General features: G+C 70.3%; 53 protein-coding genes and 2 pseudogenes (2 of these 55 only partly in view). 18 read left to right on the forward strand and 37 right to left on the reverse strand.

The genetic code is table 11. The annotated features are described in order from the left end of the window. The 8 genes and pseudogenes from PKE85_RS09075 to PKE85_RS09110 all read right to left on the reverse strand — a co-directional run. On the reverse strand, window positions 1-298 hold the beginning of the coding sequence (locus tag PKE85_RS09075) for a bifunctional protein tyrosine phosphatase family protein/NAD(P)/FAD-dependent oxidoreductase (RefSeq protein ID WP_271204419.1). The gene continues 1,391 nt to the left of window position 1, outside the view; the window shows 298 of its 1,689 coding nt (coding positions 1-298); it begins with the start codon at window positions 296-298; the stop codon falls past the left edge of the window. 94 nt (window positions 299-392) lie between these two features. Beyond that, complete coding sequence (locus PKE85_RS09080; RefSeq protein ID WP_271204529.1) at window positions 393-827, reverse strand: YeeE/YedE family protein; 435 nt, start codon at window positions 825-827, stop codon at window positions 393-395. A gap of 11 nt (window positions 828-838) precedes the next feature. Beyond that, complete coding sequence (locus PKE85_RS09085; RefSeq protein WP_271204420.1) at window positions 839-1,255, reverse strand: YeeE/YedE family protein; 417 nt, start codon at window positions 1,253-1,255, stop codon at window positions 839-841. Further along, window positions 1,252-1,659, reverse strand: a complete 408-nt coding sequence (locus PKE85_RS09090) for an ArsR/SmtB family transcription factor (RefSeq protein WP_271204421.1) — start codon at window positions 1,657-1,659, stop codon at window positions 1,252-1,254. Before PKE85_RS09090 ends, PKE85_RS09085 begins: the two co-directional genes overlap by 4 nt. Next, window positions 1,653-2,546 (reverse strand): MBL fold metallo-hydrolase, encoded by an 894-nt coding sequence (locus PKE85_RS09095; RefSeq protein ID WP_271204422.1) that lies wholly within the window; start codon window positions 2,544-2,546, stop codon window positions 1,653-1,655. Before PKE85_RS09095 ends, PKE85_RS09090 begins: the two co-directional genes overlap by 7 nt. Continuing rightward, complete coding sequence (locus tag PKE85_RS09100; RefSeq protein WP_271204530.1) at window positions 2,546-3,199, reverse strand: peroxiredoxin; 654 nt, start codon at window positions 3,197-3,199, stop codon at window positions 2,546-2,548. The genes PKE85_RS09095 and PKE85_RS09100 overlap by 1 nt, the downstream gene beginning before the upstream one ends. A gap of 136 nt (window positions 3,200-3,335) precedes the next feature. Further along, window positions 3,336-3,992 (reverse strand): annotated as a pseudogene (locus PKE85_RS09105) (L,D-transpeptidase); the annotation flags it as partial. Window positions 3,993-4,013: 21 nt separating this feature from the next. Beyond that, window positions 4,014-4,649 (reverse strand): DsbA family protein, encoded by a 636-nt coding sequence (locus PKE85_RS09110; protein ID WP_271204423.1) that lies wholly within the window; start codon window positions 4,647-4,649, stop codon window positions 4,014-4,016. A gap of 117 nt (window positions 4,650-4,766) precedes the next feature. Here PKE85_RS09110 and PKE85_RS09115 point away from each other — a divergent pair, with 117 nt between their 5' ends. The 4 genes from PKE85_RS09115 to PKE85_RS09130 all read left to right on the forward strand — a co-directional run bounded on the left by PKE85_RS09115 (window position 4,767) and on the right by PKE85_RS09130 (window position 8,299). Then, the gene (locus PKE85_RS09115; RefSeq protein ID WP_271204424.1) at window positions 4,767-5,429 is read left to right on the forward strand and encodes a response regulator; all 663 of its coding nucleotides are present in this window, start codon (window positions 4,767-4,769) and stop codon (window positions 5,427-5,429) included. A gap of 5 nt (window positions 5,430-5,434) precedes the next feature. Then, window positions 5,435-6,787, forward strand: a complete 1,353-nt coding sequence (locus PKE85_RS09120; RefSeq protein WP_309299072.1) for an ATP-binding protein — start codon at window positions 5,435-5,437, stop codon at window positions 6,785-6,787. A 192-nt stretch (window positions 6,788-6,979) separates the two neighbouring features. After that, window positions 6,980-7,741, forward strand: a complete 762-nt coding sequence (locus tag PKE85_RS09125; RefSeq protein WP_271204426.1) for a substrate-binding domain-containing protein — start codon at window positions 6,980-6,982, stop codon at window positions 7,739-7,741. Window positions 7,742-7,840: 99 nt separating this feature from the next. Next, complete coding sequence (locus tag PKE85_RS09130) at window positions 7,841-8,299, forward strand: DsrE family protein (RefSeq protein ID WP_428981337.1); 459 nt, start codon at window positions 7,841-7,843, stop codon at window positions 8,297-8,299. Window positions 8,300-8,322: 23 nt separating this feature from the next. On the opposite strand, the gene dsbD is transcribed toward PKE85_RS09130, so the two are convergent. The 11 genes and pseudogenes from dsbD to rsmI all read right to left on the reverse strand — a co-directional run bounded on the left by dsbD (window position 8,323) and on the right by rsmI (window position 18,603). Continuing rightward, window positions 8,323-10,179 carry a protein-disulfide reductase DsbD gene (gene dsbD / locus PKE85_RS09135; RefSeq protein ID WP_271204427.1) on the reverse strand — a complete coding sequence of 619 codons (1,857 nt, stop codon included), beginning with the start codon at window positions 10,177-10,179 and terminating at the stop codon, window positions 8,323-8,325. Between the two features lie 100 nt (window positions 10,180-10,279). Continuing rightward, on the reverse strand, window positions 10,280-11,452 hold the full coding sequence (locus tag PKE85_RS09140; protein ID WP_271204428.1) for an MFS transporter: 1,173 nt from the start codon (window positions 11,450-11,452) through the stop codon (window positions 10,280-10,282). Window positions 11,453-11,455: 3 nt separating this feature from the next. After that, complete coding sequence (gene arsH, locus PKE85_RS09145) at window positions 11,456-12,166, reverse strand: arsenical resistance protein ArsH (protein ID WP_271204430.1); 711 nt, start codon at window positions 12,164-12,166, stop codon at window positions 11,456-11,458. Beyond that, on the reverse strand, window positions 12,163-12,582 hold the full coding sequence (arsC, locus tag PKE85_RS09150; RefSeq protein WP_271204431.1) for an arsenate reductase (glutaredoxin): 420 nt from the start codon (window positions 12,580-12,582) through the stop codon (window positions 12,163-12,165). Before arsC ends, arsH begins: the two co-directional genes overlap by 4 nt. Window positions 12,583-12,592: 10 nt before the next feature. Then, window positions 12,593-13,648 (reverse strand): ACR3 family arsenite efflux transporter, encoded by a 1,056-nt coding sequence (arsB, locus tag PKE85_RS09155; RefSeq protein WP_271204432.1) that lies wholly within the window; start codon window positions 13,646-13,648, stop codon window positions 12,593-12,595. 2 nt (window positions 13,649-13,650) lie between these two features. Continuing rightward, window positions 13,651-14,022 carry an ArsR/SmtB family transcription factor gene (locus tag PKE85_RS09160; protein WP_271204433.1) on the reverse strand — a complete coding sequence of 124 codons (372 nt, stop codon included), beginning with the start codon at window positions 14,020-14,022 and terminating at the stop codon, window positions 13,651-13,653. A 638-nt stretch (window positions 14,023-14,660) separates the two neighbouring features. Next, window positions 14,661-15,308 (reverse strand): annotated as a pseudogene (locus PKE85_RS09165) (magnesium chelatase domain-containing protein); the annotation flags it as partial. 95 nt (window positions 15,309-15,403) lie between these two features. Beyond that, complete coding sequence (gene mepA / locus PKE85_RS09170) at window positions 15,404-16,321, reverse strand: penicillin-insensitive murein endopeptidase (protein WP_271204434.1); 918 nt, start codon at window positions 16,319-16,321, stop codon at window positions 15,404-15,406. Beyond that, complete coding sequence (gene gshB, locus PKE85_RS09175) at window positions 16,318-17,274, reverse strand: glutathione synthase (RefSeq protein ID WP_271204435.1); 957 nt, start codon at window positions 17,272-17,274, stop codon at window positions 16,318-16,320. Before gshB ends, mepA begins: the two co-directional genes overlap by 4 nt. A gap of 25 nt (window positions 17,275-17,299) precedes the next feature. Further along, complete coding sequence (locus tag PKE85_RS09180; RefSeq protein WP_271204436.1) at window positions 17,300-17,674, reverse strand: YraN family protein; 375 nt, start codon at window positions 17,672-17,674, stop codon at window positions 17,300-17,302. Beyond that, entirely contained in the window at window positions 17,671-18,603 is a 933-nt protein-coding gene (rsmI, locus tag PKE85_RS09185) for a 16S rRNA (cytidine(1402)-2'-O)-methyltransferase (RefSeq protein ID WP_271204437.1), read from the reverse strand. The genes PKE85_RS09180 and rsmI overlap by 4 nt, the downstream gene beginning before the upstream one ends. 133 nt (window positions 18,604-18,736) lie before the next feature. Between rsmI and PKE85_RS09190 the strand changes: the two genes are divergently transcribed. After that, on the forward strand, window positions 18,737-19,954 hold the full coding sequence (locus PKE85_RS09190) for a penicillin-binding protein activator (protein ID WP_271204438.1): 1,218 nt from the start codon (window positions 18,737-18,739) through the stop codon (window positions 19,952-19,954). A gap of 49 nt (window positions 19,955-20,003) precedes the next feature. On the opposite strand, the gene sbmA is transcribed toward PKE85_RS09190, so the two are convergent. Continuing rightward, a complete protein-coding gene (gene sbmA, locus PKE85_RS09195; RefSeq protein WP_271204439.1) occupies window positions 20,004-21,269 on the reverse strand; it encodes a peptide antibiotic transporter SbmA in 1,266 nt (421 codons plus the stop codon). 179 nt (window positions 21,270-21,448) lie between these two features. Here sbmA and PKE85_RS09200 point away from each other — a divergent pair, with 179 nt between their 5' ends. Further along, window positions 21,449-21,865 carry a protease inhibitor I42 family protein gene (locus PKE85_RS09200; protein WP_271204440.1) on the forward strand — a complete coding sequence of 139 codons (417 nt, stop codon included), beginning with the start codon at window positions 21,449-21,451 and terminating at the stop codon, window positions 21,863-21,865. Window positions 21,866-21,959: 94 nt separating this feature from the next. On the opposite strand, the gene PKE85_RS09205 is transcribed toward PKE85_RS09200, so the two are convergent. Both PKE85_RS09205 and PKE85_RS09210 read right to left on the reverse strand, forming a co-directional pair. Further along, entirely contained in the window at window positions 21,960-23,642 is a 1,683-nt protein-coding gene (locus tag PKE85_RS09205; RefSeq protein ID WP_271204441.1) for an acyl-CoA dehydrogenase family protein, read from the reverse strand. Window positions 23,643-23,679: 37 nt separating this feature from the next. Next, complete coding sequence (locus tag PKE85_RS09210; protein WP_271204442.1) at window positions 23,680-24,624, reverse strand: DMT family transporter; 945 nt, start codon at window positions 24,622-24,624, stop codon at window positions 23,680-23,682. Between the two features lie 97 nt (window positions 24,625-24,721). Here PKE85_RS09210 and PKE85_RS09215 point away from each other — a divergent pair, with 97 nt between their 5' ends. From PKE85_RS09215 to PKE85_RS09225, 3 genes are all read left to right on the forward strand, one after another. Then, a complete protein-coding gene (locus PKE85_RS09215) occupies window positions 24,722-25,675 on the forward strand; it encodes a YihY/virulence factor BrkB family protein (protein WP_271204443.1) in 954 nt (317 codons plus the stop codon). Window positions 25,676-25,768: 93 nt separating this feature from the next. Then, window positions 25,769-26,191, forward strand: coding sequence for an OsmC family protein (locus PKE85_RS09220; RefSeq protein ID WP_271204444.1), 423 nt, complete (start codon window positions 25,769-25,771; stop codon window positions 26,189-26,191). A gap of 55 nt (window positions 26,192-26,246) precedes the next feature. Further along, a complete protein-coding gene (locus PKE85_RS09225) occupies window positions 26,247-27,221 on the forward strand; it encodes a tyrosine recombinase XerC (protein WP_271204445.1) in 975 nt (324 codons plus the stop codon). A gap of 12 nt (window positions 27,222-27,233) precedes the next feature. On the opposite strand, the gene ispG is transcribed toward PKE85_RS09225, so the two are convergent. From ispG to PKE85_RS09240, 3 genes are all read right to left on the reverse strand, one after another. Then, window positions 27,234-28,475, reverse strand: coding sequence for a flavodoxin-dependent (E)-4-hydroxy-3-methylbut-2-enyl-diphosphate synthase (gene ispG, locus PKE85_RS09230; protein ID WP_271204532.1), 1,242 nt, complete (start codon window positions 28,473-28,475; stop codon window positions 27,234-27,236). Between the two features lie 59 nt (window positions 28,476-28,534). Next, a complete protein-coding gene (locus tag PKE85_RS09235; protein ID WP_271204446.1) occupies window positions 28,535-29,071 on the reverse strand; it encodes a Fur family transcriptional regulator in 537 nt (178 codons plus the stop codon). 73 nt (window positions 29,072-29,144) lie between these two features. After that, window positions 29,145-30,407 (reverse strand): TIGR03862 family flavoprotein, encoded by a 1,263-nt coding sequence (locus PKE85_RS09240; RefSeq protein WP_271204447.1) that lies wholly within the window; start codon window positions 30,405-30,407, stop codon window positions 29,145-29,147. A gap of 167 nt (window positions 30,408-30,574) precedes the next feature. Here PKE85_RS09240 and PKE85_RS09245 point away from each other — a divergent pair, with 167 nt between their 5' ends. Beyond that, window positions 30,575-32,689: a two-component system response regulator gene (locus PKE85_RS09245; protein ID WP_271204448.1), complete on the forward strand. Its 2,115-nt coding sequence runs from the start codon at window positions 30,575-30,577 to the stop codon at window positions 32,687-32,689. A gap of 2 nt (window positions 32,690-32,691) precedes the next feature. Continuing rightward, on the forward strand, window positions 32,692-35,232 hold the full coding sequence (locus PKE85_RS09250) for a sensor histidine kinase (protein ID WP_271204449.1): 2,541 nt from the start codon (window positions 32,692-32,694) through the stop codon (window positions 35,230-35,232). 9 nt (window positions 35,233-35,241) lie between these two features. Here the strand turns inward: PKE85_RS09250 and PKE85_RS09255 are convergent, their stop codons facing one another. From PKE85_RS09255 to modA, 4 genes are all read right to left on the reverse strand, one after another. Then, window positions 35,242-36,225 carry a crotonase/enoyl-CoA hydratase family protein gene (locus tag PKE85_RS09255; protein ID WP_271204450.1) on the reverse strand — a complete coding sequence of 328 codons (984 nt, stop codon included), beginning with the start codon at window positions 36,223-36,225 and terminating at the stop codon, window positions 35,242-35,244. Window positions 36,226-36,971: 746 nt separating this feature from the next. Then, a complete protein-coding gene (gene modC / locus PKE85_RS09260; RefSeq protein WP_271204451.1) occupies window positions 36,972-38,045 on the reverse strand; it encodes a molybdenum ABC transporter ATP-binding protein in 1,074 nt (357 codons plus the stop codon). Next, on the reverse strand, window positions 38,042-38,752 hold the full coding sequence (modB, locus tag PKE85_RS09265) for a molybdate ABC transporter permease subunit (protein WP_428981339.1): 711 nt from the start codon (window positions 38,750-38,752) through the stop codon (window positions 38,042-38,044). The genes modC and modB overlap by 4 nt, the downstream gene beginning before the upstream one ends. A gap of 3 nt (window positions 38,753-38,755) precedes the next feature. Then, window positions 38,756-39,562, reverse strand: a complete 807-nt coding sequence (gene modA, locus PKE85_RS09270) for a molybdate ABC transporter substrate-binding protein (RefSeq protein ID WP_271204452.1) — start codon at window positions 39,560-39,562, stop codon at window positions 38,756-38,758. Between the two features lie 232 nt (window positions 39,563-39,794). Here modA and PKE85_RS09275 point away from each other — a divergent pair, with 232 nt between their 5' ends. From PKE85_RS09275 to PKE85_RS09285, 3 genes are all read left to right on the forward strand, one after another. Next, window positions 39,795-42,023 carry a heavy metal translocating P-type ATPase gene (locus PKE85_RS09275; protein ID WP_271204453.1) on the forward strand — a complete coding sequence of 743 codons (2,229 nt, stop codon included), beginning with the start codon at window positions 39,795-39,797 and terminating at the stop codon, window positions 42,021-42,023. Between the two features lie 273 nt (window positions 42,024-42,296). Then, on the forward strand, window positions 42,297-42,419 hold the full coding sequence (locus PKE85_RS09280; RefSeq protein WP_271204454.1) for a hypothetical protein: 123 nt from the start codon (window positions 42,297-42,299) through the stop codon (window positions 42,417-42,419). 258 nt (window positions 42,420-42,677) lie between these two features. After that, the gene (locus PKE85_RS09285) at window positions 42,678-44,339 is read left to right on the forward strand and encodes an OpgD/OpgG family glucan biosynthesis protein (protein ID WP_271204455.1); all 1,662 of its coding nucleotides are present in this window, start codon (window positions 42,678-42,680) and stop codon (window positions 44,337-44,339) included. 234 nt (window positions 44,340-44,573) lie between these two features. On the opposite strand, the gene PKE85_RS09290 is transcribed toward PKE85_RS09285, so the two are convergent. The 4 genes from PKE85_RS09290 to PKE85_RS09305 all read right to left on the reverse strand — a co-directional run bounded on the left by PKE85_RS09290 (window position 44,574) and on the right by PKE85_RS09305 (window position 47,136). After that, a complete protein-coding gene (locus PKE85_RS09290) occupies window positions 44,574-44,903 on the reverse strand; it encodes a hypothetical protein (protein WP_271204456.1) in 330 nt (109 codons plus the stop codon). A 144-nt stretch (window positions 44,904-45,047) separates the two neighbouring features. After that, window positions 45,048-45,524 (reverse strand): hypothetical protein, encoded by a 477-nt coding sequence (locus PKE85_RS09295; RefSeq protein WP_271204457.1) that lies wholly within the window; start codon window positions 45,522-45,524, stop codon window positions 45,048-45,050. Next, complete coding sequence (locus PKE85_RS09300) at window positions 45,521-45,856, reverse strand: rod-binding protein (protein ID WP_271204458.1); 336 nt, start codon at window positions 45,854-45,856, stop codon at window positions 45,521-45,523. The genes PKE85_RS09295 and PKE85_RS09300 overlap by 4 nt, the downstream gene beginning before the upstream one ends. Continuing rightward, complete coding sequence (locus PKE85_RS09305; RefSeq protein ID WP_271204459.1) at window positions 45,856-47,136, reverse strand: flagellar basal body P-ring protein FlgI; 1,281 nt, start codon at window positions 47,134-47,136, stop codon at window positions 45,856-45,858. Before PKE85_RS09305 ends, PKE85_RS09300 begins: the two co-directional genes overlap by 1 nt. A 238-nt stretch (window positions 47,137-47,374) precedes the next feature. Here PKE85_RS09305 and PKE85_RS09310 point away from each other — a divergent pair, with 238 nt between their 5' ends. Then, complete coding sequence (locus PKE85_RS09310; RefSeq protein ID WP_271204460.1) at window positions 47,375-47,809, forward strand: flagellar assembly protein FliX; 435 nt, start codon at window positions 47,375-47,377, stop codon at window positions 47,807-47,809. 164 nt (window positions 47,810-47,973) lie between these two features. Next, a complete protein-coding gene (gene dksA, locus PKE85_RS09315; RefSeq protein WP_271204461.1) occupies window positions 47,974-48,390 on the forward strand; it encodes an RNA polymerase-binding protein DksA in 417 nt (138 codons plus the stop codon). A gap of 92 nt (window positions 48,391-48,482) precedes the next feature. Here the strand turns inward: dksA and PKE85_RS09320 are convergent, their stop codons facing one another. Together PKE85_RS09320 and PKE85_RS09325 are read right to left on the reverse strand one after the other, a co-directional pair. Further along, window positions 48,483-49,841, reverse strand: coding sequence for a TIGR02594 family protein (locus tag PKE85_RS09320; protein ID WP_271204462.1), 1,359 nt, complete (start codon window positions 49,839-49,841; stop codon window positions 48,483-48,485). A 94-nt stretch (window positions 49,842-49,935) separates the two neighbouring features. After that, window positions 49,936-50,892 carry a LysR family transcriptional regulator gene (locus PKE85_RS09325; RefSeq protein ID WP_271204463.1) on the reverse strand — a complete coding sequence of 319 codons (957 nt, stop codon included), beginning with the start codon at window positions 50,890-50,892 and terminating at the stop codon, window positions 49,936-49,938. Between the two features lie 79 nt (window positions 50,893-50,971). Here PKE85_RS09325 and PKE85_RS09330 point away from each other — a divergent pair, with 79 nt between their 5' ends. Then, complete coding sequence (locus tag PKE85_RS09330; RefSeq protein ID WP_271204464.1) at window positions 50,972-51,913, forward strand: ring-cleaving dioxygenase; 942 nt, start codon at window positions 50,972-50,974, stop codon at window positions 51,911-51,913. Window positions 51,914-52,035: 122 nt separating this feature from the next. Continuing rightward, complete coding sequence (locus PKE85_RS09335) at window positions 52,036-52,677, forward strand: alpha/beta hydrolase (RefSeq protein WP_271204465.1); 642 nt, start codon at window positions 52,036-52,038, stop codon at window positions 52,675-52,677. A 40-nt stretch (window positions 52,678-52,717) separates the two neighbouring features. Here the strand turns inward: PKE85_RS09335 and hisN are convergent, their stop codons facing one another. After that, the gene (gene hisN / locus PKE85_RS09340; RefSeq protein ID WP_271204466.1) at window positions 52,718-53,500 is read right to left on the reverse strand and encodes a histidinol-phosphatase; all 783 of its coding nucleotides are present in this window, start codon (window positions 53,498-53,500) and stop codon (window positions 52,718-52,720) included. Between the two features lie 414 nt (window positions 53,501-53,914). Beyond that, window positions 53,915-54,659, reverse strand: the 3' portion of a protein-coding gene (locus PKE85_RS09345) for an N-formylglutamate amidohydrolase (protein ID WP_428981338.1). The gene runs 149 nt beyond the window's last position; only the last 745 of its 894 coding nucleotides appear in the window; the start codon falls outside the window, past its right edge — the gene reads right to left on this strand; it ends in the stop codon at window positions 53,915-53,917.

A 54,659-nucleotide genomic window follows, 5' to 3' on the forward strand; every position in this document is an offset into this window, starting at 1 on the left:
TTCGCGTGCCAGACTTGCAGTAACCGAGCGTGGGCTTCGGCAGCGCTTCGAGGTCCCGGCGGAACGTCTCCGCTTCCGCAGGGCCGAGCCCCGCGACCGTAACGGGCACGTAGGCGACCGACAGGCCGGCGGCGGCCGCCGCAGTCTTGATCTCGTCGTGGCTGGGTTGGTCGGGGCCTTCGCCGTCCGGACGGTTGATCATGATCGAGCGAAAGCCGGCTGAACGAGCCTCGGCGACGTCCGCAACGGAAAGCTGGGGGCTGACCGAAAGATCGTCCGTGATCTTCTTGGCTTGCATCATCTCTCTCCCTTTCAGTTCGCCAGCTTCCGCCGGTCTCCTCAACGCGTCCTTCAGGCAGCAACTGAAGTCAGTAAGCCAGGCATTGGATCTCTCAGTGGTGCGCCATGCGCCCCCTCGAAAACGGCCTGAATGAGTTGCGGTCGTGCATCGCCATCCCGGCCAGCATCGCGGCCAGAAAGACGAGCGTTTTCGGAACGCCGAGCGAGATCGACGCGACGGCGGGCCCAGGGCACAACCCAGCCATCCCCCAGCCAACGCCGAACATCGCTGCTCCCGCTATGAGCTTGCCGTCGATCGGTCGTGTGGCAGGAAGGTGAAAATCGTCATCGAAGGCTGGTCGGTTCATCCGGCGTGCGATCTGAACTCCGACCGAAGCGACGGCTACCGCACCGCCAAGCACGAAGGCGAGGCTCGGATCCCAGTCTCCGAAGATGTCGAGGAAGCCACGCACGCGCTGCGGGTCCAGCATGCCCGACAGCGCAAGACCTAACCCGAACGTCACGCCGCTGAGACCCGCCGCAATCATCCGAGCGCCGGTCACGAGGCGCCCGCCAGCCGCATGACCGCGACCGTCGCGATCGCGCAGCCGAGAAAGGCCGCGACGGCCACGAGCGACCGCGGCGAGAGCCGCGCGAGCCCGACGACGCCGTGCCCGCTGGTGCAGCCCGACCCGAGCCTCGTCCCGTAGCCGACCAGCAGGCCGGCGACGATAAGCGTCGGCACGCCCGCGTCGACGCGGATTTCGGGAAAGCGGCCGAACGTCGCCAGATAGAGCAGCGGTCCGGCGGCGAGTCCGAGAATGAACGCGGCGTTCTCGAGACGCGGCGAGCCTGCGCGCCACAGGCCGCTCAGGATGCCGCTCACCCCGGCCACCCTGCCGTTGAGCAGTAGCAGGAGAGCTGCCGCCAACCCTATCAGCGCGCCGCCGAGGAGGGACGGAACATAAGCCGTCACGGATGGCTCTCCTGATCCACAGCCGGCATCACCCGCGCAAATTGCGCGGCCCCGATCGATCGGTCCGGTCTCGACGGAGCGCCAACCGACAGGCCGCCGGGCGCTACGCTCGTCGCGGTTCCGAACAGCAAATTCAGGACGCCGGTGACCTCGGCGGCCCGCCTCGGGTGCAGACAGTAGAAGACCTGCTTGGCCTCCCTCCGAGCCTCGACGAGCCCGGCGTCCCGGAGGCCGGCCAGTTGCTGCGAGAGCGTCGGCTGCCGGATGCCGAGCTCGGTCTCGAGATCGCCGACAGAGGCCCCATCCCGGGCGAGGCGGGCAAGGATCAGTAGACGGTTGGGATTGGCGAGCGCCTTGAGGAACTCGGCCGATTGGTCGGCGCGGTTGCGGCTCGGGGTCACCATGCCGATCCCTCCAGCGCGTCAAGCGGGAATTTGAGGTAGCGACGACCGTCGCTTTCGGGCTCAGGCAGCCGGCCGCCGCGGATGTTCACCTGCAGGGCGTGGAGGATGAGCTTCGGCATCGGAAGTCCGCGGTCACGCTCCTCGCGGATCCTGACGAACTCGGCCTGCGTCTTGCCGGCGACATGCGAGTTCTTCGTCTTCTGCTCGCCGACCGTGCTCTCCCAGAGCGGCTCACGGCCGTTCGGCTGATAGTCGTGTCCGGTGAAGACGCGGGTCTCGTCGGGAAGCGACAGGATTCCCTGTAGCGAATTCCACATGCGCGCCGCGCTCCCGCCCGGGAAGTCGCATCGGGCGGTGCCGCTGTCCGGCATGAAGAAAGTGTCGTGCACGAAGGCCGCGTCGCCGATCAGATAGGTGATCGACGCAAGCGTATGACCCGGCGAGAACAGGACCTCGGATTCGAGCTCGCCAACCTTGAACCGCTCGCCTTCCGCGAACAGCTTGTCCCACTGGGATCCGTCAGCCCGCAGCTCCGGCCAATTGTAGATCTTCTTCCAGAGATTCTGCACGTCGACGACGCGTTCTCCGATCGCCGTCGGCGCGCCGGTCTCGGCCTTGAGATACTGCGCCGAAGAGAAGTGGTCCGCATGCGGATGGGTGTCGAGAATCCACTCGACCCGATACCCGCGGTCGCGGATGTGCTCGAGAATAGCGTCGGCGCTTCGCGTCGCCGTCGCGCCCGACTTCTCGTCGAAGTCGAGCACAGGATCGACGATCGCGCACGCGCCGGTCTCGGGACATGCAGCGACGTACTGGATGCTGCTGGACCGGGGCTCGAAGAAGCCTTTGACCAGCGGCTTCAGGTCCGCTTCCGTGACCAAGGTCATCAGATGCTCCTAAGGCGGTAGTACCAGTCCGGGGCCGTCTCGCTCGGCGAGAACGTCGCGATCGCGGCGGCGTCGATCGGGCTCGCGTCGATAACCGGGTCGCCCGGCCTCCAGCCTTCGGGCGTAGAGACGACATCTGCGTCAGCGGTCTGGAGCGCCTCGACGAGCCTCAGGATCTCCTCGACGGACCGCCCGGTGCTCATCGGGTACCAGGACATCGCGCGCACGACGCCAGTCGGGTCGATCACGAAGGTGCCCCGAACTGTCGAGCTGTCGGGCGCGTCGTCCTGCAGCATTCCGTAAGCCGCAGCGATCGCCATGGAAGGGTCCTCGGCGATCGGAAAAGGCACCTCGACGCCGAACCGCTCCGCGATCGAACGCTTCCAGGCGAGATGCGAGAACAGGCTGTCGACCGACAAGCCGAGGAGCTCGCAATCGAGCGCTTGAAATCGGTCGAACGCCTTGGAGAACGACACGAACTCGCTCGTGCAGACGGGAGTGAAGTCGGCGGGATGCGAAAAGAACACGAGCCAGCGGCCGCGATAGTCGGCAAGCGCACGCTCACCCATCGTGGTTCGCGCCTCGAACAGCGGAGCGACCGATCCAATCACCGGCGGGCGCTTCGCGACGCGATCTCTTCCTACAGCCGTCATGTCCGTCACCGCGGTCCTCCCACCTTGCGTCGAAGGATCATTTTATAATTCGGTAGTTCTGTAATTCAAGTTTTTGAAATTGACGTTTGTGGGAGGTATTCGGCGGTCGAGGCCTCCGGCTCGCCAGGCGACTTCAGAGAACGACCACCTTCGAGCCTCGCGGGACGCGGCCGTAGAGATCGATGACGTCCTGGTTCAGCATCCGAATGCAGCCGGATGAGACCGCCTTGCCGATACTCTGCGGCTCGGTGGTGCCGTGGATGCGGTAAAGCGTGTCTTTGCCGTCCTTGAACAGGTACATGGCCCGTGCGCCGAGAGGGTTCTTCTCGCCGCCATCCATACCCCCCTTCCAGGCGCCGTATCGGTCGGGATCCCTTCCGATCATGTCGTCGGTCGGCGTCCAGCGTGGCCACTCACGCTTCATCTGGATCGAGGCCGACCCGGCGAACTCGAGGCCCGCCTTGCCCACCCCCACGCCGTAGCGCAGCGCTTTCCCGTTCTCCTGCACGAGGTAAAGGAAGCGAGCGTGGGGATCGACCACTATGGTCCCCGGCGGCTGGTCGGTCGGGAAGTCGACCTCCTGCCTCAGGATCTTGGGATCAATCTTTTTGAGGTTCACGGGTTGGACCGCGAATGGTTCGTCGGGCTTCGCGCCGTATCGGACGGCGTCGCTCGGGTCGACAGCGGGTATCGCCGCGGTCGTTTCGGTCGGAGGCGGCATGCTCGCGCAGGCGCCGAGGAGCATTGGCAGAGCGATGACGATCGCTCTGCGGGAAAACGCGGACACGGTCATGGATGCAAGGATCTCCGCCGTTCAGGATCGGCCAGCGCGCTTGCGCGCTTCAGCGACCGCTTCCTTGAACTGCGCAAAATCGGGCGCCGCCGCGACGAGCAGCGGCCCGACGAGATAAACTGGCGTGCCCTGGAGCTGCAGGCCTTTGGCCTGGGCGTCATTGCGCTTTAGCAACGCCGAAATCTCTGCGTCGTTCGCTTTGGCGTCAGCCTCGAGGCGAACCATGTCGACGCCTGATGCCTTGATCGCCGCCAGCATCTGATCCTCCGGAATCCTTCGACCCGGGATCGACATCAGCGCCTTGTGAACTTCGTCGTACTTGCCCTGGTACTTCGCCGCGAGGGCGAGCTTGGCACCGTAGACCGAAGCTTCCGTCAGGATCGGCCAGTCCTTGTAGACGACCTTGATCTTGCCATCCGCCCTGACGAGCTTTTCGAGCTCAGGCGCGGATTTTTTGCAGTAGGGGCAATTGTAGTCGAGATAGGCCACGATCGTGATGTCGCCCTTTGGATTCCCGGCCTTTGGAGCCGCAGGATCGTTGACGATCATTTCCCGGCTGGCGTTCGCGTCCTGGGCGAACGCGATCGACGGAAGCGCCGCGGGCAAGGCGAGAACGAGCGCGAAGGCGAGGCGCCTGAAGACAAGCGTGCGGTGCATGGACATCGATCTCCCGAGGTTCGCTGATCGTCGGCCAGCATCGGGCGCCGGCTTAAGCCAGCCTTAAGCACCGGGCGGCATCGACGGCGGGCACGTCGGAAAGGGAAGCTGATCGCGATGAGGGTGCTGGTCGTCGAGGACGATCCCATGTTGCTCGACGGCCTGAAGGTCGGGCTCGGTCTTGCGGGCGCGACTTGCGACGTCGTCTCAACCTGCGGCGATGCGGAGGCCGCGCTTGCGACCAGTGTTTTCGACGCCGTGGTGCTGGATCGAATGCTGCCGGACGGGTCCGGCCTCGACGTCCTGAAGCGTCTGCGAGAGCGCGGCGATCGTACGCCGATCCTGCTTCTCACCGCGCTCGACGAGACATCGGACCGGATTGACGGGCTCGACGCCGGCGCGGACGATTATCTTGGAAAACCGTTCGATCTCGATGAACTCGCGGCGCGTATCCGCGCGATGGTTCGTCGTGGCGCTGGGCGGGCAACCCCAGGCCTTGCGTGGGGCGAGTTCACGCTCGACCCTGCGACGATGACTGCGGCGCAAGGCGGCAAAGCCGTTGCGCTGTCACGGCGGGAGTTCGCGGTCCTGTCGGCGTTGATGGAGCGACGCGGCGCCATCGCTTCGCGCTCCGAGATCGAGGACCGCCTCTACGGATGGCAGGAGGAGATCGAGAGCAACGCCGTCGAGGTTCACGTCCATCACCTGCGGGCAAAGCTTGGGCGCGAGGCGATCGAGACCGTCCGCGGCCTCGGCTACCGCATGGGAGGACGGTCTTGAGGTCGTTGCGGGTTCGCCTGTTCGCGACCCTGATTGTGGCGACCGGCGCTCTCTGGTTCATCGCGGCCGCCTGGATCTATGTCGGCGCGCGCCAGGAGGTCGAGCACGTGCTCGATACGCGCCTCCAGGAAGCGGCCCGCATGGTCGCTTCGCTGGTCGCGAGCGGCGACATGCCGGCGAGGCCCAAAGCTGGGGAGCCGGCGACGTCTATTCCCGGTCTTGGCGGCTACGAACGGCAGCTCTCCTGCCAAATCTGGTCTTTCGATGATCGCCTGGTAGCGCGTTCGAGCGGTGCGCCGGACGAGAAGCTGAGCGATGGAGGCACGGGCTTTTCCGAGCGCGTAGTCAACGGTGAGCCCTGGCGCGTCTATGCGGTCGAGGATGAGGCCAAGGGCATCCGCGTCCTCGTCGGTGACCGGCTCGGTCTTCGCGAAAAGCTTGTCGCCGACCTGATCAAGGGTCTGCTTTGGCCGGCCGCTCTGATCCTGCCGCTACTCGGCTTCCTGATCTGGGCGAGCGTCGGCCAGGGCCTCAGGCCTCTTCGCCTCATCGCGCGCGAATTGGGAGGGCGAGACGCCGAAGACATGAGCCCGGTCGACGCTGGAGCTATGCCTTCCGAGATCAAGCCGCTGACGACGGCCATCAACGGGCTGTTCGATAAGGTCGAGCGAGCCCGACGGCATGAGCGCGAGGTGACGGCGTTCGCCGCGCACGAACTCCGCACGCCGCTCGCCGGCCTCAAGACGCAAGCGCAGATCGCCGCAACAGCCAAGGAACCTGGCGTAAGGGATCGCGCGCTGGGCCAGGTTTTGACGGCCGTCGACCGCGCCAGCCGGCTCGTCACCCAGCTTCTTGCTCTCGCCCGGCTCGACGCCGAAGCCCCCGCCTCGACCCCCGAGACGGCGCCCCTCGGCTCCGTCATCGAGGAAGCGCTGGAACTTGCACGCGCCACGGGTCCGGCGCGCGTCACGCTCGCGCCGGACGTTCAGCGAATGTGCGTTCAAGCGCCTCGTCAGCCGCTGCTGTTGTTGCTGCGAAACCTCTTCGAAAACGCTTTCGAGCATTCGCCGCCGGACGGCGTCGTGACCTGCCGTGTTGCAGGGTGCGCGATCGAAATCCTCGACGAGGGGCCCGGCGCGCCCGAGGCCGAGCTCCCTCGGCTCACGCAGCGCTTCTTTCGAGGTTCGACCAAGATGGCGACCGGCGAAGGCGCAGGGCTCGGTCTCGCGATCGCGTCCGCGGCGGCCGAGCAATGCGGGGCCACACTTTCGTTCGAAAACCGGCAGGACCGAACCGGGCTTATTGCCCGCATCACGTTTGGGCAGAGCTTAGTCGCCCACAACGCGGCGGCGGCCTGACTCAATCAATTCAGATACGCAGAAACGCCGCGGCTGCTCGGACAGCAGGATCACGCGTCCGTGACGGAATGATCGAGGCTGATCCGGCGTCCCTTCTTAGGAAGCGTAATCCTAACGCCGCCACAGACACGGGCGCGTGACGACCCGCCGGCCGTTTATGGTCGGCGGCGTCGCCCCAATCAGGAGACATCGATGAAGATCTCGTCCGCGATCGCCGGCCTCGCCGTATCGCTTTTCGCCTTCAGCGCCTCGGCGGCGGAGATCAAGGCTTACGGTCCGGGAGGCCCAATGCCCGCCATGAAGGAAGCCGCCGCCAAATTCGAACAGGCTACCGGAAACAAGGTCGAGGTCACTGCCGGGCCGACGCCGAAATGGATCGAGGGCGCTCGCGCCGACGCCGATCTGATCTTCAGCGGTTCGGAAACGATGATGACGGACTTCGTCGCCGCGATGAACGGCCAAATCAAGAGCGAGGACGTCGAGCCTCTTTATCTCCGGGCGTCGGCGATACTCGTGAGGCCCGGTAACCCGAAGAAGATCGAATCCTTCGCCGACCTCCTGAAATCCGACATGAAGGTCATGGTCGTCCAGGGCGCAGGCCAGACCGGCATGTGGGAGGATATCGCGGGAAGGAAGGGCGATATCGAGACCGTCAAGCGGTTGAGGAAGAACATCGGTTTATTCGCTCCCAATAGCGCCGCCGCGAAGGAAACTTGGGGCAAGGATGAGTCCTTCGACGCCTGGATCATCTGGACGATTTGGCAAAAGGCCAATCCGAAGTTGGCGGACGTCGTGGAGATCGAACCTGACCTTCGAGTCTATCGCGACACGGGCGTCGTGCCGACCGAACGCGGCAAGGCCAAGCCCGAGGTCGCGTCATTCATCGAATTCCTCAAGGGTGATGAGGGACGAGAGATCTTCAAGAAGTGGGGCTGGATCACCGACCGGCCTTAACTGGTCCGGCGGCCCCGACCGCGGCAACTCACACCTTAAGCGGCGCTTAAGGTGTGAGGCCCAGGCGAAACCCTCAACTCATAAACGAGGGAGAGGACGATGCTCGTGAAACTGATCGCCGCCGCGACTTTGGCGGGGTTGGCGATGTTCGGCGTGGCCAAGGCCGGCGAAACGGCCGAGCCCGGCTACTACACCGACCAGAAGGTCGTCTATCACAACGACGGCGGCCACGATGGGCCCGCCTACTTCAAGCGGATGCTCGGAAGCATCCGCAACCACGTCGAAGCGCTCGGGCGAGACCACGTCCAGATCCGGGTGGTCGATCACGGCGATGGCGTCACGCTGTTCAAGCTGGCGCAGGAGGACAAGGTGCTCGCCGAACGCATCGACGCGCTGAAGTCGGACGGCGTTCGGTTCCTGATCTGCGCGAACACGCTGAACGAACGCGAGATCAACTGGAAGACGCTCTACGGCGTTAGCGAACAGGACATCGTCCCGAGCGGCGTGGCGGAACTCGCCCGCCTCCAGCAGATGGGCTTCGTCTACGTCCACCTCTGACGCTGGCGACGACCCATGTTGCGTCAGGCGTCGTCGGCCTGAGTCAGCCGGCGCTGGAAGTCAGCGGCCTCGATCGGTCCAATCGATCGCAACGCCGCAATCTCGGCGCCTGACTTGTCGAAGAACAGCGTCGTCGGCGGTCCGACGACGCCCAACCCCTTCATTAAGAACGCGGCCTCGGCGTCGTTGCCCGTTACGTCGACTTTCACGACCGAGAACTCGCGGAGCTTCGCCTGGAGCGCCTCGCTGTTCGCCATGGTCTTTTCGTTCTCGGCGCAGGTGGAGCACCAGCCCGCCGTGAAGATGAGGAGGCTTGGCCGGCCCATAATTTTCGAGCTGGCGAGCGCCGCTTCGAGCTGACCCTTGCTCGTGACCGTCGTGTCGGATCCTCGCGGTTGCGTCGTCGATGGCGAAGCTGCGAGGTGGGCCAGAGGGCGCAGCGCGTCTTGAGCGCCGGACGCAGCGCCCAGAACGAGCGCAGCGCCATAGACAACCGCGGCGACACCCGCGGCCTTCGACAGGCGTTCGCCGGCGCCGCTTCTTCTACCGATTGGGTCGAATGCGCCCAGGAACACGCCGAGGCCGATCGCGAACAGAGCCCAGAGCGCGACCGTCACCTGCGGAGAGGCGACCCTGCCCACAAGCATGACTGCGACCGCCAGGAACACGACGCCGAAACCGTGCTTCACGGCTTCGAGCCAGGGACCGGACTTCGGCATGAGTTTCGCGCCGAACAGGCCGACCGCAATAAGCGGTGCGCCCGTGCCTAGTCCCAGTGCGAACAGAGCGGAGGAGCCGCGAACGACGTCTCCGGTTTGCGCGACGTAGACCAGCGCGGCCGCGAGTGGCGGCGTCACGCAGGGGCCGACGATGAGCGCGGACACGAAACCAAGAAGCGCCGAGCCGGAAACTGAGCCTCGCGCCCGCGCGGCCGTTCCCGCGAAGCGCGATGAGAGCGCGGTCGGCGCCTGAAAATGGAAGACATCAAACATGGACAGCGCCAGCGCCACGAAGATGGCGCTTCCCACGATCAATGCGGCAGGCGTCTCCAGTGCTGTCTGAAGGTTCTGTCCGGACCACGCCGCCGCGACGCCGAGCATGCCGTAGGCCGTAGCCATGGCGAGAACGTATGAAACCGAGAGCGCGAGTCCTCGTCCCGGCGAGAGCGCTTCACCGGATCGCGCGAGGATGCCTACGAGGATCGGGATCATCGGGTACACGCAAGGAGTCAGCGCGAGCAGCAGGCCGAGCCCGAAGAAGGCCGCGAGCACGACGGTGAACTCACCTGTGAGATTGGGTGCCAGGGCGGCCGGGAACGAGACATGAGATTCCGCGGATGCGCCGGGAACGGCTTCGTCCGAGACGTGATCCTGCAAATCGATTCCGTTCGGCTCCGGCGTCGGCGACACGACGGTCTTTGCGTCGATTTGGCCTATGCGCTGAAGGTCGATCTGCTTGGTGACCGGCGGGTAGCAGATCCCGCGCTCGGCGCAGCCCTGATAGGTCACCTCGAGCGGCATCGAACGATCGAGCCCGCCCGCATCGACCGTGCCGGAGACATTGGCGTCATAGATTTCCACGGGGCCGAAGGTCGGGTCGTCCTTGGTCTTGCCCGCGGGCGTGGCGACCTGAAGAGACCGGCCGCCGGATTTCGCGGCGATCTTGTCCCGGTAGAGATAGACGCCCGGCGCCAATGTCCATGAGAGCTTTATGGAGCCCTCTTCGCGGGTGGCGGCCAACGAAATCGCCTGCTGAGAGGTTGGAAACGGGTCCGCCGCGCGAGCAACTCCGTAAACCGCGAAGAGGGAGAAAAGAACGAGAACAGCCTTCGCGCCCGCTGGAATCCACATGCGCATCGATAACCTCCGAGTGGAGGTCATGGGTCCGATGCTCAGCTTATCCCAACCTTAAGGCGTCGCCTGCACGGATGACTGAGTCCGCTTTTCGACATGACATGGAGTCCATTGTTGGTGCATCGGGCTATCGGTTGCGCGAGAGCGCAACCGTCGCAAGCAGGTTGGCCACAGCAAGTATGGCCAACACGCAGAGTGTAATGTTGGTCCCGGCCACTGAGATCACAAACGCGGCCGCGAAAGGCGCAGCCGCCTGGACGACAAGGTTCGGAGCCGCGAGCCGTCCCATGACGACCGCGTAGCGCTCGGCGCCGAACAGCGCGAGCGGGACCGTGCCGCGGGCGATCGACCACACGCCGTTCCCGGCGGCGTAAAGCACGACCGCGACCGCGACTGGCCCGGCTTCGAGCGCGAGCAGCACCACGCCGATGGCGACCAGCGCCCCGGCGCAGACGAGCGTCGCGGTCTGGTGGAGACTGTCGCCGACCAGCATCTCGACGACGCGGGCGCCGACCTGCGACGGCCCGATCAGCGCGCCGACCGCGACCGCCGCCGCGAGCGCCATGCCCTGGGCTTGCAGGATCGTCAGCAGGTGCACCGACACCGTCGTCTGGACCGCGCCGTTCGCCATCAGGATCGCGGCCAGCAGCAGGAAGGTCCGGCGCTCGCGGGCGGTCGCCATGCCGGCGCCGGCTCGGTGGGGTGCGGCCGGGGCTTTTCGCGCCTCGCGCGGCAGCAGGAGGAACAGCGCCGGAGCCATGACGAGCATCTGGACGGCGGCGTAGGCGAAGCAGGCGCCGCGCCAACCGACATGCTCGACCGCGAGCGCCGACAGCGGCCAGCAGACCGTGCTGGCGAAGCCGCCGAAGAGGGTCAGGTTGGTGATCGCGCGCCTCGCGGAAGCCCCGAAGATCCTGCCGAGCGTCGAGAACGCCGCGTCGTAGAGACCGGCGCCCATGCCGAAGCCAAGCACCGCCCAGCCGAGAAGGTAGGTCGCGAGCCCGGTAGACAACCCGACCGCGGCGAGGCCCGCTCCCATCAGCAGGGAGCCGGCCGCCATGGTCTGCCGACCGCCGAAGCCGTCGATCATGCGGCCCACGAACGGAGCGGCGAAGCCGGAGCAAAGCAGCCCGATCGATCCGCCGCCGACCACCCAGGCCAGCGGCCATCCGGTGTCGGCGGAGATCGGAGTCGCCAAAACCGCGAGCAGGTAGAAACTCGACCCCCACGAGACGATCTGGGCGATGCCGAGCAGCGGGACCGCGATCCTGCCGCTGGGCTGGGCCGCCGCCGTCTCCACCCCTCAGACGGCCCGCTTGAGGTCGACCCGCGTCTCGAGCGCCGCGACGCTTTCCTTCCGCTCGCTGTAGCGGTCGGTCAGGTGGTCGGAGACGTCGCGGGTCAGAAGCGTGAACTTCACCAGCTCTTCCATCACGTCGACCACCCGGTCGTAATAGGCCGACGGCTTCATCCGGCCGTCCTCGCCGAACTCCTGGTAGGCCTTGGCGACGGACGACTGGTTCGGGATCGTCAGCATCCGCATCCAGCGTCCGAGCACGCGCATCTGGTTCACGGCGTTGAACGACTGGGAGCCGCCTGAGACCTGCATGACCGCGAGCGCGCGGCCTTGCGTCGGCCTCACCGAACCGACGCTGAGCGGGATCCAGTCGATCATGGACTTCATCACCCCCGTCATGGCGCCGTGGCGCTCGGGGCTCGTCCAGACCTGCGCCTCGGACCAGAGCGACAGCTCGCGCAATTCGGCGACCTTCAGATGGTCAGCCGGGCCGTCGTCCGGCAGCGGAAGGCCCGCGGGGTCGTAGACCCGCGTCTCGCAGCCCAGCCGCTTCAGCAGGCGCTCCGCCTCGAGGGTCAGCAGGCGACTGTAGGAGACGGGCCGGAGCGAGCCGAAGAGCAGCAGCACGCGCGGCGGGTGGGTTGAGCGCGGGCAGTGGAGTTTGGAGAGGTCCGTCGGCCGGAAGCTGCCCTCGTCGAGACTCGGGAGGTCGTTCATGACGCTGGTCCCGCCTTCACGACCTCGCCGTCCTCCTTGGTGAAGTCGCCAGGGAGAGGCGTCGGCAGGATCTCGAGCACGACCTCGGAGGGGCGGCAGAGACGCACGCCGCGCGAGGTGAACACGAACGGGCGGTTGATCAGGATCGGGTGGGCCAGCATCGCGTCGAGGATCGCGTCGTCGGTCACTGACGGATCGCCGAGGCCGAGCTCCGCGAACGGCGTTCCCTTCTCCCGTGCGGCATCGCGCGGGCCCAGCCCGGCGTCGGTGATCGCATTCGCAAGATCGTCGCGCGTCGGAGGAGCCTTCAGGTACTCGACGACGGTCGGCTCGATCCCGGCGGCGCGGATCATAGCCAGCGTGTTGCGGGACGTTCCGCAGGCGGGGTTGTGCCAGATGGTGACGGCCTCGGTCATCTTGGCCTCCTCAGGAACGGGGTTCGGGGGCGGCCGCGCGAACGCCGCGGGCCTCGTACCACGGCTTCGAGCGGTTCACGATCCAGACCACCGACAGCATCACGGGGACCTCGATCAGCACGCCGACGACAGTGGCGAGCGCCGCTCCGGACTTGAAGCCGAACAGGCTGATCGCCGCGGCGACCGCGAGCTCGAAGAAGTTCGACGCCCCGATCAACGCGGATGGCCCGGCGACGCAGTGCGCCTCCCCGGTCGCGCGGTTCAGCAGGTAGGCAAGCCCGGAGTTGAAGTAGACCTGGATCAGGATGGGGACCGCGAGCAGCGCGATGACGGCCGGCTGCGCGATGATCTGCTCGCCCTGGAAGGCGAACAGCAGGACCAGCGTCGCGAGCAGGGCAATTAGCGAGAGCGGCTGGATCTTCGCCAGCAAGCGGTCGAGCGCTGCCTGTCCGCCGAAGGCCAGAACCTGTCGCCGCAGGACCTGCGCCGCGATCACCGGCACGACGATGTAGAGGCCGACCGAGAGGACCAGCGTGTTCCACGGCACCGTGATCGACGAAAGCCCGAGCAGGAGCGCGACGATCGGCGCGAAGGCGACGATCATGATCGCGTCGTTGACCGCGACCTGGCTCAAGGTGAACAGCGGGTCGCCCTTCGTCAGGTTCGACCAGACGAAGACCATCGCCGTGCACGGCGCCGCGGCGAGCAGGATCAGCCCGGCGACGTAGCTGTCGATCTGGTCGGCGGGCAGGTACGGCCGGAACAGCCAGCCGATGAACAGCCACCCGAGCAGCGCCATCGAGAACGGCTTCACCGCCCAGTTGATGAACAGCGTCACCGAGATGCCCCGCCAGTGCGAGCCGACCTCGCGGAGCGCAGCAAAGTCGACCTTCACCAGCATGGGAATGATCATCAACCAGATCAGCACGGCGACGGGCAGATTCACGCTCGCGACCTCGATCGCGCCGATCGCCTGAAAGAAGCCGGGCGCCGCGTAGCCGAGCGCGACGCCGACGACGATGCAGAGGAAGACCCAGACGGTCAGGTAGCGTTCGAACAGGGACATGGTCAGGCCCTGGCGGCCGGGCCGCAGCAGCCCTTCTCGAGCTGCTCGAAGACGGGCGCGCAGACCTCCGGATGGCCCTTGCAGCAGTCCTCGAGCAAGTAGTTCACGAGGTCGCGCATGCCCTCGAAGTTCGCGGCGTACAGGATCGAGCGCCCGTCGCGGACGCCGGTGATCAGCCCGGCCCGCACGAGGATCGCGAGGTGGGTCGACAGCGTATTCTGCAGGCAGCCAAGCGCGTCGGCGATACCGCCCGCGGGCTGAGGCGCGGGAGCCGTCGTGACGAGGTGCCGGAAGATGCGGAGCCGCGTCTGCTGTCCGAGGGCGGATAGAGAGTCGAGGGCGCTAGCTTCCCGGTCGGTTGAAGGGTCAGGCATGCCGTGCCTCCAGGGTCAGCGAAGGCAGCTATATCGATATATCAATAAATGTCGATATGACATTTCAGAATCGAATGTCGGCTTTCGGAACCGGAGCGCAGGACCGCTGTTGGCGCCAATCCGACCTAGCGACCGTTCCAGATCGCGGGTCAGCTCTGGCCGACCCAATCAGCGATGTATCTCTCGCTGTCGAATGTAACTGGCTAACGCTTTCGACGCAGAAATCCTCATTTATGAAGCGTTAACTTCAATTCATCGATCAAATTTACTTGCAGCCACATTCGCCGGCATAGTGACACAATAAGCCACTGTTATTCCGCGTGGCCGACAAAGCTCTGCGCTTCGCTGCCGCCGGCATTACAAGTGCGCCAACCTGAAACAAAGGGTTGGCTGTAGGAGCGTTAAAAATTAAAGCCACCATCATGGCGTGGCCGAAACGAAAGCCGTCCGACTTCAAGTCGGGCGGCTTTTTTGCGCGTCGAGACTACAGTCTCGCTTGATGTCGCGCGCCCCACCAGCTTCAGGCTTCGCCTGCTAATTTCCGCCGCTTTGGACACGTTCTCATATTCGATATCTGACCGTCCAGCCGACCCACGGCCGATCCCAAACTGAAAATCCGCTACTTCTGATACCGGTTACAACATCAGCAGGTTGTGGCCGCCGGCGGCCGCGATCTCCAGCGCCCGTTTGGCGCTTTCCTGGCCGCGCACGTCCCGGAGGTCCGCGGCCACGGCGCCGGTGTCCGGCAGGCTGGCGGAGGGCCGCGCCAGAATCTGGGTTCCCTTGAGATGGTTCGCGATCTGGATCAGCGAGCGGGGCGCGACGATGGGCAGGTCGGCGCTGGCCCAGGCGGCCTCCGGGCCGCAAGCCTCGGGGCAGATCAGCATGTGCCCGCGGGCGTGGGCGGCCACCGCCGCCGGCAGCGCGCCGGACACGGGCGCGAGCGTGCCGTCGAGCGCCAGTTCGCCGAGCACGGTGCAGTCGGACAGCGCATCCGGCGGAAGGGCGCCCAGCGCCGCCATCAGCCCGAGCGCGATCGGCAGGTCGAAATGCGACCCCTCCTTGGGCAGGTCCGCCGGGGCGAGGTTCACGGTGATGCGCCGGGGCGGCAGCGCAAGGCCCGAGGCCACCAGCGCGGCCCGCACCCGCTCCCGCGCCTCCGTCACCGCCTTGTCCGGCAGGCCGACCACATGGAACGCCGGCAGGCCGGGCGCCACCTGCACCTGGACGTCCACGGCCCGCGCCTCGACGCCCTCGAAGGCGACGGTGGAGACCCATGTGACCATGCCCTGCCGCGCCCCCGCCCGCCGTCGCTCTGCCTCAGGCGGATCGTAGACGAGCGAATGGCGGCGTCAAGAACAATAAGAGAACACGCTGCCGGTCACGGCGCCCGGATGACGTCCGTGCAGGCGGCCGGCAGGTCGGCCAGCGTCATGGGCGGGCGCGGCTTCGGCGGAATCTTCGGCGGCCGGGGGAACAGGCGGCCGGGGGTGAACCACCAGTCCAGATCCTTGCCGCAGCCCTCGCCTTCCTTGGGCTCCACCTGCGGCTTGCAGGAGGCCTCGCCCGCCGGGCAGCCGATGCGCACATGGAAATGATAGTCGTGGCCCCAGACGGGACGCACCTTCTGCAGCCAGCTTCGGTCGCCCCTGGCCTGCTCGCACAGCGCCTTCTTGATGGCGGGGTTCACCAGCACCCGCTCCACCGCGCCGTCGGTGGCCGCGGCGCGGATCACCTTGAGGTGGTCCGGCGTCCAGAAGCCGTTCACATGGGTGCGCTCCGGCGCCACCACCAGCGTGGACATCAGCGTCTCCCGCTGGGCCATCGACAGCTGCGCCGGCGGCATGGGCCGCAGCCAGATGTCCACGTCGAGGCCGATCTGGTGCGAGGCGTGGCCCTTCAGCATGGGGCCGCCCCGGGGCTGGGACAGGTCGCCCACCAGCACGCCCGGCCAGGCGGTGGCGGCGGCCACCTTCCTGGAGAAGCGCTGGATGAAGGAGACCAGCGCCAGCCGCCCGTAGAAGCGGTTGCGGGAGGGGCGCATCACCTGCCAGGTCGGCCCGGTCAGCGGCAGGGTGGAGGCGCTGGCGAGGCAGCCCTTGGAGTAGAAGCCGATGGAGGACTCGCGCCCGCCGCTGGGCGTCCGCGCCCGGCCGAACAGCTCTTTCGCGGGGGTCGAGGCCGTGATCGGCGGCATGGGGCCAAGCCTGAACCCTTGCGGCGTCACGTCCTGCGCGGCGGCGCCGCAGGCGCCGGCGAGGAACAGCGCGGCGGCGGCCGCGGCGCGCGCGGCCCTCATGCGGCGGCCCCCGCCCGGCGATGCTCGATCGCGTCCCAGGTCATGGCGGCGGCGTCCGGCCCGCCGAGCCGCTTCACCGCCCGGATGCCGGTGGGGGAGGTGACGTTGATCTCGGTGAGCCAGCCGTCGATCACGTCGATGCCGACGAAGATCAGCCCGCGCCGCTTCAGCTCCGGCCCGAGCGCGTCGCAGATCTCGCGCTCCCGGAAGGTGAGGTCGGTGGCGGCGGCGGCGCCGCCGCGCACCATGTTGGAGCGCAGGTCGCCCTTGGCGGGCACGCGGTTCACCGCGCCGGCGAACTGGCCGTCCACCAGCAGGATGCGCTTGTCGCCCTCGGACACCTTGGGCAGGAATTTCTGCGCCATCCACGGCTCCCGGAAGGTGGTGGAGAACAGGTCGAACAGCGAGCCGTAGTTCAGGTCGTCGGCCGTCAGGCGGAACACCGCCGCGCCGCCGTTGCCGTAGAGCGGCTTCACCACGATGTCGCCGTGCTCGGCCCGGAAGGCGTCGAGCTCGGCCCGGTCGCGCGTCACCAGCGTCGGCGGCATCAGATGGGGGAAGTCGAGCACGAAGATTTTCTCCGGCGCGTTCCGCACATGGGCGGGGTCGTTCACCACCAGCGTCTTCGGATGCACCCGCTCCAGCAGATGGGTGGTGGTGACATAGGCCATGTCGAAGGGTGGGTCCTGCCGCAGCAGCACCACGTCCGCGTCGCGGGACAGGACGAGCCGGGTCTCGTCGCCGAGCGTCACATGGTCGCCGGCGAGGTCGCGCACCTCCGCGGGGCGGGCGCGGGCCACCACCTCGCCGTCCGACAGGCTGAGCCGCTCGGGCGCGTAGACATGCAGGCTGTGGCCGCGGGCCTGCGCCTCCAGCATCAGGGCGAAGGTGCTGTCGCCCGCGATGTTGATGCGCTCGATCGGGTCCATCTGCACGGCGACGCGAAGCGACATGGAACGGACTCCTCGAAACGGAACGCTACAGCCCGAAGGCGTTCGGCAGCAGGCGGGGCGGACGGCGCGGCGCCACCAGCGCCACGTCGAACCGGATCACATATCCGGCATAAGCGGGATGGCGCGCAAGGAAGGCCTCCGCCGCGCGGCGGATGCGGGCCTGCTGGCGCGGCGCGACGGCGGCGAGGGCTGCGTCCAGGTCATCGCGGGCCTTCACCTCCACAAAGGCGAGGGTGCGGCCGCGGCGGGCCACCAGATCCACCTCGCCGGGGCCGTCGGAGAAGCGGCGGGCGAGGATGCGCCAGCCGGTCAGCCGCAGGCGCCACGCCACCAGCGTCTCCGCGGACAGGCCGCGCGCGACGGCGGCGCGGCGTTTCGCGGAGGCGCCGCCGTCGCTCATGCGCCGGCTTTCGCAAGGTCGAGCGCACGGGCGTAGACGTCGCGCCGCTTCAGGCCGGTCGCCGCCGAAACCTCGGCCACCGCGTCCTTGACGGAGGCGCGGGCGAGCGCGGCCGCCAGCAGCGCGTCGAGGTCGTCGGCGCTGGTCGGGGGCTCATCGTCGGGCGGCCCGACCACCAGCACGATCTCGCCCTTGGGCGCCGGCTCCTGCGCCAGCGCGGCCGCGAGTTCGGTAAGGGCTCCGCGCCGCACCTCCTCGAAGCGCTTGGTCAGCTCCCGCGCCAGCGCGGCCGGACGCGGCCCGAAGGCCTCCGCCAGATCGGCGAGCGATTCGGCCACCCGGGGCCCGGTGTCGAACATGACGAGCGTCGCCGGCATGCGAACAAGCTCGGCCAGCCGCGCCCGGCGGGCGGCCTGCTTCGCCGGCAGAAACCCTTCGAAGAAGAAGCGGTCGGTGGGCAGGCCCGCCAGCACCAGCGCGGTCAGCACCGCGGAGGCGCCGGGCAGATGCGTGACGGGAAGGTCCGCCGCGGCGAGGTCGCGCACCAGCTTGAAGCCGGGATCGGAGATCAGCGGCGTGCCGGCGTCGCTGACCAGCGCGAGGCGCTCGCCGGCTTCGATCCGGGCCATGATCTTCGGCCGCATCTCGGCGGCGTTGTGCTCGTGATAGGCGACGAGCCGGGTGGAGATCCCGTAATGGCTGAGCAGCTTGGCGGTGACGCGGGTGTCCTCGCACAGCACCGCGTCGGCGGCCGCCAGCGTCTCCAGCGCGCGCAGCGTGATGTCGCCGAGCGTGCCGATCGGGGTCGCCACCACATGCAGGCCGGGCGCGAGAGCGGGCGCGGACAGCCGATGCCCGCGCACCAGAAAGCTGCGGGAGGGGGGCGATTCGGCGTCGGGATCAGGCTCGGCCGGGGCGGGCCTTGGCATGGGGGCGCTCGTCGGTTACCACGAAATCACAGTCTATCGGCCGCGCGCTTCGGCGGGAAGCGGCCGGGTGGACCATCGGGGCAATCGGCGCGTCGGGCGCGGGGGCGTTCGGCCGAACGACGGTGGCGACGACATGACGTTCGATCGACGGTCCCTGACACGCGCGCTGCTGGCGGCGGGCGCGGCGCTGGCGCTGGCCTCCTGCGCCGGCGGAAGCGGGGAGAACAGCGGGCTCGACCCGCTTCAGGGCGCGCCGACGCCGCAGGTCTCGTCCGAACCGCTGCCGGCGCCCGCGCCGACGGTGGGGCAGGGCTCGGTCAAGGTCGCGCTCATCCTGCCGTCCAGCGCCAAGGGCAATGCGGGCGCGGCCGCCTCCGCGCTGAAGAACGCGGCCGAGCTCGCGCTGTCCGAGTTCGACGGGCCCGACATCCAGCTTCTGGTGAAGGACGACGGCGGCTCCTCCTCCGGCGCGCGGGCCGCGGCGCAGGCGGCCGCCGACGAGGGCGCGAAGCTCATTCTGGGCCCGCTGTTCGCCCATTCGGTGCAGGGCGCGGGGCAGGCGGCGCGGGCGCGGGGCGTGCCGGTGGTGGCCTTCTCCACCGACGCCAACGTGGCCGCCCGGGGCGTCTATCTGCTGAGCTTCCTGCCCGAAAGCGACGTGCAGCGGGTGGTGTCCTACGCCGCCTCGCAGGGCAAGCGGTCGTTCGCGGCGCTGATCCCGGAGACCGGCTACGGCGCGGTGGCGGAGGCGGCGTTCCAGCAGGCGGTCACCCGCGCCGGCGGGCGCGTCATCGCGCTGGAGCGCTACGGCCCCGACAAGGCCAAGATGGCCGGTCCGGTGGAGCGGGTCGCGAGCGCCCTCGGCCAGGCCGACGCGCTGTTCATCCCCGACACGGCGGAGGCCGTTCCGGCGGTGGTGGGGCAGCTCGCCGCCAACGGCGTCAATCTCAAGCGGCTGAAGCTGCTGGGCACGGGCCTGTGGGACGATCCGGCGCTGACCCGGGACGCGAGCCTCGCGGGCGCGTGGTTCGCGGCCCCCGACGACGCCGGCTTCCGCGGCTTCGCCCAGCGCTACCGGGCGAAATACGGCTCGGAGCCGGTGCGCGCCGCCTCGCTCGCCTATGACGCCACCGCGCTCGTGGCCGCCATCGTCAAGACGCAGGGCGAAAGCGGCCTGAGCGACCAGACGCTCGCCAACCCCTCGGGCTTCGTGGGCATCGACGGCGCGTTCCGCTTCCGGCCCGACGGGCCGAACGAGCGCGCGCTCGCCGTCTACCAGATCCAGACCGGCGGGGCCCGCATCGTCAGCCCCGCCCCGCGCAGCTTCGGCGCCACCGCCCAGGCGGACTGAGCGGCGCCGCCACGCCCGAGGCGTCTCCGGCCCAGGCGCCCGCGCTCCGTCAGACCCGCGCGCCCGAGGCGTCCACCTCCGCTTCCGGGGCTTCGAGATCCTGCGTGGGCAGGGCTCCGCCGTGGATCATGGCCTCGAAGCCGCGCAGGCGCTTGTGGATCGACAGCAGCTCGATGATCTGCGGCCAGGAGTTGACCAGATACTGGAACGACGCGCGCACCTGCTCGAAGGCGCTCAGGATCTGCTGCATCGGCCCGAGCGTGATCTTGCCGGCGACGATGGTGGGCGCGAGGATCAGATAGGGGAAGATGTTGTCGATCTGCACGTAGGACATGCGCGCGACGTTGAAATAAAGATAGTGGAAGTAGAGGCGGAAGTAGTTTTTCCGCACATGGGCGAACAGCTCCGTCACCGTCCGGGGCTGGGCGCGTCCGGCGTCGTCCTCGCCATAGACCAGCTCCTTGCGGTAGGCCGCCTCGACCCGCTGGTTGCGGAACTCCAGCCCCGGCAGCTTCACGCCCACCAGCGCCAGGAAGGTGGTGCCGAAGGCCGCCCACAGGATGGCCGCGGTCACCAGCGGCGCGGGGATCGCGCCCACGATCGGCAGCTCGCTCACGGGGCCTGACAGCCGCATCAGCACCGGAAGGAAGGCGATCAGCGTCATCGCTGAGTCGATCAGGCTGACGCCCAGCGTCTCCATCTGGGTGGAGAAGCGCATGGTGTCCTCCTGCACGCGCTGGGAGGCGCCCTCCACATGGCGGAGCTTGGGCCAGAACGACATGTAATAGTCGTTCATCGCCGTGCGCCAGCGGAAGATGTAGTGCTGCACGAAGAAGCGCGTGACCACGTAGACCAGCACGCCCACCATGGCGATGAAGGTGAAGGCGAAGGTCTCGCCGTAGAACTCGCTCAGCTCCACCGGCCGGCTCTTGGACAGGGCGGCCTGGACCAGATCGTAGAACGGCCCGTACCAGTTGTTGATCGCGACCGAGACCTGCACCTGAAAGTAGGTGATGAAGATGATCAGCGCCGTGCCGAAGGTGGACCACAGCGCCCAGGGGTGGCGGGTGGTCACGGTCCAGAAGCCGCAGAACAGCCCGGCCATCACCGCGTAATAGAGGTAGAACCACAGGAACGGCGCCGAGACGAACACCGACGGCCCGATGATCGGCGGCGCGTCGCCTAAGGCCGGCGGCAGCCCGATCCACGCCCCCGCGCCCGCGGCCCCGCCGTACCACAGCGCGATGGCGAAGGCCGTCCAGGCCAGAGCCGACAGGAAGAACGGCTTCGGGTTCGGGAAGAACGAGACGAACATGAGGGGCGGGCTCCGGAATCGCGGTCACGCGGCGGTGATCGTCGCGCATCGCATACGCCGGATGCGGCGGAGTGAGGGCCTGACCCGCGAAAAAGTTTCAGCGCTTGCCCCGACGCCGCCGAGACGCTTCGATCCGGCGTCCGGCCGCTTCGGCGGCCGGCGCAGGCATGGAGGTCATTATGCGGAACGCAGCTGTCTCGGGTCTTCTCGCCGTCGCCATGGCCGTGGCGACGACCGGCGGCGCGTGCGCGACGGACAGGATCGGAGCGCGGGCGAAGGGCGTGGCCCTGTCCGAGGCCGAAGCGGGGCGCACGATCCGGCTGCCCGCCGGCGTCACGTCCACACTGAGGCTGAAGACCAACCCGAGCACCGGCTACGGGTGGGAGGTGGCGCAGGCGCGCAATCTTGCGGTCAAGCGGCCGTTCGGGACGGTCCGGAATTCGAGGACGTCCCCGGGGCTGGTCGGCGCCCCGGAGACGGCGCTGATCGCGATCACGCCCCGCGTCAAGGGTCCGGCGTCGCTTCGGCTGGTCTACAAGCGCCCCTGGGAGAAGACCGTCGACAGGACGCTCGACTTCGCCTTCGTCGCGGAGTGACGGCGGGGCGCCCGGGCGGCTGACAAGCGAACGGCACCGCCTCGGGTCAAGGCGGGGCCGTTCCGATGCGCGGGCGCGGCGGACGCGCGCGGCGTCAGGCGGCCTGCTCCAGCAGGCGGCGGGCGATGACCTGGGCCTGGATCTCGCCGGCACCCTCGAAGATGTTTAGGATGCGGGCGTCGCAGAGCACGCGGCTGATCTGGTACTCGAGCGCGAAGCCGTTGCCGCCGTGGATCTGCAGCGCGTTGTCGGCGGCGGCCCAGGCCACCCGGGCCGCGAGCAGCTTGGCCATGCCGGCCTCCAGGTCGCAGCGGCGGTCCAGATCCTTTTCGCGGGCGGCGAAATAGGTGATCTGGCGGGCGATCTGCACCTCGACCGCCATCATCACCAGCTTGTCGGCCACGCGCGGGAAGTCCGCCAGCGGCTTCTTGAACTGGATGCGCTCCTCGGCGTAGCGCAGGCCGATGTCGAGCGCCGACTGGGCGACGCCCACCGCGCGGGCGGCGGTCTGGATGCGGGCGCTCTCGAAGGTCTTCATGAGCTGCTTGAAGCCCTCGCCCTCGACCCCGCCCAGCAGGTTCGCGGCCGGCACCTCGAAGCCGTCGAAGCCGATCTCGAACTCCTTCATGCCGCGATAGCCGAGCACCTCGATCTCGCCGCCGGACATGCCGGGCGCCGGGAACGGATCGGCCTCGGTGCCGCGGGGCTTCTCGGCCAGCAGCATGGAGAGGCCGCGATGGCCGGGCTCGTTCGGGTTGGTGCGCACCAGCAGCGTCATCAGGTCGGCGCGCACCGGATGGGTGATCCAGGTCTTGGCGCCGTTCACCTTGTAGACGTCGCCGTCACGGGCGGCGCGGGTCTTGAGGCTGGCGAGGTCCGAGCCGGTGTTCGGCTCGGTGAACACCGCGGTCGGCAGGATGGAGCCGTCGGCGAGCTTGGGCAGGAAGTGCGCCTTCTGCTCCTCGGTGCCGCCGCCCATGATCAGCTCGGCCGCGATCTCGGAGCGGGTGCCGAGCGAGCCGACGCCGATGTAGGCGCGGGAAAGCTCCTCGGAGACCACGCACATGGCCTCCTTGCCGAGGCCGAGGCCGCCGAACTCCTCCGGGATGGTGAGGCCGAACACGCCGAGCTCGGCCATCTTCTGGATGGTCTCGAGCGGGATGTAGGCGTTGGCGAGATGCCAGGCGTGGGCGTAAGGGGCGACCTCCGCCTCGGCGAAGCGGTGCATCTCGTCGCGGAACTGCACCAGCGTCTCGTCGAGCGCCGGATCGCCGAAGCCGTAGCGGCCGTCGGCCTTGCGGATCAGTTCGGCCAGCTCATGGCGCGCTTCCGGCGAGCCGCCGTCGGCGATGATGTCCTGGGCGGTCTGGCCGAGCAGCTCCTCCGGGCGGTCCGGCGCGAGGCCGAGATCGCGGGCGCGCACGGTCTCGCCCTGGTTCATGGGGATGCCGCCGATGATCTGGGCGAGATACTCGGCCGCGCCCACGCGCAGGATCGCCTCCTCGATCGCGCCGAACTTGCCCTCTGCGCCCAGCCGCTCGCCCCAGTGGGCCAGCTCGCGCAGCGCCATGCGGTAGGTGGCGAGCCAGGCGAGGCCGTGGGTGGCGCGCTGCTCCCGGTCGAGCGCGGCGGAATCGATCTTGCCGTCCTTGACCACCTTGGCGCGGACCGCGCTTGCGGCTTCCGCCAGCAGGGTGTCGAGCGCGGGGAGCACGGCCGAGAGCTGGGCCGTCGCGGCTACGGACTCCGGCGCGGCGGACTGGGCGAGGGCGGTCATGACGGACTCCGGACAGGAAAACGGCCGGCCGCGAATGTCAGGCCGGCCGATGAGACGGTTTCGCCGCATCCTCGCCGGGGAGGGGCTTTGCCGCAATGCACCCTTCGGCGGACGGCGCGGTTCCCCGCGCGGCCAGCGCCACGCCCATGGCCGCCAGCGCCATGCCGCCGATCTGGACCGGCGTCAACGTTTCGTCGAACAGGGCGTAAGCCTGCAGCGCCGCGGTGGGCGGCACCAGATAGATCAGCGCCGCGACCCGGGAGACCTCGCCGCGCTTGATCATGACCAGCATCAGCATCACCGCGACGATCGACACCACCACCACCGACCACAGCAGCGCGAACAGGGTTTCGAGCGTCCAGTCGACGCGCATGTCCTCGATCAGAAAGGCGGCCGGAGCGGTGACCACGAGCGCGCCCAGATACTGGAGCGGCGCGACCGTCCGCAGATCGGCGTCGCCAAGGGTCCGCTTCTGATGCAGCGTGGCGGCCGTCAGCGCGACCACCGCCGCCACGTTGACGGCGATCGGCCCGCCGAACGTCGCCACGCCGGCGACGCCCGCCAGTTTGGGCGCCACCACGGCGGCGACGCCGGCGAAGCCGAGCACGATGCCGCACCAGCGGATCGGCCCGAGCCGCTCGCCAAGCAGCGGCCCGGCGGCGAGCGCGGTGAGCAGCGGCTGCAGCGCGGCGATCAGCGCCGAGACGCCCGCCGGCAGCCCATGGGCGATGGCCCACCACACCCCGCCCAGATAGACGCCATGCAGCAGCACGCCGTTCACGAGCGCGGCGGCCCAGCCCGCACGATCCTTCGGCCATTCCGCCCGCAGCGCGAAGGCGATCGGCGTCAGGAGCACGAGCGCGCCGAGGTAGCGCAGGCAGAGGAACGTGAGCGGATCCGCGTGAGGGGCGGCGTATTTCGCCACGATGAAACCCGTGGACCAGATAAGCACGAACACAGGCGGCAGCAGGACGGCGGGCATGAACGGGCTCCGTAAGGGAGGCCTCTCCTCCGCCTTACCCGGCGCCCGCGCAACTCCGAATCCGTGATGGCTGGGCCACGGTCCGCGATCGCGCGGGGTGCGCCGCAGCGAAAACGACTCCCACGCCGCCACGGTTGCGCTACCTTTCCGCCGCATGACCGCCAAGCCCCGCGACGCCATCAAGAGCTTCGCCCCGCTGATCTGGGATTCGCTCGTCCGGTTCGAGCGCGACGACGGCTGGGCCATCGCGAGCCACGTGGCCCTGTCGGGCCTGCTGGCGATCTTCCCGTTCCTGATCTTCGTCACGGCGCTCGCGGCCTTCCTCGGCGCGGGCGAGGCCTCGGGCGCGGCGGTGCGGCTGATCTTCGAGACCTGGCCCGCGGGCGTCGCCACCCCGCTCGCCACCGAAGTGCAGAAGGTGCTCACCACCCCCCGCGGCGGCGTGCTGACGGTGGGCGTGCTGCTGACGCTGTGGGTGTCGTCCTCGGCGGTGGAGTCGCTCCGGATCGCGCTCGGGCGGGCCTACGCCTCACCCACCTCCAAGCCGTTCTGGCTGGCGCGGCTGCAGAGCATCTGGTTCGTGATGCTGGGGGCCTTCGGCCTGATCACGGTCGCCTTCCTGATCGTGCTGTGGCCGATCCTGTGGGGCTTCGCCATCGACTACACCTCGAACGCCTTTCCGGAATACGCCGCGGCGCTGGTGGGACTCGAGACCGTCAGCACCATCGCCCGCTACGCCGTCACCATGGTGGTGGTGGCGGCGGCGCTCACCGCCATGCATCTGTGGCTGCCGGGGGGCAAGCGGCGGGTGCGCGACGTGCTGCCGGGCGTGGCCCTCACCGTGGCGCTGTGGCTCGGCGGCGCCACGCTGTTCGGCGTCTATCTGGCGCGCTTCGCCAACTACGCCTCCACCTACGCCGGGCTCGCGGGCATCATGACCGCGATCGTGTTCCTCAACGTCAGCGCCGCGCTGTTCATCCTGGGGGCGGAGTTCAACGCCGCCATCGTCGCCCGCCGCCGCAAGCGGGCGGAGGCGGCGCGCGCCGCCTGAGGGGGCCTGCCAAGCCGCGCGCCCGCCCTACCTCTGGGGTCGAAGCCGCCGTGCGGCGGCGTACGACCACAAAAGATCAAGGGAGAGACGACGATGAAGCGCATCGGCAGCGCGATCTGGAACGGCCCGGTCAAGGAGGGCTCGGGCAAGGTCAGCACGGAGAGCGGCGCGCTCCAGGACCTGAACTACTCGTTCAAGAAGCGGTTCGGCGACGAGAAGGGCACCAACCCGGAGGAGCTGATCGGCGCGGCGCACGCCTCCTGCTTCTCCATGGCGCTGTCGCTGATGCTGGGCGAGGCGGGCTTCACGCCCGACGAGATCCGCGCCACCTCCGCGGTCTCGATCGAGCAGCAGGGCGGCGGCTTCCAGATCACCACCATCGACCTGTCGGTGACCGCGACCGTGCCGGGGATCGACGAGGCCGCCTTCGTGGAGATCGCCACCAAGGCCAAGGACGGCTGCCCGGTCTCCAAGGTGCTGAACGCCAAGATCAATTTCGACGCCAAGCTCGGGTGACGGCGGTCCACGGGTTCAACCGCCCGTTAAGCGAGGCCGGGCCAAGCTCGCGGACATGCCCGACGCTTCCCGCGACGCCGAAACCGCCCTCGCTCCCGGCGCCGCCGACACCCGCGCGGCGGTCGCCGAATGGCTGAGCCATCTCGCCGCCGAGCGCCGCATGTCGCCCAAGACGGTGGAGGCTTACGGCCGGGACGTGCGCGACCTGCTGGTCTTCCTCACCCGTCATCTGGGCGATCCGCCCTCGGTCGCGGCCATCGTCGGCCTCGCGCCGCGGGACGTGCGGGCCTATCTCGCCGCGCGCCGGGCGGACGGGCTGGTCAGCCGCTCGCTGATGCGGGCTCTGGCGGCTGCGCGCTCCTTCACGCGGTTTCTCGCCCGCACAGGACGGGGCGAGGCCTCCGCCTTCGCCGCCGTGCGCTCGCCGAAGATTCCCCGCAGCCTGCCGAAGCCGGTGGCGCCCGCCGCCGCCCTCGCCCTCGCCGATCCCGACACCCGCGCGGGCGAGGAGCGGCCGGACTGGGTGCTGGCCCGGGACGCGGCGGCGATCGCGCTGCTCTACGGCTGCGGCCTGCGCATCTCCGAAGCGCTGTCCCTGACCCGCGCCGAGGCGCCCGCCACCGGCGTCAGCCTGATCGAGGTCACCGGCAAGGGCGGCAAGCGCCGGCAGCTTCCGGTCATCCCGGCGGTGCAGGCGGCGGTCGCCGGCTATCTCGCCCTGTGCCCGTGGCCGCTGGCTCCAGACGGGCCGCTGTTCGTGGGCGCCAAGGGCGGGCCGCTCAACCCGCGGCTGGTGCAGCAGGCGGTGGCGCGCATGCGGGGAAGCCTCGGCCTGCCGGACAGCGCCACGCCCCACGCGCTGCGGCACTCCTTCGCCACCCATCTGCTGGCGCGGGGCGGCGACCTGCGCACCATCCAGGAACTGCTCGGCCACGCCAGCCTGTCGACGACGCAGATCTACACCGAGGTGGACGCGGCCCGGCTCGCGGCGGTCCACGCCGCCTTTCACCCCCGCGCGCGGGTCGGGTGAGCGGGGAGGGCGCTATTCGGCGGCGTCCTTGGTCCCGGCGGGGCCGAAGCGGCGGGCCACATAGTCCTCCACGATCGCCTTGAACTCGGCGACGAGGTTCGCCCCGCGCAGCGTCTTGACCTTCTTGCCGTCCAGGAACACCGGCGCGGTCGGCACCTCGCCGGTGCCGGGCAGCGAGATGCCGATGTCCGCGTGCTTGGATTCGCCCGGTCCGTTCACGATGCAGCCCATCACCGCCACGTTCAGCGTCTCCGCGCCCGGATAGCGCGTCTTCCACTCGGGCATGCGGTCCACGATGTAGGTCTGGACGTCGCGGGCGAGCTCCTGGAACACGGTGGAGGTGGTGCGGCCGCAGCCGGGGCAGGCGGCCACCAGCGGCACGAAGGTGCGGAAGCCCATGGTCTGCAGGATCTCCTGCGCCACCTTCACCTCCAGCGTGCGGTCGCCGCCGGGCTCGGGGGTCAGCGAGCAGCGGATGGTGTCGCCCACGCCCTGCTGCAGCAGCACCCCGAGCGCCGCGGCGGAGGCCACGACGCCCTTGGAGCCCATGCCGGCCTCGGTCAGGCCGAGATGGAGCGCGTAGTCCGAGCGGCGGGCGATCTCCAGATAGACCGCGATCAGGTCCTGCACCGCCGAGACCTTGGCGGAGAGGATGATGCGGTTCTTGGGCAGGCCGAGCTCCTCGGCGCGGGCGGCGGAGAGCAGCACGGAGCGGATCAGCGCCTCGCGGGTCACCTCGCGGGCGTCCTTCGGGTCGGGCGCGCTGGCGTTCTCGTCCATCAGCGCGGCCAGCATTTCGTTGTCGAGCGACCCCCAGTTGCCGCCGATGCGCACCGGCTTGTCGAGCCTGGCCGCCACCTCGATGATCTGGGCGAAGTGCCGGTCCCGCTTGGCGCCGAAGCCCACGTTGCCGGGGTTGATGCGGTATTTCGCCAGCGCCTCGGCGCAGGCCGGATGCTCGGCGAGCAGCGTGTGCCCGATGTAGTGGAAGTCCCCCACCAGCGGCGTCGCGATCCCGCGCGCGGCGAGCCTGTCGCGGATGTGCGGCACGGCGGCCGCCGCCTCCGCCCGGTCCACGGTGATGCGCACCAGCTCCGAGCCGGCGCGGGCGAGCGCGGCCACCTGGGCGACGGTGGCGTCCACGTCCGCGGTGTCGGTGTTGGTCATGGACTGCACCGCCACCGGCGCGCCGCCGCCCACCATGACGCCGCCCACGTCCACCCCGCAGGACGCGCGGCGGGGCGAGAGCGCCATGGGGCAGGACGCCGGCGGGGACGCGAGGGGCTTCGGGTCGCAGACGGTGTCGGCGCTGGTCATCGGGACGGGTCCTTGGCGGCGGGGGCCGCGCGGCAATGGGCGCATTCGCCGGAAATCTCCACCACCGGCGCGCGGGGGCGGAAGCCGGCGTCGCCGGCCAGCGCTTCGAGCGCCGCGGCGAAGGCGGGCGACGACGCCTCGCCGACCGCGCCGCAGCGCTCGCAGATCAGGAAGGCCACCGGCGCGCCCTCGCCCGGCCCGTGCTCGTGGCTGCAGGCGACGAAGGCGTTGCGGCTCTCGATGCGGTGGGCGAGGCCGTGGGCCAGCAGGAAATCCAGCGCGCGGTAGACGGTGATGGGGGCGGGGCGGCGCTCGCCCTCTCGCGCCACGCGCTCGATCACGTCATAGGCGCCGGCGGGGGCGTGGTCGGCGGCGAGCGCCTCCAGCACCCGGCGGCGCATGTCGGTGAGGCGGGCGCCCCGGGCCGCGCACAGCCGCTCCGCGCGGGCGATCAGCGCCGCGGAACAGGCCCGGTGATCATGCCCGGGCGCCGCGAAGGGCGCGGCGTGATCGTGATCGTGCGAATGGGTCATCGGCGCGCGCCCTATAGCACGAAACCATGTCGCCCGCGCGTCCGGCGCGAAGGCCGGCGGGCTTCGGCCCGTCTCACGTCAGATAAGGTCGATCGCCGCAGATGCGAGCGAGCCAGTCCGCGGCGCCGTCGCCGGCCGCCGCGCCGGTGGCGAAGCACGCCTGCAGCAGGTAGCCGCCGGTCGGCGCCTCCCAGTCCAGCATCTCGCCGGCCAGGAACACGCCCGGCCGCCCACGCAGCATGAAGGCCCCGTCCAGTTCCGGCAGCGCCACGCCGCCGGCGGTGGAGATGGCGCGCTCGATCCCCTTGGGCGCGGTGAACGTCAGCGGCAGCGCCTTGATGCGGCGGGCGAGGGCCTCCGCCTCCGCCGGCGGCGGACCGGCCTCGCGCAGCAGCGCCACGGCGACGGGGCTGAGGCCCGCCGCCTTGCGCAGATGGGTGGAGAGCGAGCGCGTCCCACGCGGGGCCGCGAGCTTGGCGGCGAGCTGGTCGGGGCTGAGGTCGGGCCGGAGATCGAGCGTCGGCCGTGCCGTCCCGCTCCGTGCGATGGCGTCCCTCAGCCGCGCGGAGAGGGCGTAGATCAGCCCGCCCTCGATGCCGTCCGCCGTGATCATCGCCTCGCCGCGCACGGTCACGCCCTCGAAGCTCAGCGCCGCCCGCTTCAGCGGCTCGCCCGCGAAACGGCCGGCAAGCGCCTCGGACCACGGGACCAGGAAGCCGCAGTTCGCCGGGCGGAGCGGCGTCAGCGCAACGCCTGCGGCGTCGAGCGGGCCGGTCCAGGCGCCGTCGGCGCCGAGCCGCGGCCAGCTCGCGCCGCCGAGCGCCAGCACGGTCGCCGCGGGACGCGCGGTCTCCGGCCCGTCCGGGCCCTCGAAGACGAGCGCGCCGTCCGGCGTCCAGCCGGTCCAGCGCCGGCGCAAGCCGAAGCGCACGCCCTGGGTCTCCAGCCGGCGCAGCCAGGCGCGCAGCAGCGGCGAGGCCTTCAGCGCCTTCGGGAACACGCGGCCGCTGGTGCCGACGAACGTCTCGATCCCGAGCCCCTGGCACCAGTCGATCAGCCATTCCGATGAAAAGACGCGGATCGCGGGCTCCAGCGTCGACCGGGCGGGGCCGTAACGCTCCAGCAGCCGCTCCAGCGGTTCGGAGTGGGTCAGGTTCAGCCCGCCGCGCCCGGCGAGCAGGAACTTGCGCGCGGGCGAGGGCATGCGGTCGTAGACCGTCACGTTGAAACCGCGCGCCGCCAGACGTTCCGCGGCCATCAGGCCGGCCGGCCCGGCGCCGACGACGGCGGCGAGCGGCGCCTCGAGCGTCGGCTCCGGCGGGTGATCAGCGGACATGGGCGGCGAAGTCTCCGGCGCGGGACGCGCGAAAAGGTGCGTCTCCGAGAGACGCGATTCTCTTTTCCTTAAGCCGCACTTGATAGAGCAGGACGATCAATTCGCACAGAAGGTCGGCGAAGCTCAAGCCGGGAACGAACGGACCGACGCTTCCTCCACGGGCGGACATGGCGCTTGTAGTCATCCTCGACGATCGGGTCACCAACCGGAACATCTTCGCCAAGCTCGCGGCGCTGATCGAACCGGGGGTGGACGTTCGCGCTTTTGGCGACCCGATCGAGGCCCTGAGCTGGTTCGAGGGCGTCACGCCCGACCTCGTGGTCACCGACTACAAGATGCCCGGCATCGACGGCGCCGAATTCACCCGCCGGTTCCGCGCGCTGCCCGGCTGCGACGACGTGCCGGTGGTGGTGCTCACCGTCTACGAGGAGCGCAGCTTCCGCCTCAACGCGCTCGAGGCCGGCGCCACGGACTTCCTGCAGAGCCCGGTCGACCATCACGAGTTCCTGACGCGCGCCCGCAACCTGCTCAAGCTGCGGCGGCAGCAGCTCGCGCTCGCCCGCCGCGCCTCTTCGCTCGAAAGCGAGCTGCGCGACAGCTCCGAGCGCCTCGGCCAGGTGATCGACACCGTGCCGGCCATGATCAGCGCCGCGGACCGTGACGGCCGCTGCATCTTCGTCAACGCCTACCACGCGGGCCTGCTCGGCGCCGCGCCCGAGGACCTGCTCGGCCGGACGCCGGCCGAGCTGTTCGGCGCGCACCACGGCGACCGCAGCGCCGCCCTCGACCGGCTCGTGTTCCAGAGCGGCGCCGCTCTGCCGAGCTATGAGGAGGAGTTGGCCCTCGGCGCAGGCGAGCGCCGCTATTTCCTCACCACCAAGGCGCCGCTGCGCGACGCGGGCGGCGCCATCGTGGCGGTGCTGACCACCGCGCTCGACATCAGCGACCGCAAGCGCGCGGAAAGCCATCTGCGTCACCTCGCCCATCATGATGCGCTGACGGACCTGCCGAACCGCGCGCTGCTGCACGAGCGGGTGCGCCATGAGATCGCCCAGGCGCGCCGCAGCGGGGCCAAGTTCGCGCTGCTGCTGTTCGATCTCGACCGCTTCAAGGGCATCAACGACGTGCTCGGCCACCACATCGGAGACCGGCTGCTGAAGGCGGTCGCCGAGCGCCTGCTGGCGACGGTGCGCGAGACCGACACCGTGGCCCGGCTCGGCGGCGACGAGTTCGCCATCCTGCAGACCAACGTCGCCGTGGTCGACGACGGGCTGGAGCTCGCCCGCCGCGTTCGCGAAAGCCTCGACGAGCCGTTCCTGTTCGACGGGCACGAGATCGCCACCTCCGCCAGCATCGGCGTCGCCCTGTTCCCGGATCACGGCTTCGACTTCGACGACCTGCTGAAGAACGCCGACCTCGCCATGTACCGCGCCAAGTCGGACGGCCGCGACGGCACCCGCGCCTTCGCGGCCGAGATGGACAAGAAGGCCCGCGCGATCACGGTGCTCGACAGCGACATGCGGCGGGCGCTCGCCAAGAAGGAGCTGGTCCTGCACTACCAGCCGCAGGTCAATCTCGCCTCCGGCCGGATCGTGGGCGCGGAGGCGCTGGTGCGCTGGCGCAAGGACAACGGCGATCTGGTGTCGCCGGCCGACTTCCTGCCGCAGGCCGAGGAGAGCGGGCTCATCGTTCCCATCAGCGAGTGGGTGCTGAACGAAGCCTGCCGCGAGGCGGCGTCCTGGACCCGCGACGGCCTGCCGCCGCTCAGGGTGGCGGTGAACCTGTCGGCGATCCAGTTCCGCAAGCAGAACGTGGAGCAGGTGGTGCTGGACGCGCTCGGCGCGAGCGGCCTCGAGTCGGGCCGGCTGGAGCTGGAGCTCACGGAAACCATCCTGCTGCACGACACCGAGCGGGTGGTCCACAGCCTGCGCGCCCTTCAGGCCCATGGCGTGACCTTCTCCATCGATGATTTCGGCACCGGCTATTCGTCGCTGTCCTATGTGCGCAACTTCCCCGTCAACCGGCTGAAGATCGACCGCTCGTTCATCCGCAACCTGCGGGAGGACAGCAACGACGTCGCCATCGTGCGCGCCATCGTCAATCTCGGCCACAGCCTGAACCTCGACGTGATCGCGGAGGGCGTCGAGACGGCGGCGCAGGTGGGGCACCTGCGCGCCGAAGGCTGCGACGAGGTGCAGGGCTTCTATTTCGGCCGTCCCATGCCCGCTGCCGACTTCATCGATCTCGTCCGGCGCGAGGCGGTGGTGGCCCAGAGCGCATGAGCATGTCGTTCGCGATGCGCCTCTCGGGTCTGCGGAGCCTGTTCGGCGCGGCGGTCCCCCGCGCCTCCGCCCGGCGGGGCGGCGAGCACGAGATGTCGCTCAACCGGCTCGTGGTCGGCGCGCTGCTGGTCGCTTACTGCGCCTTCGACGCCGACTGGCGCGCGTTCCTGCCGCTTGCGGCGGCCTACGCCGCCGGCGGCGCGCTGTTCGCCGCGCATCTGGCGTGGCGGCCGGAGCCGTCGCCGACGCGGCAGGCCCTGGCCCGCCCGCTCGACATCGGCTTCCTGTCGGTCGCGCTTTACGCCGGCGGCGCGGCGACGGCGGTGCTCTATCCGCTTTATCTCTGGATCGTGTTCGGCAACGGCTTCCGCTTCGGCCTCGGGGCGTTGCGGGACGGGGCGGCGCTCGGCGTGCTCGGCTTCGCCGCCACGGTGGTCGCGACGCCCTACTGGCGCGACAACCCGTCGTTGTCGGCGGGCCTCCTGATCGGCCTGATCGCGCTCCCGGCCTACGCCGCGACGCTGATCCGCAAGCTGTCCCGCGCCAAGCTCGCGGCGGAGGAGGCGAGCCGGGCGAAAAGCCTGTTCCTGGCGAGCGTCAGCCACGAGCTCCGGACGCCGCTCAACGCCGTGATCGGCATGACCGACCTGCTGCGCGACACCACGCTCGACGACGAGCAGCGCGACATGGTGCGCACGGCGGGCGACGCCGGCCGCTCGCTGCTGGCGCTGATCGACGACCTGCTCAACTTCAGCCGCATCGAGGCCGGCCGCATGCCGAGCCACGTCACGGCGTTCGACCTGCACGAACTCCTCGCCGACGTGCGCGGCATGCTGACAGCGCAGGCGCGCGAGAAGAACATCCGCCTGTCGCTCTGCGTCACGCCGCGGACGCCCTACCGACTGCGGGGCGAGGCGCGGCAGATCCGCGACGTGCTGGTCAACCTCGTCGGCAACGCGGTGAAGTTCACCGAGACCGGCGGCGTGGTGATCGGCGCGGACCTCGTGGGCGTGGAGAACGGGCGGCCGCGCATCCGGCTTCAGGTGGCCGACAGCGGCATCGGCGTCGCGCCCGAGGCGCAGACGCGCATCTTCGAGGCGTTCTCCCAGGCCGACGCCAGCATCATCAACCGGTTCGGCGGCACCGGGCTCGGCCTCGCCATCTGCAAGCAGCTGGTGGAGATGCAGGGCGGCGAACTGCGGCTCGAAAGCGAGCCGGGGCTGGGCTCGACCTTCTGGTTCGACCTTCTGCTGGAGGCGGACGAGACCGCGGACGCGGCGTCCGAGGCGGCGACGCCGGTGGTGGCGCTCGGCGCGGACGCCGCGCGCGCCGAAGCCCTCGCCAAGGCGCTCGAGAGCGAGGGCGTGCCGGCGACGGCGGCCGTCGGCCTGCGCGCGGCGCTGCGGGCGGCGCGGGCCGAGCGGCGCGCGATCGTCGCCGACGCCGAAGGCTTCGGGATGGACGGCGAGGCGCTGGCGGCGGCGCTGCGGGCGGCGGCCGACAGCGACGCTCCGGAGCTCGCCCTGATCGATCCCCGGCTCGACGAGGGCCTGCCCTATTTCGATCTCAGCCTCGTCTGCGCGTCGGCGTCGCCGAAGCGGGAACGGTTGCGCGCCATGGCGCGGGTGGCGGCGCTGGGCGTGGTCGGCCGAGGCGCGCGGGAGAAGGAGCGGCGCTCCGACGCCCCGCAGGCCGAAAGCCGAAGGCTGTCGATCCTGGTGGCGGAGGACAACCGCACCAACCAGAAGGTCATCCGCAAGGTTCTGGAGCGCGCCGGGCACGACGTGCGCATGGTGGAGAACGGCGAGTTCGCGCTCGACGCCCTCACCGAGCGCCGGTTCGACCTGGTGCTGATGGATGTGAACATGCCGGTGCTGGACGGCATCGAATGCGTGAAGCTCTACCGCTTCGCCGCGATCGGCCAGCCCCACGTCCCCATTCTCGCGCTCACCGCCGACGCCACGCCGGACGCCCGCCGGCGCTGTGAGGAGGCGGGCATGGACGGGTGCCTGACCAAGCCGATCGAACCGGAGCGGCTGCTGGAGATCATCGACCGCATGGTCGCGGGCGCGCCTCCGAAAACGGACGCGGCCGCGAGCCCGGCCTCCGCCGAGCCGGAGGTGGCGGACTCCGTCGTCGCCAACATCGCCCGCCATCCCAACTTCCGCCCGGCCCGCCGCGCGGTGGTCGACCGCGCCACGCTGAAGGATCTGGAGGGCCTGGGCGGACACGCCTTCGTCGCCGATCTGGTGGACGCCTTCCTCGCCGACACGGCGGTGATCCTGGGCGGGCTCCACGACGCGGTGGTCAACCGCGAGGCGGGCGTGTTCCGGGATCAGGCGCACGCCCTGCGCAGCGGCGCGGCCAACATCGGGGCGCGCGGCATGTACGAGCTGTGCCTCTCCTTCCGCAACATGGACGCGCGCGACCTTGCGGACGACGGGCTCGAGCGCCTCTCCAGGCTGGAGGCGGAGTTCGACCGGGTGCGCGCGACCCTGCGCGCCGAGTTCCCCGAGGGGCAGGCGGGCCGCTCCGCCGACTGACGGCCGTCGTCAGCCGCCCGCCGCGACGGCGGCGTGCGCCGCCAGGCGCTTGTCCTGGGCGGCGACCAGCCGCTCCATCTTGCGCAGGTCGGCGGGATCGAGCCGCAGCGCCGCATCGACCCAGATGTCGGTCACGTCGCGCAGCTCCTCGAACGGCAGCGGCCAGACCCGCTGGCTGGCGCGCACCATGGCCGAAAAGCCGTTCCGCCGCCGGGTGTTGCGCGAGATCAGCCGGTGGGTCTCGGCCACGCCTTCGCCCGGCTCGGCCAGCACATGCACCAGCCCGAGCGCGTGCAGATCCTCCGCGGTGTAGAGCTGGCCGCTGGTCATCAGCCGCTCGGCCTGGGCGAGGCCGACCCGGCGGGCGAGCAGGCTGGAGGCGCCCATGCCCGGAAACAGGTTGAACAGGATTTCCGGCAGCCCGAACTTCACGCCCCGCTCCGCCACGATGAGGTGGCAGGACAGCGCCGTCTCGAATCCGCCGCCCAGCGCGTCGCCCTGCACCAGCGCGATGGTGGTGACGTCATGGCCGAAGCCGATGGCGTTGTCGTGAAGCACGTCGATGCAGGCGTAGGCGTAGGCCCGGAGCGCCTCGCGGTCGCGGGTGCGGATCCAGCCGGCGAAGCGCCCGAGATCGCCGCCCAGATTGAAGATCTGCGGCGCGCGCGAGCCGAGCACCATATGCGTGACGGGCGCCGGCGCGTCCGGGGGGCTCTGGTCGAAGGCGAAATGGATGTCCGTGGCGCAGCGTTTCAGATCCGCGAGCAGGTTCGGCGTGAAGCTCGGCGCGCCTTCGGGGCGCATCCAGCACCAGCACACGCCCTGGGCGGCGTCGTAGGACACCTCCAGCTCCGGGAAGGTGTCGAAACGGGGGGGAGCCGCCGGGGCGGCGTCGTCCGGCGCCGGAGCGGCGGTCGACCGCCGCCCAAGGCCGAGACGCGCGCCGTCGACGCCGAACAGCGACTGAGGGCGGGCAAGGCTTAAAGGCGCCATGAGAGCGCTCCTGAACCGTGACCAGACCAGAAGTGATCACACAACGAGAGATTAACGATTTGTTAACCATTTTGAAGACGGGGATTCGTTCTCGAACGCGTGAAGATGTTCACGCTGCTTCCATCGCTAGGGCGTGATTGATCTTGCCTCGCCTGTTGCTGTCTCTCATTGAGACGTCGAAAGACGATCGGCCGGGCGCGGGCGGATTGGACTGTCCCCGCAGGGAACGACATCCGACCGTAAAGTAGACATTTTTTATTTGTTGTCCGTGTCCAGCGGATATGAAGCCATCGCCGCGGCAGGTCTGTAAAAAACGTGGCGCGTAGGCTTGTGGACCGTTTGAATTTTCCGTCGGTCGGGCCGGAAGCTTGAGCAGGCGCTCACTTGGACGTGAGCGCGTAAAAATGTCACATCATCGCCGGTATTAGGGTGGGATTTGGTGCGATTTCAACCAAGGGCGGCCCCAATGGCGCTTGTCTTTCGCCGCGGAGTCGCCTTAATTGGCGTCGTCGGTTCCGCTTTTGCGGAATGAGCAGGCGATGGTTTTGGGGCGCGCCCTTGGGCGGTCTTTTGGTCGCCGCTGTCGAGGCGACGCGGGAGCGGGGGCTACCGCGTCGCGGTCCGGCGGCGAAAGGCGCGGCCCGCGGTATGGTCTCGATCCAGATCCACCGCGGGCCCGCTGCTTTTCAGTCCGCCGGCCCGAGCAGAAACGTCCCGCCCGATCACGCGCCGACCGCCTCTCGCCCTTACGCGCGCGCCACCGCGACGCTCTTCACCAGCGCATGCACCATTCGTCCCGGCGCGAGCCCGAGATCGTCGGCGGCCCTGCGGGTGATCTCGGACTTGATCACGGCGCCGCCCACGTCCACCGCCACCTGCGCGTAAGGCCCCGGCCCGCGCCGCACCTGCCGCACCAGCCCGGGCAGGGCGTTGCGGATCGAGGCGCGCTCCGGCGGAATGAGCGCCAGCGAGACGTCCCGCGCCAGCAGCCGCAGCCGCACGGCTTCGCCGGGCCGGCCGAGCAGCCCCGGCGTCCAGACGCGGTGGCTTCCAAGCGCGACGCCGGTGAGTTCGTAGGCCTCGTCCAGTTCCGCGATGACCGCCTCCAGCGTCACGCCGTCGGCGAAGCGGTCGCCGGCGGCGGCGAGGCCCGCCTGGGCGATCGCCTGCTCCACCGGGCCGGAAGCGGCCACCCGGCCGCCTTCGAGCACGACCAGCCGGTCCGCCAGCGCCCGGGCCTCCTCCAGCGCGTGGGTGACGTAGAGCACCGGCAGCTCCGCCCCGCGGGTGAGGCGCGCGATGTAGGGCAGCACCTCGGCCTTGCGCTCGCTGTCGAGCGCGGCCAGCGGCTCGTCGAACAGCAGCGCGGACGGGCGCGACAGCAGCGCCCGGCCGATGGCGACCCGCTGCCGCTCGCCGCCGGAAAGCGAATTCGGCCGCCGCTTCAGCAGATGGCCGATGCCGAGCACTTCCGCCACCTCGTCCAGCGACAGCCCGCCGCTCGAGCCGCGGCGGCGCGCGCCGAACAGGAGATTCGTGCGCACGCTGAAATGCGGGAACAGCCGGCTGTCCTGAAACACCACCCCGACCCGGCGCTTGCGCGGCGGCAGGTTCACGCGCGTCTCCGCGTCGAACAGCGCGGCGCCGTCGAGGGCGATGCGGCCGTCGTCGGGCCGCGCGAGGCCGGCGACCGCCGCCACCACGGTGGACTTGCCGGCGCCCGAGCGGCCGAGGATGGCGGTCACGCCCGCCGGCACCTCGAAGGCGACGTCGAGCGTGAAGTCGCCGACGCGGCGGCGGATGTCCACGGCGAGGCTCATGCGGCGATCCGCGACGACAGCCGCCGCGCCAGAAGCTCGGAGGCGATCAGCGCCGCGAGCGACAGCGCCACGGCGACCAGCACCAGCCGGCCCGCGGCGGCGTCGCCGCCGGGCGTCTGGGTCAGGGCGTAGATGGCGGCGGGCAGGGTGCGGGTCTCGCCCGGAATGCTGGAGACGAAGGTGATGGTGGCGCCGAACTCGCCCAGCGCCTTGGCGAAGCCCAGCGTCGCCCCCGCCAGCACGCCCGGCAGGCTGAGCGGCAGGGTGACGGCGAAGAAGGCGCCGATCCGGCTCGCGCCCAGCGTCTCGGCCGCGTCCTCCAGCCTGCGGTCCACCGCCTCGATCGACAGGCGGATGGCGCGCACCATCAGCGGGAAGCCCATGACGGCGGCGGCGAGAGCCGCTCCTGTCCAGCGGAAGGAGAAGGTGAGGCCGCAGCAGCTTTCGAGCGCCGGGCCGAGCAGGCCGCGCCGCCCGAAAGCCACCAGCAGCAGATAGCCGGTGACGACCGGCGGCAGCACCAGCGGCAGGTGCACAAGCCCGTCCAGCAGCGTCTTGCCGGGGAAGCGCCCGCGCGCGAGCGCGAGCGCCGTCAGCACGGCGAGCGGCAGGCTGGCGAGGGTCGCGACCGCCGCCACGCGCAGGCTCAGGCCCACCGCGACGAGATCGTCGGGGCCAAGGCCCAGCGCGGCGCCGATCGCCTCCAGCGGTCAGCTCCCGGACGGCTTGGGCAGCACCGCGAAGCCGGCGGCCTCGAAGTCCGCGCGGGCGGGCGCCGAGGTCAGCCGCTTCAGGAAGGCGCTGGCGTTCGGGCTCTTGGAGTCTTTCAGCTGCGCCACCGGATAGACGATCGGCGGGTGGCTGTCCTCGGGGAAGGTCCCGACGATCTTCACCTTGGGGTCGGCCGCGGCGTCGGTCTTGTAGACGATGCCGAGCGGCGCCTCGCCGCGGGACACCAGCGCCAGCGCCGCGCGCACGCTTTCGGCGCCCGCGACCTTTGGTTCGACCGCGCTCCAGACGCCGAGCGTCTCCAGAGCCGCCTTGCCGTATTTGCCGGCGGGCACCGAGGAGGTCTCGCCCATGGCGAGGCGGCCGTCGCCGAGCAGTCCGGCGAGATCGACGCCCGGTTTCAGCTCCACCTCGCCCCTGGACCAGTCGGGGCCGGCCACCAGCACGAGGCGGTTGCCGAGCAGGGTCTCGCGGGTGGCGGGGACGATGAGGTCCTTGCCCGCCACGTAATCCATCCAGGCGAGGTCGGCGGAAATGAACAGGTCCGCCGGGGCGCCCTGCTCGATCTGCTTGGCTAGGGCGGAGGAGGCGGCGTAGCTCGCCTTCACCTCGACGCCGGTCTCCCTGGTCCAGGCGGCGGCGATGGAGTCGAGCGCGTTCTTCAGCGAGGCCGCGGCGAACACCGTCACCGGCGCCCTGGCGTCGTCGGCGCGGGGCGCGGAGAAGGGCAGGGGGAGCAGCGCGAGCGCAAGCGCCAGAGGCGCGAGAAGCGAGCGGCGGGTCAGCATGGCGGACGGTCTCCTCGCCGGCGCGGGTCAGGCGCTGCGGCGCGCGAAAGGGGTCGGACGACGCCGTCGCCTCCATCGGGGCGCGTGGCGAAACGTCGAGGAAACCGCCCTCAGCGGCGGCGAATGGGGCGGACGATGCCCGAGCGCCGGGCGGCGGGCAAGGCCGGACGACGCGCAGCCTTGTTCGCGCCATGGAGACGCACGATTTAAGGCGCATCCAAAGGACGATCCCATGACCCGGCCAGAACCCGCTCGCGCCTTCCAGCCCGCCGACGGCGACGCCCTGACGCTCGACGTGGAGGGTATGAGCTGCGCCGCCTGCGCCGCGCGGATCGAGAAGGTGCTCGGGCAGACGCCGGGAATCGCGCAGGCGGTGGTGAACCTGCCGCTGGAGCGCGCGGACGTGCGCTTCTCCGGTCCCGCGGACGCCGAGGCGGCGCTCGCCGCCGTGCGCCGCGCCGGCTACGACGCCCATGTGCGGCCGGCCGACGCCGCCGCGCGCCGGGCGGCGGACGCGGAGCGGGCCGAAGCGCGCCAGGCCGAGGAGCGCCGCACGCTCCGGCTTCTGGCCATGACCGCCGTGCTCGGCGCGCCCTTCGTTGTGGAGATGGTCGCCATGGCCTTCGGCGCCCATGGGCTGCTGCCGGGGTGGCTGCAGCTTGCGCTCGCGACGCCGGTGCAGGTCCTCGTCGGCGCGCGGTTCTACCGCGGCGCCTACGCTTCGCTTCGGGGCGGAGCGGCCAACATGGACGTGCTGGTGGCGCTGGGCACGACGGCGGCCTTCGGCTGGAGCCTCGCCCATGTGGCGCTGGGCTGGCATGGCCCGCTCTATTTCGAGGCCGCGGTGGCGGTGCTGGGCTTCGTGCTGCTCGGCAATCTGATGCAGGCGCGCGCGGCCTCCGGCGCCAGCGCCGCGTTGACCGCGCTGTCCCAGCTCACCCCCGCCCGCGCCCGGCGCGCCCGCCCTGACGGCGGCGAGGAGGAGGTGGCGGTCGAAGCCCTGGCCGAGGGCGACGTGGTGCATGTGCGCCCCGGCGAGCGCTTCCCCGTGGACGGCGTGGTGCGCGACGGCCGCAGCGAGGCCGACGAGCAGCTGGTGACCGGCGAGAGCCGTCCGATCGCCAAGGCGCCCGGCGACGCGGTGGTGGCCGGCGCGCTCAACGGCTCGGGCTTCCTCGCGGTGGCGGCCACCGCGGTCGGCGAGGACGCCACGCCGGCGCGCATCGCCCGCCTCGTGGCGCGCGCCCAGCTCGCCAAGGCCCCGGTGCAGAAGCTCGTGGACAAGGTGACGGCTGTGTTCGTGCCGGTGGTGGTGGGCCTGTCCGCGCTGACGCTGGTCGGCTGGCTGCTGGCGGAGGGCGACTGGGGCCGGGCGCTCGGCGCGGCGATCGCGGTGCTGGTCATCGCCTGCCCCTGCGCGCTCGGGCTCGCGACGCCCGCGGCGCTTGTGGCCGGCACCGGCGCGGCCGCGAAGGCGGGCATCCTGGTGCGCGACATCGAGGCGCTGGAGCGCGCCGCCAGGGTGGACGCCGTGATCTTCGACAAGACCGGCACGCTCACCGCCGGCCGCCCGGCGCTGGTGGCCACCGAAGCGCTCGACGGCGACGGGACCCGGCTGCTGGCGCTCGCCGCCGCGGTGGAGCGCGGCTCCGAGCATCCGCTCGCCCACGCCGTGGTGGAGGCCGCGGAGGGGCAGGGCCTCGTCATACCCAAGGCGCGGGACATCCACGCCGATCCGGGCGAGGGCGTGGTGGGCGAGGTCGATGGCGACCGGGTGGCGGTCGGCAGCGTGCGGCTCCTGGAGCGGCAGGGCGCCCACACCGCGCCGGTGGAGCAGCCCTTCGCCCGGCAGGCCGCGCAGGGCCGCACCGTGGTCGCGGTGTCGGAGGGCAAGCGCGCCAAGGGCGTGCTCGCCTTCGCCGACGCGCCGCGTCCGGGCGCGGCGGAGGCTGTGCGCCGGCTGAGCGACCGGGGCGTGCGCGTGATCATGCTGACCGGCGATTCGGCGGAGGCCGCCGCGCCCATCGCGCGCTCCATCGGCGTCTCGGAGGTGATCGCAGGCGCCCGGCCCGCCGACAAGCTCGCCATGGTGCAGCGCCTGCGCGGGGAGGGGCGCCATGTGGCCATGGTCGGCGACGGCGTGAACGACGCGCCGGCGCTCGCCGCCGCCGACATCGGCGTCGCCATGGGCGGCGGCGCGGACGTGGCGCTGGAGACCGCGGGCCTCGCGCTGCTGCGGCCCGATCCCCTGCTGGCGCCGGCGGCGCTGGACCTCGCCCGGCGCACGGTCGCCACCATCCGGCAGAATCTGGTCTGGGCCTTCGCCTACAATGTGATCGGCCTGCCGCTCGCGGCGCTCGGCCTGCTGTCGCCCGCCATCGCGGGCGGCGCCATGGCGCTGTCCTCGGCGAGCGTGGTGCTCAACGCGCTCCGGTTGTCCCGCTGGCGCCCCGACCGCTGAGAGAGCGTTTCCGCGCGAGCTGACCTTCGCCGGCCGCGCTCCCTCCGGCTGTGGCGCCGAAGCGACGTCACCGCGGCGCAACAGCGTTTTCGGTTTCGGTCGTTTCGCGTGTGCGAAACCATTTCCGGCCTGTCCACGTTGTTGACGCAGCGGGGGTCGCGAGGCGATTTCAGGGCCGCTGGCGGAGCCGGACTTCGCCGATGCGGTAACGGGTTCGTTAAGTCTCCGCCGCTAATTTTATGCGTCTCGCCCCCAAGCCTTCCGGAATCGCCAATGCGCGTCCTGATTTTCCTGTCTTCGATCGTGTTCGTCGTCGTGGCGGTCGCCGCCCTCCCGGTCGGCGCGCCGGCGGAAGCCATCGCCAAGAGCCCGATTGAGGCGGCCTACGGCCGCTGATTGGAAAAGGCCCCGCGCTTCGGTGCGCGGGGCCTTTTCCGCGCCGCGGACAGGATGACGTCTTCGCTTCCCGTCCGCGCCGCCCTATGTCCCCGCCATGGCTCTCGATGCGAGACCGAGCGGGACCGGGACCGCGGCATCACATGACCGCGAGCCCGCCGGCGAAACGCTGGAATTCCGTCGATCTCAAGTCGAAATGCGCCCCAAGCGTCTTTTGACATATGCTGGCCCCGCACCCGCCCGAGATCGTTCGCTCCCATGACTGACAGCTTTTCCTCTTCCCGGCCGTCGCCCGAGGGCCGGTCGCCCCTGCTGCTCGACCGGCGCGCGCTGGTGCAGCTCGGCCTCGCCGCCCAGGCCGCCGTGCTGCTCGGCGGGACCGCCGCAGCTCAGGACGGGTCCAAGGCTCCCGCCGGCGCGGACGACCTGAAGTTCGGCCCCGCCGAGCCGTTCAGCTACGACGGGCTCAAGGCGCTGGCCAAGGCGAAGGCGGGCAAACCCTATCAGGAGCCGCCGCGGCCGAACCCCGAGATCGTGAAGCGCATCGACTACGACGCCCACGGCAAGCTGAAGTTCGACCCGGAGCACGCGCTCTACGCCCGCTCGGCCGGGGCCTATCCGATCACCTTCATGCATGTGGGTCAGTTCTTCCCCAAGACGGTGCGCATGCACGCGGTCGCGGACGGCAAGGCGCGGGAGGTGCTCTACGACCCGGCCTACTTCCAGATGCCCGCCGACCATGTGGCGAAGGGCCTGCCGGCCCAGCCCTCCGCCTTCGCCGGCTTCTGGGTGCGCGAGGCCAAGGACGAGGTGACGGACAAGGGCGACTGGAAGACCCGGGAGCCGTTCGCCACCTTCCTCGGCGCGTCCTATTTCCGCGCCATCGGCGACGCGGGCCAGGTGGGCATGTCCGCCCGCGGCGTGGCCCTGTTCCCGGAGCCCGGCGCGGCCGAGGAGTTTCCGGACTTCACCGAGTTCTGGTTCGAGCCGGCCAAGGCCGACGGCGAGCCGGTGACGGTCTACGCCCTGCTCGACGGCCCGTCGCTTTCGGGCGCGTTCCGCTTCCTGATCCAGCGCACCGAAGGCACGCTGATGCGGATCGAGGCGCAGGTGACTATGCGCCGAGACCTGCCGCGCGTGGGCCTTGCGGCGCTGACCTCCATGTACTGGTTCTCGGAGACCGCCAAGCCCGGCCTGATCGACTGGCGGCCGGAGGTGCACGACTCCGACGGCCTCGCCATGTGGACCGGCGCGGGCGAGCGCATCTGGCGCCCGCTCAACAACCCGCCGCGCATCATGACCTCGTCCTTCTCGGACGAGAATCCCCGCGGCTTCGGGCTGCTGCAGCGCGACCGCGTGTTCGACCACTACCAGGACGGGGTGAAGTATCAGGACCGCCCCTCCACCTGGATCGAGCCGGAGGGCGAGTGGGGCAAGGGCGTGGTGCAGCTGGTGGAGCTGCCCACCGACGACGAGATCCACGACAACTCCGTCGCCTACTGGATCCCGGCCGAGCCGGCCAGGGCCGGCGTCACGCTGTCGCTGGCCTACAAGCTGCACTGGCGCGACGGCGAGCCCTATCCCACCGACCTCGGCCGCGTGGCGGCGACGCGGCTCGGGCGCGGCGGCCAGCCCGGCCTGCCCCGGCCGCAGGGCGTGCGCAAGTTCATGATCGAGTTTCTCGGCGGCCCGCTGGCGGACATCCCCTACGGCCAGACCGTGGAGCCGGTGCTCTCCGCGTCGCGGGGGACCTTCTCCTACGTCTACGCCGAAGCGGTGCCGAGCGACGTGAAGGGGCACTGGCGCGCCCAGTTCGACCTGACCGTGCAAGGGCCGGAGCCGGTGGAGCTGCGCTGCTACCTCAAGGTCGGCGACCGGGTTCTGACCGAGACCTGGCTCTACCAGTACCACCCGTCCTGACGTCCGGTTTGGACGCTCAGGGCGGCCGCGCCGCCGTCATGCCCGGCGAGGCCCGGCATCCATGACATGAGCCGGCCCGCTTGTGTCGCAGGACATCGGGGATGCCCGCGCGTTCCGCGCCGGCAGGACGGGAACAGGGCGTCTGCTTTCTAAAGGCGCTCGGACGACGCGACGCGCCCCGCCCTGCGGGCCGCGGGGGAGGCGACCGCTCGGACGTTGCGTCATGCCGCGGCGTCAGGCGGTGGCGCTGACCAGAGCCTGGGACGACCGGCCGGCGCCGACGCCGTCGATGTAGGCCCGGAGCCGCAGCCGCGCTTCGTCCGGGGTCTGGGACAGCACCGCGCCGGTGGCGATCTCCACCGTGCGGTAGATCAGGCTGCTGGTTTCGGCGTCGATCTCCACCCGGCGCTCGTTGTCGCCGAGGGGCGGGGGAGAGGCCGGGCGGCTCTGGGCGTCCTGGGCGGCGCGGGCCTGCTGAACCTCCCGCGGAGGCTCGGGCGCGCGCGGGGCCGCGGGGCGCGTCATCGCCGCCGGAGCTGAAAACGATCCGATGCCGGTATCCATTGCGACCTCCCCGCCGCTGACGCGAAAGATGATCTTCCGCATGAGCGATGTTCGGGCAAGCGCGTTAAGCTCACGTTAGAACTTTCAGTTAACGCGCCGCGATTCCGATTCGGCGACTTTAGCTAAAACCGATTCGAAGCGCCCTCAGCTTTTGCGCGACAGGGCGACCGGCGCGCTGGGCGCGCGCAGCCGCGCGGCGGCGTCGGCGCCGTAGGTGCGGGGCGTCTCCCGCGCGGCGAGCTCCTCCGACACGCCGCGCATCAGGCTTTCCGCCACCGAGCGGGCGGTGCCGAGCACGGCGAGGTTCTCCTCCAGCGCGGCGCGGAACGTCACATGCAGCCGCTCGATCTCCGCCAGCTGCTCCTGCGGCTGGGCGGCGAGCGACTCGCGCGAGGCGGAGACCGCGCCGATGTCCAGCATGTAGCGGCTCGACAGCTCGCCCTTGGACGTCTCCAGCGCGCCCGCGGCCTGGTAGGCGCCGGCCCGCACCAGCCGGGTCTCCTCGGAGATCACCTCCGTCAGCCGGGCCATGGTGGCCGCGAGCCGCGACAGGCGCTCGGCGGTCTCGGGCACGCCGAGCTTGGGCCGGGCGGGGGCGGCGGGGAGGCGGCGGCGGATCATGGCGTGGCGGTCCCGGTCTGGAGGGCGAGAAGTTCGGCGCGGACATGGGCGGCGAGGCCCACCCCGCCCGATGCGGCGATGGAGCGGCCGTACTGGTCGGCCAGCATGGAGCGGTAGGCGTCCGAGCCCGTGCTTCCGCCGCCCAAGGGGCCGTCCTCGCCGAGGCCCTCGAACATGGTCTGCACCATCTGCGTCAGGAACACGGCCTCGAAGTCCTCGGCCGCGGCGTCCACCTTCGACGGCGCCTTGGCCGCGCCCGGATGGGCGGCGAACGCCTTGGCCGTCGAGAGCGCGGCGGCGGCGGAGGGCGTGGAGGAGGTCGCGTCCGCCATCACATCACCTCGATTTCGGCCTGCAGCGCGCCCGCCGCCTTGATGGCCTGCAGGATGGCGATCAGGTCGCGGGGACCGACGCCGATGGCGTTCAGCCCGTCCACCAGCTGGCGCAGGTTGACGCCCTCCCGCAGCACCGCGAGCCGGCGGTTGGCGTCCTCATCCACGGTGACGGTGGTGCGCGGCGCCACCACGGTTTCGCCCTGGCTGAAGGCTTCCGGCTGGCTCACCACCGGATCCTCGGTGATGGTGACGGTGAGATTGCCCTGCGCCACCGCCACGGTGGAGACCCGCACGTCCTGCCCCATGACGATGATGCCGGAGCGCTCGTCGATCACGATCTTCGCCACCTGGTCGGGCTCGACCCGGAGCTGCTCGATCTCGGTCAGGAGCTGGATGATGTTGCCCTTGTAGCTCTTCGGGACCTGCACCGTGACGGTGGAGGGGTCGACCGGCTCGGCGACGCCCGCGCCGATGAAGGCGTTGATGGCGGCCGCCACCCGGCGGGCCGTGGTCAGGTCCGGGTTGCGCAGCGCGAGCCGCACCGCGCCGAGATTGGCGAGCGAGAACGGGATCTCGCGTTCGATCAGGCCGCCGTTGGAGATGCGCCCCGTGGTGGGCACGCCGCGCACGATCTGCGCCGCCTCGCCTTGGGCGTTGAAGCCGATCACCGCCACCGACCCCTGCGCCACCGCGTAGACCTCGCCGTCCGCGCCCATCAGCGGGGTGACGATCAGCGTGCCGCCCTGCAGGCTGGTGGCGTCGCCGAGCGCCGAGACGGTGACGTCGATGCGGGTGCCCTGGGTTCCGAAGGGCGGCAGGTTGGCGGTCACCATCACCGCGGCCACGTTCTTGGTGCGCAGCGTCGCGCCGCGGGTGTTCACGCCGAGCCGCTCCAGCATCGACTGCAGGCTCTGCTTGGTGAAGGGCGCGGCGTTGAGCGAGTCGCCCGAGCCGTTGAGGCCGACCACCAGGCCGTAGCCCACCAGCTGGTTCTCGCGCACGCCCTCGATGTCGGTCAGGTCCTTGATGCGGGAGGTGACGCCGCCCCGGGTCGGGCCGCCGTCGTCGCCGGCCCGGAACGCGCCCCGGCCATGGACGGCCGCGCGGCGGATGTCGACGCGCACCCCGCTGTCCGCGCCGCCCTCCGCGCCGTAGCCGCCGCCCCGTGGAGAGGCGCCCGCCGCGAGGTCGGCGGAAACCGCCGGCAGCGGGGCCGCGGCGAGGGCCAGCGCCGTCAGCGCGGCGGAGAAGCGGGAGATGAGGCGGCGAGGGGTCATGGAGACGAAGGCCCGGACGCTTGGGAAACGGTCGCCTCTCCCATGCGAAGCCCGTGCCGAAAAACAACCATTTGATTTTGAATGATAATTTCCAAGGCCGCGGGCGGCTGTGGCGGAACGGGCCGGCAGATTCCGCCGCCGCTCGGCACAATTTGCCGGAGTTTAACCGCCGCTTAACCACGTTTCCCGCACCTCTAGGGTCATGGGAGCGCCAAGGCTCCCCGATGCGGAGCGTGGCATGCGGGTGGACGGGCTGGGACGGGCGATCGCGGGCGGCGCAGGCGTTGGGCGCTTCGCCGCGGCGGGGGTCGCGTTCCGCCTGCCCGACGAGGCGCCCCAGGCGGGGCCGGCCCGCAGCGCCGCGCCGTTGCGGGCCGCGCCCGCGCTCGACGCGCTGCTGGCTTTGCAGGCGGTGGAGGTGCGGCCGGTCGATCCCCGCCGCCGCCGCGCCGCCCGCCGGGGCCGCGGCCTGCTGGACGCGCTGGACGCGCTGAAGGCGGACATGCTGCACGGCCGGGACGGCATGGCGAGCCTGGAGGCGTTGCGACGGGCGCTGGCGGAGGCCGGCGAGGCCACCGGCGACGCGGCCCTCGACGACCTGCTCGCGGCCATCGACCTGCGGGCGCAGGTGGAGCTTGCGAAACGCCGGCAGGCCGATGCGCGGCGCCCGTGACGGCGGCGCCGGAGCCGCTGTTTCGCCGCGAATTTGATCAATCCGAAAAAATCATGTAATTTCAATCACTTCTCCGGTTAATTCCGTAATTGTAGACTGGGCGGTGTGTGGCTATAGTCCGCGCCGCTTGGCACCAGCGCAGCGGCATAGCCAGAGGCTGATCAATGAGCGTCGAGTTGGCGACTGACTACCGGCCGTCGGAAGACGAGCCGTTCATGAACGACCGGCAGCGGAAGTATTTCCGCGCGAAGCTGCTCGACTGGAAAGAGGAAATCCTCCGGGAGAGCCGCGAGACCCTCGAGCACCTCCAGGACGAGAACCAGAACCACCCCGACCTCGTGGACCGGGCGTCGTCGGAGACCGACCGCGCCATCGAGCTGCGCGCCCGCGACCGCCAGCGCAAGCTGATCGCCAAGATCGACTCGGCGCTGGAGCGGATCGAGGACGGCTCCTACGGCTATTGCGAGGAGACCGGCGAGCCGATCTCGCTGCGCCGGCTGGAGGCGCGCCCGATCGCGACGCTCTCCATCGAGGCGCAGGAGCGCCACGAGCGCCGCGAGAAGGTCTATCGCGACGACTGAACGGCCTTTCAAGGCTGCGACGTGTCCGAACGCAAAAAAGCCCCCGGCGCTTCGATCGCCGGGGGCTTTCGCGCGTCTTGGGGGCTGCAGGATCAGCCGCGGCGGATGGTCAGCAGCTTGTAGTCGAACGAGCCTTTCTTTCCATGCTTCGGGTAGGTCGCGGAGGAGACTCGCTCGTCCTGATTTCCGCCGAGGACCCGAACCTCCGACGCGGTTTCGCTCTCATAAAAGCCCACATGGCCGCCGCTTTGCGTCTGGCTTTTCCGGCTGAACACCACGATGTCGCCCTCCTGCGGCGAGGCCGAGACATCGGTTCCCCAGGTTCTCCAGTCCAGCGCCCACTTGCTGTCCGCGCCGATCAGGCCCGCCTTCTCGACGCAGTAATTCACGAAGGACGAGCACCACGCCGTCTGGTCCGGGGCGGCGCCGCCCTTGGTGGTGGCGTGGTACATGACGATGCGCGGATTGCTGTCCTTCAATCCCGGAACCTCCATGACGCCCCGCGCCAGTTCCGCCCGCGCGACGTCGTAGGGTCGCAGAAGCGCCGGGCCGAAGAGGTGGGTCGGCAATCCGCCGGACACCGCGCGCAGGAAGGCCGACGCCATGAAGCCGTCCGCCAGACCGTCGCCTTCCAGATCGACCAGCGTCCAACCGTTCTGCTCGCTGTGGCCGCTGACGACGGCGCCGACGGGAAGGCTCTGGATCACGCGATGCTGTTCGCCCGCCCCGGCGCGCAGGTTGAGCCCGCTGCGCGCCACGACTTCGAACAGGTTTTCGTGCCCCTGAGCCTTCTCCGACCACACCGGGGCGTTGGCGTCGAACTGCCCGAACTCCCCATGGCTCGCGTTGGCGACGTTGCCGTCATAGATGAAGCCGCCGATCTCGGACTTCAGTTCGAGATGCTTCTGGAACAGATGCCAGCGCCCGGACTTCAGCGCGTCTCTGGTGCCGGACCAGCCGGTCGCGCCTGCGAGCCAGACGTAGTCGACGAGGTCCCGCGCCTCGAGATAGGCGGCGACCGTCCCGGAGCCGTAGACGCCGATCCTGTAGGCGCCCTTGAGCTCCGCCTTCACCGCCGCGAAGTAGGCGGCGACGAGCTCGAGCTGGCTGTTCTTGTAGTAGTCCCAGTCCACCGCGAAATAGATCGCCGTGCCCTTGGGCTGAAGGATGGCGTTCGTGGCGAGATCGAGCGCGCGCTTCCCGTCCCGCGCGCCGTTGGCGGCGCTGAGATCATCGATCTGGCCCTCGGCCCCGCCGCGCTGCTGGAACACGACCGCCACCGAAAGGCCGGCCGCGAACAGCGCGTCCCGCTCCGGCCGGGTCAGGCACTTGGTGGGGTGCGTCTTGCTGTTGCGGTTGTTGTAGTAGCGGATGACGGTGCGGACCCCCGCCGCGGCCAGCCGCTGCGCATAGTCCGAAAGATCGCGTGGGGCGTCGATGATCGCGTGCATGCCATCAGCCTCCGAAAGAGTGGGAAGCCATCAAGCCGCGCAACCTTAGATTTTTGTAGTCGTAGAAATACGTCTATCTAAAGTTGCATGCGCCTCAACCCGCCTCCGCCAGCGGGCGCGCCCAGGGCGTCGCGGTGAGACGGCGGACGAGGAAATCGATCAGCGCGGTGACGCGGGCGGGGCGGAAGGCGCCGGGCGGCGTCACCACATGCAGCGCGATCGGCGGCAGGCTCCAGTCCGGCAGCGCCGTCTCCAGCCGTCCGGCGGCGATGTCGTCGAACGCGACGAACTCCGGCTGCACCGCGAGGCCGAGGCCCGCCAGCACGCTCGCGGTCAGCGCGTCGGCGTTGTTGGCCCGCAGACGGCCGGACACGGTGACCGCCTCCTCCGCGCCCTGCCGGTCGAAGAAGCGCCAGCGGTCCCAGCCGGGCAGGTAGGCGTAGCCAAGGCAGGAATGGGCGGCGAGGTCGCGGGGCCGCTGCGGCCGGCCCATGCGGTCGAAATAGGCCGGCGCGCCCACCACCAGCCGGCGCACCTCGCACAGCCTGCGGGCGCGCAGACGGCTGTCCGCGAGCGCCGCGATCCGCAGCCCGACGTCGAAGCCCTCGCCGATCAGGTCGATCTGGGCGTCGGCGAGGTGCAGGTCCACCGAAACGTCCGGAAAGGCGGCGAGGAACTCGGGCAGGATCGGCGCCACATGGGCGAGCCCGAACGACATGGGCGCCGCCAGCCGCACCATGCCGCTCGCCGCGGCGGAGGCGGCCATGGCCTGCGCCTCGGCGCTTTCGCCCGCCCGCACGATCCGCTCCGCATCCTCCGCCGCGGCCTTGCCGGCCTCGGTGAGCGACAGCCGCCGGCTGGTGCGATGAAGCAGGGGGGTCGCGAGCCGCGTCTCCAGCCGCGCCACCGCCTTGGAGACGGTCCCCTTGGACAGGCCGAGGTCTTCCGCCGCGCGGGCGAAGGACCCGCGCGCCGCGACGCGGGCGAAGATCGCCCATGCTTCGAAATCGGGCAGCACGACAAGCTCCATCCGGAAACGATGAGTTTCCATCGTTTCCATTTTTGGCTTCATCCGGCGACCCTATCTTGGCTGCAACCACCTTGTCCCGTGAGTTCGAAAGGGCTTCGCCATGACCGCGTCCCGCGCCGCCGCCATCCACCACGTCACCGCCATCAGCGGCCCCGCCGCCCGCAACCGCCGCTTCTACGAGGGCGTGCTCGGCCTGCGGCTGGTGAAGAAGACCGTCAATTTCGACGATCCGGGCACCTACCACCTCTATTACGGCGACGAGCTCGGCCGTCCCGGCTCGATCCTGACCTTCTTCCCGTGGGATCACGTCGCCCCCGGCCGGGTCGGGATCGGCGAGACGTCGCGCACCGCGTTCCGGGTGCCCCGCGCCTCGATCGGCTGGTGGGCGCATCGCCTGCTGGAGGCCGGCGCGCCCCATGACACGCCGGCGGTCCGCTTCGGCGAGACCGTGCTCGCCTTCAAGGACCCGGACGGCCTTGCGCTGGCGCTGGTCGGCGTCGACGGGGCCGAGGGCGAGCCCGGCTGGGCGAGCGCCAGCGTGCCCGCGGAGCACGCCATCCGCGGCTTCCACGGCGTCACGTTGCTGCTCGCCGACGGCGCAGCCACCGGCGCGGTGCTGACCGACGTGTTCGGGCAGAAGGAGGTGGCGCGCGAGGGCGCGCTCATCCGCTACGAGGCGGGGGGCGGCGGCTACGGCCGCTTCGTCGACCTCCATGTGGCCGGCGGCTTCCTGGCCGGCCGCTCGGGGGGCGGCAGCGTGCACCACATCGCCTTCCGGGCGGCGGACGACGCCGCGCAGGCGGAGATGGCGCGAAAGCTCGTGGCCGATCACCGGCTCGCGGTGACCGAGCAGAAGGACCGCAACTACTTCCGCTCGGTCTATTTCCGGGAGCCGGGCGGGGTGCTGTTCGAGATCGCCACCGACGCGCCCGGCTTCACGGTCGACGAGCCGGCCGAGACGCTCGGGCAGGCGCTCAAGCTGCCGCCGCTGCTCGAAGGGCTGCGGTCGCGCATCGAGGAGAGGTTGCCTCCGCTGGACTGAGCGCGGGCGGCCGCTCCCTCCGTCATGCCCGAGACAAGCTCGGGCATGACGGCGGCGTGGAGCGTGCAATTCTGAAATTCAAAGCAACTTCAATCTATTAATTCGAGCCGAAGGAGGCCGCCATGACCGCGCGTGACCTGTCGTTCGCGCATGTGTTCCGCCCGGCGGCGCGGCCGGGCCCGCCGCCCGTGCTGCTGCTGCACGGCACGGGCGGCGACGAGACCGACCTGCTGCCGCTCGGGGAGGCGGTGGCGCCGGGCGCGGCGCTGCTGTCGCCCCGGGGGCAGGTGCTGGAGCGCGGGGCGCCGCGCTTCTTCCGCCGCCTCGCCGAGGGCGTGTTCGACGAGGACGACGTCCGCCGCCGGGCGGGCGACCTCGCCCGCTTCATCGCCGAGGCGAGGGAGACGTACGGGATCGGCGCGCCCGTCGCGCTCGGCTACTCCAACGGCGCCAACATCGCCGCGGCCGTGCTGCTGCTGCATCCGGAGTCGTTGGCGGGCGCAGCGCTGCTGCGGCCGATGGCGGTGCTGAGCGATCCGCCGCAGGCGAACCTTCGCGGCAAGCCCGTGCTCATGCTGTCCGGCGCGGCCGATCCGATCGCGGGCCCCGACAGCGTGGCGGCGCTTGAAGTCGCGCTCACGGCGTCCGGCGCGGAGGTGACGCGCGAAATACTGCTCGCGAGCCACGGCCTGACGCGGGACGACCTCGCCGCCGCGACCGCCTGGTTCGCCCGCCGGGCGGCGGACGCGCCGTCATCGTCGTGACGCTTGCGGGTCCGGCCTCTCCGGAAGGTCGGGCCCGCGCTCAGCCGGCGGCGAGGCGCTTCAGCGCGGCCTCGTGCAGGCGCCTGTCGCCGGAGGCGATGATGCGGCCGCCGTCGGTGGCGGGGCCGCCGTCCCAGGTGGTCACCACGCCGCCGGCGCCTTCCACGATCGGGATCAGCGCCACGATGTCGAACGGCTTCAGGTCGGCCTCGATCACCAGATCCACATGGCCGGCCGCCAGCATGCAGTAGGCGTAGCAGTCGCCGCCCCAGCGGGTGAGCCGGGCGTCCACGGAGACGGCGTCGAACAGCGCCCGCTCCTCGGCCGTGAACATGGTGGGGGAGGTGGACATCAGCATGGCGTCCTCCAGCCGGGGGCAGGCGCGGGCGCGCAGCCGGCGCTCCCCGCTCCGGCCGCGCCAGGTGGCGCTGGAGCCGTCGCCATGGAATTTCTCGCCCACGTAAGGCTGGTTCATCATGCCGTAGCAGGGGTTGCCGCCGCGGGTGAGGCCGATCAGCGTGCCCCAGATCGGCATGCCGAGGATGAAGGAGCGGGTGCCGTCGATGGGGTCCAGCACCCACACGAACTCGGCGTCCTTGCGCTCGTCGCCATGCTCCTCGCCGATCACGCCATGCTCGGGGAAGGTGTCCCGGATCAGCGTCCGCATCACCGTCTCGCCCGCCTTGTCGGCGGCGGTGACCGGATCGAAGCCTTCGCGCAGCTTGTTCTCGACGCCGACGGAGGTGCGGAAGAACGGCAGGATCGCCTCGCCCGAGGCGGTGGCCAGACGGTCCACGAAGGCGGAGAAGTCCACGGGCGTCATCAGCGGTCTCCCGAAGCGCCGCCGAAGGGCCGACGGCCGGCGGGGTCGAGAAAGCGCGAAAGCGCGCTCCGGGCAAGTGCGCGAGCGGCGGCCGGCGAGCGCTTGCGCAAAAGAAATCGCCGGCAAGCGCGACGTAACGTCACGGCCGGCGACAGGTGGCCTTATGGCCTTGCTTTTTGTGCGGCGCGGCCGCATCTTGTTGCGGTGCGACAAGCCGATCTCTGATCGTTTGTCGCTGCCCTCCTTGGGCGTTTCCTCCCTAGACTTTGGCCGCCCTGCGCTTGCGCGGGCGGCCTTTTTTCTTCTTGCGTCCGGGCAGGGCGGACATTGGCCGCTCCCGATCGCCTTTGCAAGCACTTTTCGTATCGAGCGATAGCAGTATCGGTTTAACCGATGTTCTGGCCTGGCCGCGCGTCACTCCGCGGCGAGGCGCGCGCTCCCGAGCGCCGTCAGCGGCGCCTCCGCCATGACGCGCACGAACAGCGTCAGCCGGTCGGCCACCTCCCGGAACGCGGGCAGGCGGGCGTGGACGCGCTCGTCCATGTAGAGGCCGCGATTCACCTCGATTTGCAGGGCGTGGAAGCCGCTCGGCGGGGCGCCGTAATGCTCGGTGATGTAGCCGCCGGCGTAAGGCCGGTTGCGCGCCACGGTGAAGCCGGCGTCCTTCAGCGTGCGCTCCGCCAGATCGACGATCGCGCCGCTGCAGCTCACGCCGTAACGATCGCCCAGAACGATGTCCGGAGCCGGCCGGTCGTCGCGCACGCCGCCGGTGGAGGGCATGGAGTGGCAGTCCACCAGCAGCGCCACGCCGTGGGCGCGGTGCGCGCGCGCGATCAGGCGGGAAAGAGTGCGGTGGTACGGTTTGTACAGCGTTTCGATCCGCGCCAGCGCCTCGGCCACGGGCAGGCGCTGGCTGTAGATCTCCTGCGCCTCGCCGACGATCCGGGCGATGGTGCCGAGCCCGCCCGCCACCCGCACCGAGCGGGTGTTGGCGAAGGGCGGCAGCCGGCCCTCGAACATGCGCGGATCAAGCTCGTAGGGCTCGCGGTTGACGTCGAGATAGGCGCGGGGGAACAGCGCCCGCATCAGCGGCGCGCCGGCTGCGGGGGCGGCCGCGAACAGCTCGTCCACGAAGGCGTCCTCCGACCGGCGCAGGGCG

Origin of the sequence: Methylopila jiangsuensis (assembly GCF_027922305.1) — a bacterium.
GTDB classification, from domain to species: Bacteria; Pseudomonadota; Alphaproteobacteria; order Rhizobiales; family Methylopilaceae; genus Methylopila; species Methylopila jiangsuensis.

What these genes read in the sequence shown, in the direction of transcription:
- PKE85_RS09295 (WP_271204457.1), bottom strand. Translation starts at nt 45,524, where the DNA reads ATGATCCGCCGCCGCCTCCCCGCCGCCCCCGCCCGGCCCAAGCTCGGC.
- PKE85_RS09095 (WP_271204422.1), bottom strand. Translation starts at nt 2,546, where the DNA reads ATGACCTTGGTCACGGAAGCGGACCTGAAGCCGCTGGTCAAAGGCTTC.
- PKE85_RS09115 (WP_271204424.1), top strand. Translation starts at nt 4,767, where the DNA reads ATGAGGGTGCTGGTCGTCGAGGACGATCCCATGTTGCTCGACGGCCTG.
- PKE85_RS09240 (WP_271204447.1), bottom strand. Translation starts at nt 30,407, where the DNA reads ATGTCCGCTGATCACCCGCCGGAGCCGACGCTCGAGGCGCCGCTCGCC.
- PKE85_RS09235 (WP_271204446.1), bottom strand. Translation starts at nt 29,071, where the DNA reads ATGACCCATTCGCACGATCACGATCACGCCGCGCCCTTCGCGGCGCCC.
- PKE85_RS09325 (WP_271204463.1), bottom strand. Translation starts at nt 50,892, where the DNA reads ATGGAAACTCATCGTTTCCGGATGGAGCTTGTCGTGCTGCCCGATTTC.
- PKE85_RS09305 (WP_271204459.1), bottom strand. Translation starts at nt 47,136, where the DNA reads ATGACCCCTCGCCGCCTCATCTCCCGCTTCTCCGCCGCGCTGACGGCG.
- PKE85_RS09225 (WP_271204445.1), top strand. Translation starts at nt 26,247, where the DNA reads ATGCCCGACGCTTCCCGCGACGCCGAAACCGCCCTCGCTCCCGGCGCC.
- PKE85_RS09190 (WP_271204438.1), top strand. Translation starts at nt 18,737, where the DNA reads ATGACGTTCGATCGACGGTCCCTGACACGCGCGCTGCTGGCGGCGGGC.
- PKE85_RS09245 (WP_271204448.1), top strand. Translation starts at nt 30,575, where the DNA reads ATGGCGCTTGTAGTCATCCTCGACGATCGGGTCACCAACCGGAACATC.
- modC (WP_271204451.1), bottom strand. Translation starts at nt 38,045, where the DNA reads ATGAGCCTCGCCGTGGACATCCGCCGCCGCGTCGGCGACTTCACGCTC.
- hisN (WP_271204466.1), bottom strand. Translation starts at nt 53,500, where the DNA reads ATGACGCCCGTGGACTTCTCCGCCTTCGTGGACCGTCTGGCCACCGCC.
- rsmI (WP_271204437.1), bottom strand. Translation starts at nt 18,603, where the DNA reads ATGCCAAGGCCCGCCCCGGCCGAGCCTGATCCCGACGCCGAATCGCCC.
- arsH (WP_271204430.1), bottom strand. Translation starts at nt 12,166, where the DNA reads ATGAACGACCTCCCGAGTCTCGACGAGGGCAGCTTCCGGCCGACGGAC.
- PKE85_RS09250 (WP_271204449.1), top strand. Translation starts at nt 32,692, where the DNA reads ATGTCGTTCGCGATGCGCCTCTCGGGTCTGCGGAGCCTGTTCGGCGCG.
- arsC (WP_271204431.1), bottom strand. Translation starts at nt 12,582, where the DNA reads ATGACCGAGGCCGTCACCATCTGGCACAACCCCGCCTGCGGAACGTCC.
- PKE85_RS09310 (WP_271204460.1), top strand. Translation starts at nt 47,375, where the DNA reads ATGCGGGTGGACGGGCTGGGACGGGCGATCGCGGGCGGCGCAGGCGTT.
- PKE85_RS09125 (WP_271204426.1), top strand. Translation starts at nt 6,980, where the DNA reads ATGAAGATCTCGTCCGCGATCGCCGGCCTCGCCGTATCGCTTTTCGCC.
- PKE85_RS09330 (WP_271204464.1), top strand. Translation starts at nt 50,972, where the DNA reads ATGACCGCGTCCCGCGCCGCCGCCATCCACCACGTCACCGCCATCAGC.
- PKE85_RS09180 (WP_271204436.1), bottom strand. Translation starts at nt 17,674, where the DNA reads ATGAGCGACGGCGGCGCCTCCGCGAAACGCCGCGCCGCCGTCGCGCGC.
- PKE85_RS09210 (WP_271204442.1), bottom strand. Translation starts at nt 24,624, where the DNA reads ATGCCCGCCGTCCTGCTGCCGCCTGTGTTCGTGCTTATCTGGTCCACG.
- modA (WP_271204452.1), bottom strand. Translation starts at nt 39,562, where the DNA reads ATGCTGACCCGCCGCTCGCTTCTCGCGCCTCTGGCGCTTGCGCTCGCG.
- PKE85_RS09100 (WP_271204530.1), bottom strand. Translation starts at nt 3,199, where the DNA reads ATGACGGCTGTAGGAAGAGATCGCGTCGCGAAGCGCCCGCCGGTGATT.
- PKE85_RS09255 (WP_271204450.1), bottom strand. Translation starts at nt 36,225, where the DNA reads ATGGCGCCTTTAAGCCTTGCCCGCCCTCAGTCGCTGTTCGGCGTCGAC.
- PKE85_RS09275 (WP_271204453.1), top strand. Translation starts at nt 39,795, where the DNA reads ATGACCCGGCCAGAACCCGCTCGCGCCTTCCAGCCCGCCGACGGCGAC.
- PKE85_RS09090 (WP_271204421.1), bottom strand. Translation starts at nt 1,659, where the DNA reads ATGGTGACCCCGAGCCGCAACCGCGCCGACCAATCGGCCGAGTTCCTC.
- dsbD (WP_271204427.1), bottom strand. Translation starts at nt 10,179, where the DNA reads ATGACCTCCACTCGGAGGTTATCGATGCGCATGTGGATTCCAGCGGGC.
- PKE85_RS09320 (WP_271204462.1), bottom strand. Translation starts at nt 49,841, where the DNA reads ATGCACGCGATCATCGACGCCCCACGCGATCTTTCGGACTATGCGCAG.
- PKE85_RS09290 (WP_271204456.1), bottom strand. Translation starts at nt 44,903, where the DNA reads ATGGATACCGGCATCGGATCGTTTTCAGCTCCGGCGGCGATGACGCGC.
- PKE85_RS09200 (WP_271204440.1), top strand. Translation starts at nt 21,449, where the DNA reads ATGCGGAACGCAGCTGTCTCGGGTCTTCTCGCCGTCGCCATGGCCGTG.
- dksA (WP_271204461.1), top strand. Translation starts at nt 47,974, where the DNA reads ATGAGCGTCGAGTTGGCGACTGACTACCGGCCGTCGGAAGACGAGCCG.
- PKE85_RS09130 (WP_428981337.1), top strand. Translation starts at nt 7,841, where the DNA reads ATGCTCGTGAAACTGATCGCCGCCGCGACTTTGGCGGGGTTGGCGATG.
- PKE85_RS09160 (WP_271204433.1), bottom strand. Translation starts at nt 14,022, where the DNA reads ATGCCTGACCCTTCAACCGACCGGGAAGCTAGCGCCCTCGACTCTCTA.
- PKE85_RS09110 (WP_271204423.1), bottom strand. Translation starts at nt 4,649, where the DNA reads ATGCACCGCACGCTTGTCTTCAGGCGCCTCGCCTTCGCGCTCGTTCTC.
- PKE85_RS09220 (WP_271204444.1), top strand. Translation starts at nt 25,769, where the DNA reads ATGAAGCGCATCGGCAGCGCGATCTGGAACGGCCCGGTCAAGGAGGGC.
- PKE85_RS09080 (WP_271204529.1), bottom strand. Translation starts at nt 827, where the DNA reads ATGATTGCGGCGGGTCTCAGCGGCGTGACGTTCGGGTTAGGTCTTGCG.
- sbmA (WP_271204439.1), bottom strand. Translation starts at nt 21,269, where the DNA reads ATGTTCGTCTCGTTCTTCCCGAACCCGAAGCCGTTCTTCCTGTCGGCT.
- PKE85_RS09280 (WP_271204454.1), top strand. Translation starts at nt 42,297, where the DNA reads ATGCGCGTCCTGATTTTCCTGTCTTCGATCGTGTTCGTCGTCGTGGCG.
- ispG (WP_271204532.1), bottom strand. Translation starts at nt 28,475, where the DNA reads ATGGCGCTCTCGCCCCGCCGCGCGTCCTGCGGGGTGGACGTGGGCGGC.
- PKE85_RS09335 (WP_271204465.1), top strand. Translation starts at nt 52,036, where the DNA reads ATGACCGCGCGTGACCTGTCGTTCGCGCATGTGTTCCGCCCGGCGGCG.
- gshB (WP_271204435.1), bottom strand. Translation starts at nt 17,274, where the DNA reads ATGTCGCTTCGCGTCGCCGTGCAGATGGACCCGATCGAGCGCATCAAC.
- PKE85_RS09205 (WP_271204441.1), bottom strand. Translation starts at nt 23,642, where the DNA reads ATGACCGCCCTCGCCCAGTCCGCCGCGCCGGAGTCCGTAGCCGCGACG.
- arsB (WP_271204432.1), bottom strand. Translation starts at nt 13,648, where the DNA reads ATGTCCCTGTTCGAACGCTACCTGACCGTCTGGGTCTTCCTCTGCATC.
- PKE85_RS09300 (WP_271204458.1), bottom strand. Translation starts at nt 45,856, where the DNA reads ATGGCGGACGCGACCTCCTCCACGCCCTCCGCCGCCGCCGCGCTCTCG.
- mepA (WP_271204434.1), bottom strand. Translation starts at nt 16,321, where the DNA reads ATGAGGGCCGCGCGCGCCGCGGCCGCCGCCGCGCTGTTCCTCGCCGGC.
- PKE85_RS09285 (WP_271204455.1), top strand. Translation starts at nt 42,678, where the DNA reads ATGACTGACAGCTTTTCCTCTTCCCGGCCGTCGCCCGAGGGCCGGTCG.